This is a genomic window from Moorena sp. SIO3A2, assembly GCF_010672265.1.
Lineage (GTDB): Bacteria > Cyanobacteriota > Cyanobacteriia > Cyanobacteriales > Coleofasciculaceae > Moorena > Moorena producens.
The window spans coordinates 57,672-115,342 of record NZ_JAAHHC010000017.1; the positions used below are offsets into that span (position 1 = coordinate 57,672).

General features: G+C 44.0%; 39 protein-coding genes (2 of these 39 cut by a window edge). 29 read left to right on the top strand and 10 right to left on the bottom strand.

The genetic code is table 11. From position 1 onward, the window contains the following. The 12 genes from F6K64_RS20175 to F6K64_RS20230 all read left to right on the top strand — a co-directional run. Positions 1–1,463: the 3' portion of a non-ribosomal peptide synthetase/type I polyketide synthase gene (locus F6K64_RS20175; RefSeq protein WP_287266177.1), read on the top strand. It extends 8,083 nt beyond the left edge of the window; the window shows 1,463 of its 9,546 coding nt (coding positions 8,084–9,546); its start codon lies beyond the left edge, outside the window; it ends in the stop codon at positions 1,461–1,463. 251 nt (positions 1,464–1,714) lie between these two features. Then, positions 1,715–2,341, top strand: a complete 627-nt coding sequence (locus F6K64_RS20180) for a class I SAM-dependent DNA methyltransferase (RefSeq protein WP_044492435.1) — start codon at positions 1,715–1,717, stop codon at positions 2,339–2,341. Positions 2,342–2,399: 58 nt separating this feature from the next. Next, complete coding sequence (locus F6K64_RS20185; protein ID WP_008180731.1) at positions 2,400–3,164, top strand: sulfotransferase-like domain-containing protein; 765 nt, start codon at positions 2,400–2,402, stop codon at positions 3,162–3,164. A 12-nt stretch (positions 3,165–3,176) separates the two neighbouring features. Continuing rightward, positions 3,177–3,959 carry an SDR family NAD(P)-dependent oxidoreductase gene (locus F6K64_RS20190; protein WP_071103205.1) on the top strand — a complete coding sequence of 261 codons (783 nt, stop codon included), beginning with the start codon at positions 3,177–3,179 and terminating at the stop codon, positions 3,957–3,959. Positions 3,960–3,968: 9 nt separating this feature from the next. Continuing rightward, positions 3,969–4,148, top strand: a complete 180-nt coding sequence (locus F6K64_RS20195) for a thioesterase domain-containing protein (RefSeq protein WP_071103204.1) — start codon at positions 3,969–3,971, stop codon at positions 4,146–4,148. Between the two features lie 389 nt (positions 4,149–4,537). Then, positions 4,538–4,882, top strand: a complete 345-nt coding sequence (locus F6K64_RS20200; protein ID WP_071103203.1) for a thioesterase domain-containing protein — start codon at positions 4,538–4,540, stop codon at positions 4,880–4,882. A 162-nt stretch (positions 4,883–5,044) separates the two neighbouring features. Continuing rightward, entirely contained in the window at positions 5,045–5,812 is a 768-nt protein-coding gene (locus F6K64_RS20205; RefSeq protein ID WP_071103202.1) for a CmcI family methyltransferase, read from the top strand. 390 nt (positions 5,813–6,202) lie between these two features. Then, positions 6,203–6,829, top strand: a complete 627-nt coding sequence (locus F6K64_RS20210) for a class I SAM-dependent DNA methyltransferase (RefSeq protein WP_071103201.1) — start codon at positions 6,203–6,205, stop codon at positions 6,827–6,829. 35 nt (positions 6,830–6,864) lie between these two features. Further along, positions 6,865–7,986 (top strand): TauD/TfdA family dioxygenase, encoded by a 1,122-nt coding sequence (locus F6K64_RS20215; RefSeq protein WP_071107672.1) that lies wholly within the window; start codon positions 6,865–6,867, stop codon positions 7,984–7,986. A gap of 58 nt (positions 7,987–8,044) precedes the next feature. Continuing rightward, the gene (locus F6K64_RS20220; protein ID WP_071103200.1) at positions 8,045–8,791 is read left to right on the top strand and encodes a CmcI family methyltransferase; all 747 of its coding nucleotides are present in this window, start codon (positions 8,045–8,047) and stop codon (positions 8,789–8,791) included. Positions 8,792–9,104: 313 nt separating this feature from the next. Further along, on the top strand, positions 9,105–10,127 hold the full coding sequence (gene hemB / locus F6K64_RS20225) for a porphobilinogen synthase (protein WP_287266181.1): 1,023 nt from the start codon (positions 9,105–9,107) through the stop codon (positions 10,125–10,127). A gap of 371 nt (positions 10,128–10,498) precedes the next feature. Then, on the top strand, positions 10,499–11,530 hold the full coding sequence (locus F6K64_RS20230) for a pentapeptide repeat-containing protein (protein WP_287266183.1): 1,032 nt from the start codon (positions 10,499–10,501) through the stop codon (positions 11,528–11,530). Positions 11,531–11,588: 58 nt separating this feature from the next. Here the strand turns inward: F6K64_RS20230 and F6K64_RS20235 are convergent, their stop codons facing one another. Continuing rightward, complete coding sequence (locus F6K64_RS20235; protein ID WP_044492433.1) at positions 11,589–11,831, bottom strand: hypothetical protein; 243 nt, start codon at positions 11,829–11,831, stop codon at positions 11,589–11,591. Between the two features lie 402 nt (positions 11,832–12,233). Between F6K64_RS20235 and F6K64_RS20240 the strand changes: the two genes are divergently transcribed. The 4 genes from F6K64_RS20240 (at position 12,234) to F6K64_RS20255 (ending at position 19,611) form a co-directional block, all read left to right on the top strand. Continuing rightward, positions 12,234–15,359 carry a DUF1574 family protein gene (locus tag F6K64_RS20240; protein ID WP_008180706.1) on the top strand — a complete coding sequence of 1,042 codons (3,126 nt, stop codon included), beginning with the start codon at positions 12,234–12,236 and terminating at the stop codon, positions 15,357–15,359. 290 nt (positions 15,360–15,649) lie between these two features. After that, positions 15,650–17,188, top strand: coding sequence for an MBOAT family O-acyltransferase (locus tag F6K64_RS20245; protein WP_008180703.1), 1,539 nt, complete (start codon positions 15,650–15,652; stop codon positions 17,186–17,188). A gap of 140 nt (positions 17,189–17,328) precedes the next feature. Then, positions 17,329–18,423 carry a c-type cytochrome biogenesis protein CcsB gene (gene ccsB, locus F6K64_RS20250; protein ID WP_008180701.1) on the top strand — a complete coding sequence of 365 codons (1,095 nt, stop codon included), beginning with the start codon at positions 17,329–17,331 and terminating at the stop codon, positions 18,421–18,423. A 201-nt stretch (positions 18,424–18,624) separates the two neighbouring features. Next, positions 18,625–19,611, top strand: a complete 987-nt coding sequence (locus F6K64_RS20255) for a KGK domain-containing protein (RefSeq protein WP_008180699.1) — start codon at positions 18,625–18,627, stop codon at positions 19,609–19,611. A gap of 257 nt (positions 19,612–19,868) precedes the next feature. Here the strand turns inward: F6K64_RS20255 and F6K64_RS39005 are convergent, their stop codons facing one another. Then, positions 19,869–20,171, bottom strand: coding sequence for an RNA-guided endonuclease InsQ/TnpB family protein (locus tag F6K64_RS39005; RefSeq protein ID WP_008180697.1), 303 nt, complete (start codon positions 20,169–20,171; stop codon positions 19,869–19,871). Positions 20,172–20,244: 73 nt separating this feature from the next. After that, positions 20,245–21,105, bottom strand: coding sequence for an RNA-guided endonuclease InsQ/TnpB family protein (locus tag F6K64_RS20265; RefSeq protein ID WP_008180695.1), 861 nt, complete (start codon positions 21,103–21,105; stop codon positions 20,245–20,247). Positions 21,106–21,220: 115 nt separating this feature from the next. On the opposite strand from F6K64_RS20265, the gene tilS reads away from it, so the two are divergent. Continuing rightward, on the top strand, positions 21,221–22,234 hold the full coding sequence (gene tilS / locus F6K64_RS20270; RefSeq protein WP_008180692.1) for a tRNA lysidine(34) synthetase TilS: 1,014 nt from the start codon (positions 21,221–21,223) through the stop codon (positions 22,232–22,234). 161 nt (positions 22,235–22,395) lie between these two features. On the opposite strand, the gene hmpF is transcribed toward tilS, so the two are convergent. After that, positions 22,396–24,159: a pilus motility taxis protein HmpF gene (hmpF, locus tag F6K64_RS20275; protein ID WP_044492395.1), complete on the bottom strand. Its 1,764-nt coding sequence runs from the start codon at positions 24,157–24,159 to the stop codon at positions 22,396–22,398. 627 nt (positions 24,160–24,786) lie between these two features. Then, the gene (locus F6K64_RS20280) at positions 24,787–26,307 is read right to left on the bottom strand and encodes a group II intron reverse transcriptase/maturase (protein WP_008180688.1); all 1,521 of its coding nucleotides are present in this window, start codon (positions 26,305–26,307) and stop codon (positions 24,787–24,789) included. A gap of 1,355 nt (positions 26,308–27,662) precedes the next feature. Here F6K64_RS20280 and F6K64_RS20285 point away from each other — a divergent pair. The 6 genes from F6K64_RS20285 (at position 27,663) to F6K64_RS20310 (ending at position 36,900) form a co-directional block, all read left to right on the top strand. Further along, a complete protein-coding gene (locus F6K64_RS20285) occupies positions 27,663–28,871 on the top strand; it encodes a response regulator (protein ID WP_008180687.1) in 1,209 nt (402 codons plus the stop codon). Positions 28,872–29,169: 298 nt separating this feature from the next. Further along, positions 29,170–29,535 carry a response regulator transcription factor gene (locus F6K64_RS20290; RefSeq protein ID WP_008180685.1) on the top strand — a complete coding sequence of 122 codons (366 nt, stop codon included), beginning with the start codon at positions 29,170–29,172 and terminating at the stop codon, positions 29,533–29,535. A gap of 21 nt (positions 29,536–29,556) precedes the next feature. Then, positions 29,557–30,087, top strand: a complete 531-nt coding sequence (locus F6K64_RS20295) for a chemotaxis protein CheW (protein ID WP_008180683.1) — start codon at positions 29,557–29,559, stop codon at positions 30,085–30,087. 85 nt (positions 30,088–30,172) lie between these two features. Continuing rightward, complete coding sequence (locus F6K64_RS20300; RefSeq protein WP_008180681.1) at positions 30,173–33,232, top strand: methyl-accepting chemotaxis protein; 3,060 nt, start codon at positions 30,173–30,175, stop codon at positions 33,230–33,232. 7 nt (positions 33,233–33,239) lie between these two features. Then, the gene (locus tag F6K64_RS20305; RefSeq protein ID WP_044492430.1) at positions 33,240–34,022 is read left to right on the top strand and encodes an MlaE family lipid ABC transporter permease subunit; all 783 of its coding nucleotides are present in this window, start codon (positions 33,240–33,242) and stop codon (positions 34,020–34,022) included. A gap of 259 nt (positions 34,023–34,281) precedes the next feature. Continuing rightward, positions 34,282–36,900: a M1 family metallopeptidase gene (locus F6K64_RS20310; RefSeq protein WP_008180678.1), complete on the top strand. Its 2,619-nt coding sequence runs from the start codon at positions 34,282–34,284 to the stop codon at positions 36,898–36,900. 155 nt (positions 36,901–37,055) lie between these two features. On the opposite strand, the gene F6K64_RS20315 is transcribed toward F6K64_RS20310, so the two are convergent. After that, positions 37,056–38,129, bottom strand: coding sequence for an ATP-binding response regulator (locus tag F6K64_RS20315; RefSeq protein WP_008180677.1), 1,074 nt, complete (start codon positions 38,127–38,129; stop codon positions 37,056–37,058). 169 nt (positions 38,130–38,298) lie between these two features. Further along, positions 38,299–43,764, bottom strand: a complete 5,466-nt coding sequence (locus tag F6K64_RS20320; protein ID WP_287266186.1) for a PAS domain S-box protein — start codon at positions 43,762–43,764, stop codon at positions 38,299–38,301. A 324-nt stretch (positions 43,765–44,088) separates the two neighbouring features. On the opposite strand from F6K64_RS20320, the gene F6K64_RS20325 reads away from it, so the two are divergent. From F6K64_RS20325 to F6K64_RS20340, 4 genes are all read left to right on the top strand, one after another. Beyond that, positions 44,089–44,223, top strand: a complete 135-nt coding sequence (locus tag F6K64_RS20325) for a hypothetical protein (protein ID WP_287266188.1) — start codon at positions 44,089–44,091, stop codon at positions 44,221–44,223. 391 nt (positions 44,224–44,614) lie between these two features. Beyond that, on the top strand, positions 44,615–46,336 hold the full coding sequence (locus tag F6K64_RS20330) for an ABC1 kinase family protein (protein WP_287266191.1): 1,722 nt from the start codon (positions 44,615–44,617) through the stop codon (positions 46,334–46,336). Between the two features lie 464 nt (positions 46,337–46,800). Next, positions 46,801–47,175 (top strand): hypothetical protein, encoded by a 375-nt coding sequence (locus F6K64_RS20335; protein WP_287252723.1) that lies wholly within the window; start codon positions 46,801–46,803, stop codon positions 47,173–47,175. Beyond that, entirely contained in the window at positions 47,172–47,339 is a 168-nt protein-coding gene (locus F6K64_RS20340; protein WP_287252720.1) for a hypothetical protein, read from the top strand. The genes F6K64_RS20335 and F6K64_RS20340 overlap by 4 nt, the downstream gene beginning before the upstream one ends. Before the next feature lie 380 nt (positions 47,340–47,719). On the opposite strand, the gene F6K64_RS20345 is transcribed toward F6K64_RS20340, so the two are convergent. Together F6K64_RS20345 and F6K64_RS20350 are read right to left on the bottom strand one after the other, a co-directional pair. After that, positions 47,720–48,703, bottom strand: coding sequence for a YkvA family protein (locus tag F6K64_RS20345; protein WP_287263304.1), 984 nt, complete (start codon positions 48,701–48,703; stop codon positions 47,720–47,722). A 448-nt stretch (positions 48,704–49,151) separates the two neighbouring features. Next, positions 49,152–49,241, bottom strand: coding sequence for a helix-turn-helix domain-containing protein (locus F6K64_RS20350; protein ID WP_287252716.1), 90 nt, complete (start codon positions 49,239–49,241; stop codon positions 49,152–49,154). Here F6K64_RS20350 and F6K64_RS20355 point away from each other — a divergent pair. After that, a complete protein-coding gene (locus F6K64_RS20355) occupies positions 49,240–50,958 on the top strand; it encodes an alpha/beta hydrolase (RefSeq protein WP_287266194.1) in 1,719 nt (572 codons plus the stop codon). The two genes, F6K64_RS20350 and F6K64_RS20355, sit on opposite strands and share 2 nt — an antisense overlap. A gap of 22 nt (positions 50,959–50,980) precedes the next feature. Here F6K64_RS20355 and F6K64_RS20360 read toward each other — a convergent pair whose 3' ends face one another. After that, entirely contained in the window at positions 50,981–55,159 is a 4,179-nt protein-coding gene (locus tag F6K64_RS20360; RefSeq protein WP_287266196.1) for an nSTAND1 domain-containing NTPase, read from the bottom strand. Between the two features lie 172 nt (positions 55,160–55,331). Between F6K64_RS20360 and F6K64_RS20365 the strand changes: the two genes are divergently transcribed. Further along, positions 55,332–57,671 carry the 5' portion of a glycogen/starch/alpha-glucan phosphorylase gene (locus F6K64_RS20365; protein ID WP_008180653.1) on the top strand. The gene runs 207 nt beyond the window's last position, so only the first 2,340 of its 2,547 coding nucleotides appear in the window; it begins with the start codon at positions 55,332–55,334; its stop codon lies beyond the right edge, outside the window.

The following is a 57,671-nucleotide window of genomic DNA, read 5'->3' on the forward strand; positions in this document are numbered from 1 at the left end:
TTAATTGGGGACCTTGGGGTGAGATAGGAATGGGGGCAAAACTGAGTACTGACCATCAGGGGCGCATAGCTGCTTGGGGGCTGGCAAACGTAGCTCCAAAGCAGGGATTGTTTGCACTGGAACAACTGCTTCAACAAGATCTAGCACAAGTAGGTGTAATGTCAGTGGATTGGGACAAGTGGCTACAGCAATTCCACAGTCTGCCACCTTTCTATGAAGATGTTGCGCCAAATATTACTGTAAATACTACTGTCAGGGAAACAAATCTTGATTTTAAGACAGAATTAGAGGCAGTTCCTGCTAACCAACGTCGGGATTTGTTAGTAGAGCGCGTTCGTACCCAAATTGCTAAAACCTTAGGATTAAGTTCTCCAGATCAAATAGAACTGGGGCAAAGGTTAATTGATTTGGGTCTAGATTCTTTAATGGCAGTGGAGTTGAGGAATCATCTCCAATCTAGCGTGGGCTGCTCTCTACGTTCAACTCTAGTATTTGACTATCCAACCATAGAGGCAATGGTTGATTATTTATCCCAAGAAGTTTTTGCTGTTCAGGATTCACCAAGCCTAGCAACCCAAAATAACTCCACTGGTAACGACTCCTTCCTTTCTACCTTAGTGCCCATTCAGCCCGAGGGGTCAAAGCCTCCTTTATTCTTGGTTTCTGGAATTCTTGGCAATGTCTTTGACTTCCAGCAGTTGGCACGTGATCTAGGTTCAGAACAACCGTTATATGGTTTGCGTACCCTCGGTCTTGAGGAAGACTTCCAACCTTATACTCGTATGGCAGATATAGCTGCCCACCATATTAAAGCTATACAAGCACTCCAACCCAACGGACCCTATCTACTAGGTGGTCATTCTTTCGGGGGGAAAGTCGCATTTGAGATGGCTCAACAATTACGGAATCAAGGACAGGAAGTGTCAATGCTGACCATTGTCGATGTCCAAGTAGAAATTCCTGAACCAGAGAAAGACGTAGTTAATTGGGATAATGCCAAATTCATAGCTGAGTTAGCGACTATCTATGGAGGCCTTTTAGGTCAAAACCTGGATATTTCCCGCGAAGCACTCCAGTTTCTTAGTTCGGAAGAACAGCTAAACTACTTTCTGGAACGATTGAAAAAGACTGGTCAGATGTTGAGTAAAACTGACCTCAGTCGAATGTTTGAGGTTTACAAAGCTAATACTAAAGCCAGTGCTAGCTATCTACCCCAGAAGATTGATTCAATTCCGATTAACTTCTTCCGAGCCAGTGAGGTTGGTGCTTTAGGGGATTATTTACCTAATCAGGCAATGACTCTAGAAGATCCAACCTGGGGCTGGGATCAACTTTCTGCTCAACCCTTAGAATTTCATGTTGTCCCAGGGAACCATTTCTCTATGGTAACCGAACCCCATATTTCAGTTTTAGCTCAACAGCTACAATACTGCCTAGATAAAGCACAAGCAAGATTAGGTTAGTGTTTGGGTGCATCTCCTCAAAGCTGTTTGACACGGTGGTGCGTTACGGGGCGGTTCCTCCAAACCCTGGCTACGAGGCGGAAAATGAGGCTCCCCTAACGCACCCTACGCAACTTTTTTACAAAAATGAGATGCACCCGTTAGTGTTTTCTATTGCCCTGCCTCAGCTAGGGAAAGCCTAGCTGAAGATTTCACCTCAAATTGGGAGCTTAAGCAAGATGCTTGTTAACAAAGATAGTATCGGAAAAAACATGAGTAAAATAGATACAGTTCAGTGGGTCTATAGTTCCCAGAATAATCAGGAATTAATTGAACGCTATGACATCTGGGCTAAAGACTACGAGCAAGACCTAGATGATGCATTTGGCTATGTGGGGCCAGAGCCTGCAGCGGAGGTATTGGTCAATTATGTTTCCAAAGATGCCAAGATTTTAGATGCCGGAGCAGGTACAGGCTTGGTTGGGCAATTTCTGCACCAGCGTGGTTACCATCACCTAGAGGCGATGGACATATCCTCAGGCATGCTAGAGGAAGCTCGGAAAAAGAATGTTTACACCAGTTTCCACCAACAAGTTTTGGGTGAACCCTTGGATTTTCCCTCAGCCACCTTTGATGCCATCATTAGTGTTGGGGTTTTTACCTATGGACATGTCAAAAGTAACGCATTTGACGAACTGATTCGTATTACCAAGCCAGGGGGATACATTGTTGTTAGTATGCCTACCGATCTGTCTGAGAGTAACGAGTTCAAACCAAAGCTAACTGCCCTAGAGGGGTCTGGTCAATGGGAAATGGTTACAGCGACAGAGAAATTTATTACCCATCAAAAGAAAGACACTGGTGTTTATTTAAAAGTTTGGGTGTACAAGGTTTGTTAGGAGCGTGATATCAACAATAAATCATCTAAAAATAGTAGGGAAAGCGTTTTTTTTTTTGATGAACTATCAAAACCTTAACAATTTGGTAAATAAACCCAAAATTGTGGTATTATGGGCTACACCTAGATCTGTATCAACCGCCTTCGAGAGAACTTTTTCACAACGCCCAGATACAGCAATCATTGATGAACCATTCCTTGATGTTTATTACTTCAGCAAATGGCGGCGTTCCAATCGCTTTGGCGATTGTGAACAGCGCCAAGATTACCAACCTACTCAGGTACTTGAAGAAATAAAATCAAAGGCGGAGGCAGCTCCTCTAGTTTTTATGAAAGAGATGGCTTACCAAGGACTGCCATACATCCCTCAGGATTTTCTCGCTTCTGCGATCAATACTTTCATTGTGCGTCATCCTCAGCAGGTAATGGCTTCCTGGTATCGGGTAAATGAGTCTCCTACAAATGAAGAGTTTGGTTTTGATGCCTTGAAACAAATGTGGCAAATAGTAACTAAGCAATTAAAACAGAAACCAATCCTTGTTGAAGCTAATTCCTTCCGTCGCCATACCCAAAAAGTTTTGACCGAATATTGCCAACGCATAGGAGTTAAGTTTGACCCCCAAATGTTGAGTTTTAATGAGGATAAATGGAGGGAATGTCAGCCTGATGAAATGGAGAGTCGAGCTAAATGGTATAAAACTCTAGACGGTAGCAGTTGGATTGTGCCACCAACTCAAAAAAAAGTGCAAATTCGTCCTGAAGATTTCGGGATGCTTGAGGGAGCGCAGAAAGTTTATGAAGAGCTTTATCATTTCGCAATTTAATGGGATAGCAATATGAATAAAGAAAAATTTTTACAAGGTCGCGTAGCAATAGTAACCGGCGGTACATCGGGTATAGGTAAAGCCGTCGCTCTTGCTTTAGCAGAAATTGGGGCTAACGTAGCCATTGGCTCCCGCTCCGCTGAGAAAAGTTCTTGCCAAACAGAAATTGAGGCAAAGGGGGTTAAGGCTTTAGCAATGACCCTAGATGTCTCTTCTAGTGATTCAGTTGAGACTTTTTGCAATAATGTATTCAAAACTTTTGGTCAAGTCGATATCCTGGTTAATGCTGCTGGAATAACCTACCTGCATAAAATCTCCGAGCATCCCGATCAAGACTGGTATCGTGTTATTGATGTTAATCTCAATGGTATTTATCGTACGATCAAGTTTTGTTTGCCAGGAATGATCGAACGCAAGTGGGGTCGCATTATCAACATTGCTTCTACTGCTGCCTCAGTTGGTAATCCTAATGTTCCTGCCTATTGTGCTTCTAAAGCAGCAGTGGTTGGGCTAACTCGTTGTGTGGCTTTAGAAGGAGCGCCTCATGGGGTATCCTGCAATGCCATTAGTCCGGGTTGGGTAGAAACGGAGCTTGGCAAAAACGCGATGAGAGAGTTTGCTGAATCTGAAGGTCGAAGTTTTGCGGAATATTTTGAAGAAGTTAAGCAGAGCTACCCCCAGAAAAGGATCATACAGCCTCAAGAAATTGGCGAACTAGCTGCTTTCCTCTGCCGCGATGAGGCAGTTGGTATGACAATGCAGGAGCTAACTGTATCTGCGGGGTCTCTATGGTAATAAAAAGAATTGGTCATTGCTGCCCACCATATTAAAGCCCTACAAGCAGTTCAACCCAACGAACCCTATCTACTAGGTGGTCATTCTTTCGGGGGAAAAGTGGCTTTCGAGATGACTCAACAATTACGGAATCAAGAACAGGAAGTATCTTTGCTGGCCATTATGGATATTCATATCAAATCCGGATAATTAATCATCACAAAAGTCTAAGGTGTTAGGTGGCAGGTGGTAGGTGGTAGGTGGCAGGTGGCAGGTGGCACGGAACTGAAAAATACTGTTCAATCAGGTTTTTTGCGATTAGATGAATAATCAGCCCTTTTACCTAATCCCTAAAACCTAAAACCATTACCCCGATGTATTGAATCTTCAACCGGACATGATATCAGGTAGAGGTTCCAGCTCCAGAAAAAGATGCAGCTCAATGGGATAATATAGCAGTCGCCAGGGCAGTTAGGACATGACAAAAGTCTCAAACCCTTTGTAAGCGCAAGAGTTTGACTTCTGACTTCTGACTTCTGACTTCTGACTTCTGCTATACCAAGTCCATAAGCAACCTAGCCAGTATTTATGAAAGTATTTTGGGTCAAAACCTCAAGATTTCGCCAAAAATACTCCAGTCTCTAGATGGGGATGAACAACTGAGCTATCTCCTCGAACAATTGCAAAAGTCTCGACAGATGTTGAGCCAAACTGAGTTGAAGCGAATTCTGGAAGTTTACAAGGCTAATACTGAAGCCAGTGCTGGCTATCTACCCCAGAAGATTGATTCAATTCCGATTAACTTCTTCCGAGCCAGTGACGTTGGTGCTTTAGGGAATTATTTACCTAATCAGGCAATGACTCTAGAAGATCCAACTTGGGGGTGGAGCCAGATTGCGACCCAATCCTTAGAGTGTCATATTCCGGAAACCATTTCACTATGATTATGGAGCCTCACGTTCGGATTTTAGCTCAACAGCTCAAAGCTGAGCGGGATAAGTAAACTAAGAACGGAAGTTCCCCCAAGCAGAATGAATATTATCCCAATGTAGCCGGAATTGATATAATTTGTGATCACGTTCGGTCAAAAAAACAGGAGAAAAAGAATGTCAAAAGCACAGGATATATTTGGCTATCAAAGCTTAAGCCAAGAAAAACCTCATAAAAAAGAGTTATCTAGGGTAGATCGGTTTGCGAGTATTGAGATTCGCCAAGAGCGCGGGGATATTCCCACACCAGTTTGGGAAACTCTCCTCAAAAGCAGCTACAAACAGCATTGGAAAGATTTACATATTCAGAAAAGCGCCATGGAAATGGTTATTTATCCGATGCTAATGTACGAACTACGACCAAAAACAATTATCGAAATTGGTGCATTTAACGGTGGAAGTGCAGTTTGGCTAGCAGACAATTTGCAGTTGTTTGGGATTGAAGGTCAGATCTACTCGGTTGATATAAATCTATCTTTTTTAGATGAAAAAGCTAAAAAAGACGAGCGCATTCATTTTTTAGAAGGAGATTCCTACAAAATTGATGAAGTATTTCCTGCCGAGATGCTTTCTGGACTTCCCCACCCTTGGTTGGTAATAGAAGATGCTCACTTCAATATAGTTGGAATCCTTGAATATTTTCACCAAAAAGGTTTACAGACAGGAGATTACTTGATCGTTGAGGATACTAACTTATACTGTTGGGAATATTGGAATGAAAGTTTTAATGATGAAGATAATGGAGAGGCAAAACAAGAAAAAAATAATTGTGTTAAAGATTTTTTGCTAAAGTATACAAACGATTATCGAATTGATACTTACTATCAAGATTTATTTGGTTACAATGGTTCAAAGTGTTGGAATTCAATTATGAAAAGAGTCTAAACAGCATGATAAAAAGCCAGAGCTATCCTGGTTTTATGAGGGGGGATAGTATAACTAATTCATGACTAAAAACACAAGTTGCTAGTTATATACCTAATCTTTTGAGATCCCCCGTTGGTCCCCCTATAGCCCTTCGGGCATACGCCAAGGGCGTAGAACAAGGGGACTTAGGTGTGTGTTAACACTTAACCTTTGTATAACGTTTATAGGGCTCATGAGGTACACATTATTTTTTATCTCTTCCCTCTTCCCTGCTCCCTGCTCCCTGCTCCCTGCTCCCTGCTCCCTAAAAACCAGAAATTTGTACCTCACAAGTCGTAGAATTGCTATAACTAGCAACTTACGTTAAAACCTCTCTTAAGAATGTAGAAAATAGTGTTCAGTAAAAGTATGAGCAAAAAAACAGATACGGTACATTGGGTATACAGTTCTCAAAACAATCAAGAATTAGCCGAAAGGTATGATGTATGGGCTAAGGAGTATGAGCAAGATTTGTTGCCTGAAAACTATACCGGACCCGAACCCGCCGTCGAGGTTTTGGTCAAGTATCTTTCTAAAGAAGCCAAGATATTAGATGCTGGGGCGGGAACTGGGCTAGTCGGGCAAGTTCTTCATCAGCGCGGATATGGCAATCTAGAGGCAATGGATATTTCAGCAGGGATGCTGGAAGAAGCGAGAAAAAAGAACGTTTACATCGCACTTCACCAAGGAATATTGGGCGAACCTTTAGCCTTGGCAACGGACACCTTTGATGGGATTATTAGCGTCGGAACGTTCACATTAGGCCATGCTCCCAGCAGTGGTTTTGATGAACTAATTCGTATTACTAAGCCAGGGGGATATATCATTTTTACTATTCGTCCCGATTATTACCAGAATAGTGATTTTAAAGACAAGCAAGCAGCCCTAGAAGCTTCTGGTAAGTGGAAGTTAGTTGAAAAAGGAGAGCCATTTGCCAACCTACCGGAAGCTGAACCAGATATTTATTTACAAGTCTGGGCATATAAAGTTTGCTAGTTCTTGGTATCAAACTAGAAGGAACAGAAAAACAAATGTTGAAATTAGACTATAAAGAGTTAATTCAAAGCGATCGCTTCCTAACCCTTGGCGGGAAGCGGTTTCATTACATCTGGTTATATGACCATTGTTTGTGTCCTCGGTGTTATCATCCTAGTTCGTTTCAGAAAATTAACGATCTCAGCGATCGCCTAGAACTGCCAAAACCCAAATCCGTGCAGTTCCAAGATGAAAAACTCATCATTGACTGGGATGAAGACCCTCCCCACCGCAGTATTTTTCCCCGATCTTGGCTCCTGAGTCGTGCCTACGACCCCAAACCGGAACCCAGTTTATCTCCTAGGGAAAAGCAACTTTGGGACAAAGCTTGGTTAGATGCCAATCCACCAGAGTGGTGTGAATATGGTAATTGTTCTTTTGAATTCTGGATGAATCAACTTTCTACCCTAGGGTTTACCCTATTGCGAAAAATGCCTTGGGAGAAGTTAGAGACTTTCGTCTCTTCCATTGGACCAATTTACTATCTAGCTCAATACGGACGCTACTCCACAGTTAAGGCTATCCCAAATGGTCAAGACTTGTCTCTCTCAGCAGCGGGTAATGCCTTATCACCCCATACCGATATCACCTTCTTGCCTACCCCACCCATTGTCCAACTACTCTATTGTGTAGAAAATCAAGCTTCTGGAGGTGAATCAACCGTAGTAGACGGTTTTCGTGTGGCTCACGATTTTCGTCAAGATCATCCCCAGTACTTTGAAATTTTAACTCAAACCCCTGTCACGTTTTGGCAACTGTACCAGGACTGGGATTATTATGTTTCCCAGACAAAGCCAATTATCAAACTAAACGACAGTGAGGAAGTAACTAACATCTTCTTCAGCCACAAAAATTTGGGATTAGATTTACCATTCGAGCAGATGGAAAGCTTTTATGAAGCTTACTATGGATTCTTTCGCTACCTAAAAAAACCGGCTTACGAATACTGTTTTCGGATGCAAGCTGGAGACTGCTTGTTAGTGCATAATTTCCGAATTATGCACGGACGTAAAGCTTTTGACGCCAGTTCTGGCTCTAGACACCTGGAAACAGCATATATGGATTGGAACTACTTTGCAGGACGACAGGATTTTTACCAGGTTAAGGAAATGTTTTAAAAATCCAAAAGCCACCCAAATTAAATGAGAGACAAAAAACATCATTTTGTTAAGTAAAATGAACTACCAAACCATTATCCAACAAGCCCAGCACCAGCAAGAACCGTTAAAAGCTGATCGGTTTGTCAAAATTAGCGATCGCAAAGATGAATGCGATATTCCCACCGATGCTTGGAAACCTCTGTTAGAAAATAGCTATTTACAGACCTGGAAGGGAATCGTACTGCCCAAAGGGATAACGGAAATGGCACTTTATCCAATGCTGCTGTACGAACTGCAACCGAAAACAATTATCGAAATTGGTGCATTCAATGGTGGAGGGGCTATTTGGCTGGCCGATTGTTTGGATGTATTCGGGATAGAAGGTCGGGTTCACTCTGTGGATATAGATTTATCCCTGCTCGACGAAAAAGCTAAAGCTGACTCTCGGATTAATTTTATCCAGGGAGATTGTAACAATATTAGTGCAGCTTTTCCTTCGGAATTACTCTGTGCACTCCCTCATCCTTGGTTGATTATAGAAGATGCCCATATTAATCTAGCGGGAATTTTGGAATATTTTCACGCCTCAGGTCTCAGGAGCGGAGATTACCTGATTGTTGAAGATACCAACAAAGTCCACTGGGGATTATGGCAGGATAGTTGGGATGACCGCGACGAGATGGAGCAAGGAGCTAACAAAATGGATGACTTGAGGGATTGGTTAAAAAACCACGAAGACGAGTATATGATAGATACCTACTATCAGGATATGTACGGCTACAACGGGTCAAAAAACTGGAATTCTATTCTCAAGAGAGTTTGAATTGAAAGGTGTTAGTCCAGTAAAGTGCATTAATAACGCATCCTATTAGTTATAACGTTTTCAGTCCAGTTTTCCGGAAGTCCTGCCAGTAAATCTAGCAGCTGATCTGCCCCCAGACCGATCACCCGATTATCCCTTACTCCCCTTAATCGACCACTCCCTTCACTCCTGACAACCAACCGTCACCGGTCAAGTCAATCCCTAAAATCAAAGTTTTATTGCGCAGAAGAATTTTTGAAACCAAAATGCTTGATAATGAACCTCACGAATTTAACAGACTTAACTCAAGTTCACATCTACTACCGGATTCACTATGTCCTTACCCAACTTGATCGACAAGTCAATAGCTTCTGACCAACTCCAATTAACCCATCGGCCTCGACGTCTGCGCCGTACAGCAGCCTTTCGTCGGATGGTCCAAGAGACTCAACTGACGGTTAATGACCTGATTTATCCAGTATTTGTGATGGAAGGTCAGGGTCTAAAACCAGAGGTTAAGTCCATGCCAGGGTGTTACCGCTATTCTCTGGACTTATTGCTCAAAGAAGTAACCGAGGCATTTGAACTGGGGATTAATGCGATCGCACTTTTCCCCCTCATTCCCCAGGACTTGAAAGATGCTACCGGTACTGAAAGCTACAACCCTGATGGATTAATCCAACGCACCATCAGAGCAATTAAGCAAGAAGTTCCAGAGCTGATGGTAATTACCGATGTTGCCCTTGATCCCTTTTCCAGTGATGGTCATGATGGCATTGTCACCGAAGATGGCACTATCCTAAATGACGCCACCGTGGAAGTATTGATAAAAATGGCCCTATCTCAAGCTGCAGCTGGGGCAGATATGGTTGCGCCTTCCGACATGATGGATGGACGCATTGGTGCAATTCGTAAAGCTCTAGATGGTGAAGGCTACACTGATGTCGGAATTCTGGCCTATTCCGCTAAATACGCCTCCGCTTATTATGGTCCATTCCGGGATGCCCTAGATTCAGCTCCTAAATTTGGTGACAAGAAGACTTACCAAATGGATCCCGCTAACGCCCTTGAAGCCCTCAAAGAAATTGACTTGGATATCTCAGAAGGGGCAGATATGGTCATGGTTAAGCCAGCGTTAGCCTATATGGATGTTATCCACCGGGTTAGACAGCATACTAATTTACCCGTTGCTGCATACAATGTTAGTGGTGAGTACGCCATGATTAAAGCAGCCGGTCAGAATGGTTGGATTGATGAGAAAAAAGTCATGATGGAAACCCTGACTAGCATGAAGCGGGCTGGTGCTGACTTAATTTTGACCTATTTTGCCAAAGAAGTAGCTACAATCCTGCAGTAAGGCATTGAACCGTAGTTAGCGGTCAGCGGTCAGTTATCAGCGGTCAGTTATCAGCGGTCAGTTATCAGCAGTCAGCAGTCAGCAGTCAGCGGTCAGCCGTTGGCCTTTGGTTGATAGCTGATAGCTGTTCGCACCTCAAGCAGCGTGGCCTTTGGCCAAGCGTGCGCGTAGCGCATTAGCTGATGGCTGATAGCTTGTAACTGAATGCTGATAGCTGAATGCTGATAGCTGAATGCTGATAGCTGAATGCTGATAGCTGAATGCTTACCTAGGCTGTAGTCTTTAGACTATAGGGAACAACACAAGCAAGCCTATAGTTGATAGTCTAGAGTCGAGAAAGGAAAAGTCGCTAGGTTACACATAATATGGTGGTGAAGCAAAATGAGCTAGAGCAATGCTATAGAGTTCTTGAACTGGAGCCTGGAGCATCACCGGAAGAAGTGAACCAGGCTTACAAGGATTTGGCATTTATTTGGCATCCCGATCGTGTGCCTGAGGATAATCCTCGCCTCAAGCAAAAAGCTGAAGAAAAACTTAAGTTACTCAATCAGGCACGAGAAAAATTGCGATCGCATCAGACCTTACCCACTGCTTCACAAACACAAGCTAGGGGCAGAACACCGTATCGGAATTATCGTAATCCAAATCCAAGACCAAAACCACCACCATCACCCCAGCCAAACCCACCAAACTATTACAAATACAAACAACCAGAACGATCTAGAGCCCAACCATCCACGACCGCTCAACCTCGGACTCCCAAGCCCCCTGGTAACTCTAGAGCCCAACCATCCACGACCGCTCAACCTCGGACTGCCCAGCCCCCCAGTAACTCTAGAGCTCAACCATCCACGACCGCTCAATCTCGGACTACTCCAGCCCAAGCTCGGACTGCCCAGCCCCCTGCTGACTCTAGAGCCCAACCATCCACGACGGCTCAATCTCGGACTACTCCAGCCCAAGCTCGGACTGCCCAGCCCCCTGGTAACTCTAGAACCCAGCCATCCACGACCGCTCAATCTCGGGCTCCCAAAGCCCCTCCTGACTTGAGTGGTGCTGATTTTAGGGGAGCAGACCTCAAAGAAAGAGACTTCTCAAATCGGAATCTCCAATCCGCTAACTTAAGTCAAGCTAACCTAAAAGATGCCTTTCTCCATCGGGTTAATCTTGCCGGGGCTAACCTCGAAGGTGCTAATCTCTTTAGAGCCAATTTATTTCAAGCTAACCTCAGTAATGCTAACTTACGAGAGGCTAATCTGATTGGAGCTGACATGAGTGGAGCTGATTTGAGTGGAGCTGATTTGAGTGGAGCTAAAGTGGGTTCTAATGGTAAGCTTTTGGTGAAACTGACAGGGGCAAACCTAAGGGGGGCAGTTTTGCCCGATGGCAGTATCCACGACTAGGAGCAACTTTGTAGTACATCCATAGCAAAAACAACAGCAAATTTGAAGTCAATTTAAACTATTGATCATCTTGATCATCCCTTTCCAAATCTGGGAAAGGGAGAACAGGCAATCTCTGCCCTCGAAACACTTCCTCACTACTAATACCTGTAGCTTCTAACCATGAACCCATAGCTTGTATTGAGAGTATACCTAAAAGCATTGGAGCAGTCCCTAGACTTACGAAGAATTTTGTGGGCATTTCTAAATTAAACAGGTCTGCTGACCTGATTTCTGGTATTTCTGGTTGAGAAGAAGACATCTGGGTTATTTTTAGTACAAATGAACTAAACAAAGCCAAAAATTTCACATCGGGGCACAAGAGCCAGACTTCCACAGTAACTCGATTTTTATCTATTTGTAGGGTCTCCCTCCTGAGACTACTAGATAAGGGCGTTTCCCAGTTTGGCGTAAGTCCTGTTGACTCCAATATTACCTGGGATTTACCTACTGAGTCTCAAAGCTGCTTTTGTCAGCGTTCATTTGTGTAGCCCCCCTGTTTTAGAGTCTGGGCTGCTGAGGATTTCAACCTCTATTGTCAGCTAAATGAATTTTATTTGCCCAACAAATAAGTAGTCTTCAGAAAATTGTGCTTAAATCAAGGCGAGCATCTAAGATATGAAGAAATCATTCCTCCGTTACCAGTCCAGTTAATCAATTTGTGATGTTGGATGTCGATCAGAGTCTCCCAAAAGCTCCTCCGCCCTCCCTTGCCAAGTGGGCTTATTGTGCCATTAGGCAACCTGGGTTATCCATACGAATCCGTTTGCGAGGGAACAATTTGCACATTCTGTGTGAACACCCTCAGGGAGTAGAAGCCAATAAGTTAGTCAACCGCCTTATCAAAGCCCTGAAACTGCAACAGGGAGAAGTTCAGTTTCCCCTAGACTTAGCAAACCCGATCTATCAAATAATTGTTTATGGGCGTCGAGTGGGGCAGAAGCGTCCAGACTGGATTAAGCAAATCGCTATCAAACTACCGACCGATGATGCCACTAATGCTTCTAACCAATCTTCCCAGACGTCTTTCGACGCCATAACCACTGATACTGATGCGGACTTAACTGTCTCAAACGAAAGTCTTGCCCGTTCTGGTTCTCCAGATGCGATCGCTCGTTATCTCAGTGAATCCCTCAGTTACCTAGGTGTCAGTGTTAAAGTCCGGATCCAACACCAAGATTCCAAAGCTAGAAGATTTTCCGGGGCAAGTTCTAACCTTAAACAAACTAACCTTCACCCTTCACCCCCTAACCGACGGCTCTGGATAATTTGTAATTCTAACTACAGCCCCGATCCCTCCTTACTATCTGAGCCCATCATCGACCGGTTACATTCCTTGCAACTCAAAGGGTTTCGAGATGCCCTGATTTGCTTTCAGGTAAGTGGCGAAGCCACTCCTGATTGGAAGCTGCGAGTAGATTTGACCCCTCCAGAAGAAGTCCTCAAGGAATGGGCTCGTTGGGGAGATGTAGAAGCAATCCAGCGGTTATTAAATCAGGGGTTAGCAGCGGTAGGAATAACCGTTAGAGCCATTCTTAAAGAAACCACCCTACATGTATTTTCTAGCTTCATCCACCGCCGAAAAACTATTGCCCCAGAAAAAGAAACCTTAGTCAGTACCATTGCCTCAATACTCGATTTAATCGCTCCTCAAGGTATCCAGGGTGCCACTATTTATGGTGTAGAGTCAAGTCAGTTCCCTAGTCAAACCTTACTGTCTCAGGAAGCTGACTCTCTCCAACCCCCCTTGGGAAAGAATGGTCAAGCTGCCAACAATTCCTTACTGCCAGAAACCGAATCCCCAGCCTGGATTCACTGGCTCAACTTACCAGCAGCAGACCACCAGAGTTTAGGAGAATCCACCTATTCCTTAGCCCAAACAGGGCATCACGATGCCTTGACCTTTTTGTTGGAACGCTTACTTAATCCCGACATTGACCAACGATTGGTAACAGGTGGAGTAAGGGTAAAAATTCGCCGTAAACAAGACTTGTTGCACATCATGAGCGAGGCAACGGTCTGTCCTCGAAAATCTAAGGTCACTCGAAAAATTACCCGCTTCCTAGAGCAGCTGGCTATGTCGGAAATTACTGGGTTGCGGCTCTATGGACGTCGCGCTGGTGCTACCTCCCCCTCCTGGAACTATGGAGTTGATTTTGTTCATCGACAGCGTCTAGTCCCAGAAGCTACCCCAGAGTTTGCTGCCTCAGATGCCTACCTGAGTGATTTGGTAACTCCCAGTGGGGAACCAGTACTGCGTCGTGATCTAACCCACGACGATCTCAACCAGGGTTTCAAAGGAGCAGTTGATGGTTTAGTTTACATACTCCAGCGTTTGCTATGCTACTCTCAGCTATTTGTACCAACTGTAGAAAACCAAGACATGGCAGCCTTCTCAGACAAGAGACAGGCTAGGGGAAAATTGTCTATCCAAGGCGTAGCAGTAGGCATGGTATGGGGCGTAGCAGGATTACTACTAACACTGATCACAGATTGGCGCTTTAGTGAGCTGCTACAGTCTCAAGCCTCACCATCAGCAGAAGTAAAGGCAGTGACGAACTCATCACCCAAACCCATTGCTTTGCCCCAAATATCTTTGCAAAAAGGGGCGGGTCTCGGGACTGAAAACTTCAACACCTCTGGGTTTACTGCTCCTGGGGATACCATGGTGATTGTGAATGAAAACGGCAATGCCACCATGGCAGCCATGCTGGCTGCAGCGCGATCGCCCAATCCTTCATTCAATAACCAGATGTTAGATGAAAAGCTAGCTCTGTACCAACAACGCCTGCTTCAGAGTGGTATCCCTGATGTACTGATTATGGGCAGTTCCAGAGCCATGCGGGGAATCGATCCCATTGCCCTCCAAAATGCCTTGGAAGAACAGGGCTATCCTGGCATTGACGTGTTTAACTTTGGGGTTAATGGTGCCACAGCTCAGGTAGTAGACTTCATGGTTCGGCGCGTCTTAACTCCGGAGCAACTGCCTAAATTGATTATTTGGGCTGATGGGGTCAGAGCCTTTAACAATGGTCGAGTTGATGCTACCTACAACTCGATTATCGCATCACCAGGCTACCAAGCTCTAATGGCAGGAGTTTTTCCGAACCGCACTAAACAACCACTATTACCGACAGATGCCACAGACCAACCTCTAGAGGTTTTTAATGATAGTTATCAGTTAATCAGTGACTGGCTAAATCAGTCAATAGCCAAAATTTCCTTAACTTATCCTCACCGAAGCCAGCTCAAATCTCTGTTACGGGAAAAGTTGGTTGACCTAGAAAAGTTCCTCCAACTAGACACAACCGAGACTGCCAAAAAGCCTCAAAAGACATTATCCCCAACCTGGAAAATTGACTTTGATGGCTTCCTTCCCCTGTCAACTCGTTTTAACACCGCTACCTACTACCAGAAACATCCTAAAGTTCCCGGTATTTATGATGGTGATTACCGGTATTTTCAGCTAGGAGGTCAGCAAGACAAAGCCCTAAGAAATTTGCTGGAATTTGCCCAGAAGCATGACCTTAGTATCGTTATGGTCAACCTACCCCTGACTAAAGAATATTTAGATCCAGTGCGGAGCAAATATGATAAACAATTTCAGCGATACATGTACAACTTTGATCTAGAAGGGGGATTGATTTTCCGAGATTTCAATAAGATGTTGCTAACTAAACATGACTACTTTTCCGACCCCAGCCATCTCAACCGCTATGGTGCTTACCAAGTTTCTAAGCAGTTGGCTAAAGATCCAATGATGCCTTGGTCATTAGTCATTAGTGATTAATAATTAATTATTAATCAGTTTTAAATTAACGAACAACCAATAATTATATAGCGGTTTGCAACCCGCGCTAATTACAATAACAACAAGTAGTCAGTAGTCAGTAGTCAGTAGTCAGTAGTCAGTAGTCAGTAGTCAAGATTCGTAATTATACTTAACCTACACGCAAACCGCTATAACTATTCAAACGGAAACGATATGTAAGCATATGCGCTACGGGCATATGCTGATGGCTGATAGCTGAATGCTTACACACTATCAGGCAAACATCCTTCACCCTTGATCTTTAAAAAATGTCATTTATTTCGATTACCTACAGCTGTTTCTTGCTAGCAGTTTTGGGAATCTACTGGTTGGTGCAATCTTCTACAGCTGCCACAGGTTCTCCCAAACTAAAACTTTTGGTTTTATTAAGTAGCAGTCTAATATTTTATGCTTCACTACAAATCCAATACATTCCCCTGTTGGTGTTGATTACCCTAATTAATTTTTACTTTGGACAAGCACTTGGAACGAATACAGTTTCTGGTTCCCATGCTACGAATTATCATCTCTCCAATGAAGAATGGCTATTGGCTGATAGTTTTTGGAATAACCGACGGTCAAGACTACTGTGGCTAGGTATTTTCCTAAATGTTATCTTTTTGCTCGGCTTCAAGTATATTCCTTTTCTGTTGTCAAATTTGGCAGTAATCATCAACTTTACCATTGCCCAAGATGGGGCGAATTGGATTAGGGATAACTTAATTGTTCCTCTAGGAATATCGTTTTTTATATTTGAGGGCATTGCTTATCTCATTGATGTCTATCGTGGGGCTCCAGCAACTCGTAATCTCCTCCAGTTTGCTGCTTATAAGTTGTTTTTTCCTAAACTTATTTCTGGTCCAATTACTCGTTATCATCCGTTTGCCCTTGAACTTAAAACCTTACAATTTCCAAGTCTTGATCGAGCAACAGAAGGACTTTGGTTGATTACATCTGGTGCGATTAAAAAGGCACTGTTAGCCGACCACATTGGGATTTTTGTTGATTTGTGTTTTGGCAATATAGAACGGGCTGGTAGTGGAGATTTATGGTTAGCTATCTTTGCCTACGGTTTACAACTCTATTTCGATTTCAGCGGCTATGTAGACATTGCCCGTGGTAGTGCAGTGTTACTGGGCATTAATCTTCCAGAAAACTTTGATTTTCCCTATTTCAGTATCAGCATTGCGGATTTCTGGCGTCGCTGGCACATCACTCTAGGGGATTGGATCCGTAACTATCTCTACTTTCCCTTGGGCGGTTCCCGTAAAGGGGTTGCTCGTACCTGCGTTAACCTATTCATCGTAATGGTCATTATTGGTATCTGGCATGGAGCAGCTTGGGGATTTGTAGCCTGGGGTGGCTTGCATGGTCTAGCCTTAGTCCTTCATCGCTTGACCGAAGCTTTCTGTGAAAATAGAGATGGGATAAAACGTTGGTGGCAAAGTTGGTCAGGGGTCTTGGTAAGCTGGTTTTTGACCCAATTTATGGTGTTTACTGCCTGGATTTTTTTCCGCATCCCCAATCTCAAACAAGCCAGTTTAGTCATCCAGAATCTCTGGGGTCACCCAGCTGACATCCAATTTGGTCAAAAAGTCTACTTAACCGCTATTGGTATGGAACGCTTCTGGGTGCTTCTCCTGTTAGTTAGCTTAGCAGCCTCAATGGCTGGGGTTTACAGTATCCGAAGGGGTCTGAAATTACAACTCAACTGGCCGGTGAAGTTGTTGTTGGTACCAGTAGGTCTCTACGTAGTTTGGTTGTTTGCTCCTCAGAGTGGTCTGCCTTACATTTATTTCGATTTTTGAACTTAAACTATTTCTGCCCTAAAGACGAACTCACACACTAACCCACTAGCACTCTATCAAAAGGGGCACATCGAACCGATAGGATAGTAGTAATGCTGCAATAATATAAGCTTTATACAAGACTTGAGAGAGAACGCTTTATGGATCTGGTTACACTCCAGAACAAATTAGATAATATTTCCTTTTTCGTCCTGTTTGTGACGATGTTAATTTACTGGGTAGGAGCCGCTTTTCCTAAAATTCCTTATTTGTCACCCTTAGGAATATCAGGGATGGCAACCGCCAACCTTTGCACTGCTACCTTACTCGGAGCAAGATGGCTAGAGGCAGGCTACTTCCCGATCAGTAATCTCTATGAATCCCTGTTTTTCCTGACCTGGGGAATTACCACAGTTCACCTAATTGCTGAAAACATGAGTCGCAGCCGATTGGTAGGGGTGGCTACTGCACCAGTCGCCATGGGAATTACCGCGTTTGCCGCTCTATCCCTACCACCAGACATGCAGGAAAGCGCTCCATTGGTACCTGCTCTGAAATCCAATTGGTTAATGATGCATGTTAGTATCATGATGCTTAGTTACGCTACCCTGATGGTAGGTGCCCTGGTAGCGATCGCATTTTTAGTGATTACCCGTGGTCAGAACGTGGAACTGCGAGGAAGTTCTGTCGGTACTGGTGGCTATCGCAGCAAGAATAACTTACCGAATAACTTACCAGGGAATTCCAATTTTAAACTACAGCGCAACGGTAATGATCCAATTTCTCAGGCTGTAGTTACCTCTGATACCTCATCCCCTTTAGCTGAACTGGGACAGAGTAATGCAGCTAGTACTACAGCAGTGCTCGATTTAGTAACTACCCCCGACTCACCCCTACCATCGGTATCCACAGCACCCACCCTCTCACCCCAGAGGCTTAGTATTGCCGACACTCTCGATAATATCAGCTATCGTATTATTGGGCTGGGGTTTCCTCTGCTCACCATTGGGATTATTGCCGGTGCCGTTTGGGCAAACGAGGCTTGGGGTTCATACTGGAGTTGGGACCCAAAAGAAACCTGGGCATTAATTACCTGGCTAGTGTTTGCTGCCTATCTCCATGCCCGCATTACCCGTGGCTGGCAAGGACGCCGACCAGCAATTTTGGCAGGGACAGGACTTCTAGTTGTTTGGGTTTGCTATCTGGGAGTCAATCTATTGGGTAAAGGCTTACATTCCTACGGCTGGTTCTTCTAAGAACTATATATTTCCGTGATTGAGTGCATGCCCTAAATTGCTTCTACTGAAAACCCGCTTTAATGCCTAGAGGCATCGGGGAATTAACCCTAGGAAACCGACCTTTGCCTCAAAGGAATAGTTAGTTCAATGGTTGGGCAATGAAACTCCTGCCCTCTAGGCATGGAAGCTTATCGAAAAGTTTGATCGGGGAAAATAGTCGTGGATAATCAGTTCAAGCCACTCGCTGTTGGTGAAGTACTATCAGTGGATGAATCTGCTCAAATCTTTATTGGTAACCGTACCTTTAGGGTCGGTGAATTCTTAGTTGCTATCAAAAAGAAATTGGTAGAAGTCTTAGGGGATGAATGGACTCCAGAACAGGAAAGTTGGTTTAGCGAATCGGGTATTCCTTGTGAAGTGTTGCAATTTGCTGCTAATGACTGGCAGCAAGGCAAGGTAAGACTTAATCTAGAATTTTGCCTTGTCGAGACTCAGGATAAAGTTGATGATATATCAGCTATTGGTGGTGAAACATTGCAAAGCACATCAACCCAGGTAGCAGAACAGCCAGACCTCCCAGAGCCACAAACTAGCAATGATTCTGGATTGGAGCTTGGAGTTGGAGCAGCCACAGCCGCTGTGACTGCTACTGGAATATCAGTAGCTGAAGCACTGGAGGAAGATGCCTCAACTGCTATCTCCGATGAGATGAAACTTCAACCAACACTTGATGCAGATGAAGACATTGCTATCGATCAAACCCCAACCAGTACTGAAGATGACTTTGATTTAGGAGACTTTTCCGATAGTCAGGAAGATATTGCTATCGAAGAAACCCCAAGCAGTACTGAAGATGACTTTGATTTAGGAGACTTTTCCGATAGTGAGTCGGAAAGTGAGGAAGATATTGGTTTTGAACAAACCCCAACTAGTCAAGAAGATGATTTTGATTTAGGAGACTTTTCCGATAGTGTTGACGAAGATATAGAGTTCGTAGAATCACCGACAGCAGCGGAAGAAGATTTGCTGGATTTGTCAGCAGTATCAACAGACAGTAGTAATGATTTTGATCTCGGTGAAATGTCTGATGATAGTGATGAAGATATGTTTCAACTGGACGATATTTCCTTTGATGAGGAATCAGAAAACGGTGATGATAATTCCCTAATGGATGATGTCTGGCAAGAAATGAATGAGCTTAAATAAGCTGAACTAATAGTCTATTGGTAAATGTTGACATGGGAGCATCGTAGTGAACAGGCCGATTTCAAAGCTTTTAACAACCTTGAGCGTTTAGAATTTATAGGATTCTAGGCTATCCATGACCTACAAAATTCAAAATTTGACACTCCCCGGCCTAAAAGGACGGGGATTCTTTGCTCAACGACCCGTCTTGCTCAACCAGACCGGAGTCAGGAAGAGTAGAGGACAGATCTCCCAAAGCGTATCGGCTTTCGCCGACGCTACGCGAACAGATCATGGATCCGAGTTCCGGTGTGCCCCACCGTACTGAAGGCTCTCTTAAGAATGTTGATGGCTGCATTGTGGTCTCTGTCTAATTGACAACCACATTTGCAGGTATGAGTTCGAGTTGACAAATATTTTTTGACAACTTCACCACACTGGGAACAATTCTGGCTGGTTAAAGCCGGATTAACTGCAACAGTTATCCGACCAAACTTAGTACCAAAATGTTCCAACCATTTTCTGAATTGATACCAACCTGCATCATTAATAGACTTGGCGAGACAGTGATTTTTAACCAAATTCCTAACTCTTAGATCTTCGTAGGCGACAAGGTCGTTAGACCTGATTACGCAACGTGCCGGAGACGAAACCTTAGAAGAGTGCAGCCTTACAACAAAACCTGCCACCTTTGATGCATAGCCTACCAACTATAAAGGCTGCACTCTTCTTGCGGTAACTTCTAACCAGTCTTTTGGCATGTTCTTCACGTTGTCTACTTATTCTAAGATGCTGCCTACCTAGTCTATCAATGGCTTTCTTTCGGTTAGCAGAGCCTTTATTTTTACGAGAAACTCGGCGTTGATAAAATTTCAACCGTTTCTCGCCCTTACGATAAAATCTTGGATTTGGTTCTGTGTTTCCCTTTGAATCAGTGTAGAATTCTTTTAAACCCACATCAAGTCCCACATTGGTATGGGACAGATCTAGAGATTCTTTAATCTCAACTTTTACACAAAATTGAACATAATAGCCATCTGCGCGACGAACCAATCTAACTCGTTTAATCAAATTTTGGTCGTAACGCCATAACTCCCAGGTTCCCTTAAGCTTTAGTTTCCCGATACCTTTTTTGTCTAAGAATTTTATATACTTGGTATCAGCTGAAAGTTTCCAGCCTGATGTTTTATACTCAACTGACCGAGAAAACTTTTTAAACTTGGGATAACCCTTTTTGCCAGGGACTTGTTTTTTACACTTATCGTAAAACCTAGAAATTGAACTATAAGCTCTTTCCACCGAAGCTTGACAGGCATGAGAGTTTAAGTCTGTGACAAAAGGATATTCAGATCTCAGCCACGTGTTATAGCGATACAGGTCTTTTTGTCCTATCCCTTTGTTGTCCATCCAGTAACGGATGCACTTATTTCGTACAAACTGACCAGTGCGTATCGCCTCATCAATGGCAGCATATTGAGTTTTATTCCCTTTGACCTTAAATTCTAAGACGATCATTTTGACGTGGGATAACCCTACGTAATATTATAGCACAAAAGCCGTCGGACGAAGGACGGGGCTTGAGACCCAAATTTTTGGTCAAAGTTTTGGATAACTATTCATAACCACTCTAATGTCTGAGATACCGAGTTGGACACCTCTTCATGCACGGCTACATAGAACCCTGCGGCAAAAGAAGCTACTACCAAAGAATCAGCAGGTTTTAGTAGCCGTATCCGGTGGGCAAGATTCCCTTTGCCTAAGCAAACTACTGCTAGATTTACAGCCCAAGTGGAAATGGCAGCTAGGAATCGCCCACTGTGACCACCGTTGGACCTATGATGAGGGAATTTCCCTTCATGTACAGCAAATTGCTCAAAGTTGGGGGCTTCCATTTCATCTACGAATTGCCCCTGAAGTGAAAAAGAGCGAATCAGCAGCGCGGCAGTGGCGTTATCAAGCCCTGATTGACATTGCCCAAACTCAAGGTTACGCCACTGTTGTCACTGGTCACACAAAAAGCGATCGCGCTGAAACAGTCCTCTATAACCTGATCAGAGGTTCAGGGACTGATGGCTTGCAAGCTTTGACCTGGGAACGACCTCTTGCTCCTGGAGTACGTCTGGTGCGTCCCCTACTTGACACATCCCGTAGCGAAACTCTCCAGTTTTGCGAGCAGCAGCAACTGTCCATTTGGGTGGATGCTTACAATCAAGACCTTAACTATGCCCGTAACCGCATCCGCCAAGAGCTAATCCCCTATTTAAAAACCCATTTCAACCCACAAGTTGAGACAGCCTTGTCCCAAATTGCTGAAATCTTGCGAGCAGACGTGGAATATCTGGAAAACACTGCTGAGCAAATCCAGAAGCAAGCCATGGCAGTACCTACGGTCGAGGAAGATCCTGCTAGCAATAGCCCTCCACGATTGAATCGTCTGGTATTACAGCAAGCTCCCCTAGCTCTGCAACGTCGTGTGATTCGGAAGTTCCTTCAGGAAAACCAAACCAAAGCCCTCAGCTTTGAGCAAATCGAAGCCGTGACTGGTTTAATTGCTGCTCCCAACTGCTCTCGAACGTCATCCTTTCCTGGTGGAGTAACAGCCTTGGTAGAAGAAGAATGGATTATTCTTAATACTGAAGTATGAAGTATGAAGTATTAACTATAAAGATTAACTATAAAGTATGAACTATGAAACAGTTCTATCTCTTAGTTTCTGATAAATTTTTCTTCTTCAACCTACCCTACAACGAATCGCCTTGGGGGAGCAACATTCTAACATTCAACATTCAATATTAAACCTTAAACCTAAGAAGCTGCCAACTCTGGAGATTGGCTTAAGCTACTGATGATTTGGGATATTTGAGCGATCGCTTGTTGTTGAGAATCACCTGTTTCCTGGATTTGATTCAGAGCATTTGCGATCGCCTCCAGCTTCTGTCGAAGTTCATTGAGAGCATCTTGCAATGGCTGTAGGGTTTCTTCATAGATATCGACTTTCCCCCAAAGTTGAGCTACCTTCACCTGATTGGATAGCCAACTTTCCTCCCAATTTTTTACCTGAGCCAGCTTAGCATCCTTTTCTTGGGTTTGTTGATTCATCAATTCTTCAGCTTCGCTAACCCTAAGGCGCATCTGTTCAATTTCTCGTTCTAGTTGTTGCAATTGATCTGAGTGTTGTTTGCACTGTGCTTCTAGTTCGAGCAAAATTGGTCCTAAGTCAATTTTCTGGTTTTGTTGACCATTACTATCCACAATTCCTTGCCGCAGTCGCAACACTCGTAGGTGCTGATTTAGAATTTCTTCTCGTTCCCATAGAGTCCGGCGTTGACCCACCAAGGTTCTGTCCAGCATCTGGTAACGGTCTTGCTCATCTGCTAACTGGGTTTCTAGACTAATACGATCATACTCACTAGCGACCCTAATCTGTTCTTGTAGTTCTTCAATCCCTTGGTGTTGGAGTGTTAGTTCTTCTTCTTGGTCATTGACGAAGCGTACAACTTTTTCCAAATCCTGCTGCAAATTCTGAACTATATCCTGTAACTCACCCAAGGGCATTTTTTCTAGTGCTGCAATATCCACCATTTGGCTAATCTTGACATCCCCTGATGTTGCTGCCATTCGAGCCAGTTCTTGGTATAACTCTTGCTGAGTTTGGAGTTGCAGACTCACCATCCTAGCTGATTCGAGCTTGATCTCTAGATTGGTTTGCTGCACTTGCATTTCGCGGTTTGCCTGTTCACAGGATGCTTGTAATTGTTGTAACTTTTGGGTTTGATGTTGGACTTCCTCCCCGTGACCCTCAACGTCTGCTTCCAATTTTTGAGCTAATAGACGCTGTTCATTTAACTGCTGCCAGTGAGTATCCAACACCGAATGCTGATGCTTGACTACTTCCAAGGCTTGATTCAGTGGTTCCCAGACAGATTGTGTTGATTCTAATCCTCCTGATAAGCGATTGAGCAATTGCTGAATCACACCAGCCTGCTGAGCATCTAAACCAACAGAGTATTGACCCTCTGAAACTTGCTCTTCTAAGCGTAGCTGCTGTCCCCGGAGTTGTTCCCAAGCACCTTCAAGCTCCTTACTTTTACGCTCCAATTCTTGTCTGAGTTTAGCAGTTTCTGCCTGAGTACTTTCCAGTTCTTGGCGTTGTTGCTCTATTCTGGAAAAATCCTCCTCCATCGTTTGCATCTGCTCAAGCCGCGCTTCCATTTCCATCTCGCGACGGTTGAGTTCTTGACTTTGATAGGTCAAAGATTGCTTCCACTGCTCAATTTCTTCTTCCTGGTTTTTTGACTTTTCTAGCAAGCGAGAGAAATTTTGCAACAGATTGACTAACCTTCCCCCCGCTGCCTCGATTGTTCCCTGTATTTGTCGATTCCCACTCAGGTTAACAATCACCAACGCACCATCACCAAAGTTATTGGCTTGTTCTGTCGGAAGCACTTCCTCCCCAGACACCTTATTCCAACTCTGGTCAGTCCGCTGAAAAGCCAGCAGTTTAAGTTCGGCCTGAGCTCTACCCATAAACCCAGTTTTCTGCTTTCTTACCTCTGCGAGATACAGCACACTGATCGTCCTCTTTTACTTTTATTGTGCCCAATTCTTGATTAACACATTTGAACGCTTAACCCCTTTGGGGTTGCAGGATGGTAATTTTCGGAGATTATTGGTCAACCGACCTAGTTTTGATCCTTAAGGCTATTAATCCTTTAAAGGATGACGGCAGTCAGTATATTTAGACACTTAACCTATTTTAAGGTATTGCCCAGACCTGATTTACCAGTCAATAAAGGTGAGCAGAATAGAAATAGATTGATGAGGATAGTCTTAGGAATCTTCCCACAGGGGGAGTCTAGTTTCCCCAACCGGTCTAGTTTCCCCAACCATAGATTTTATCCACCCAGAGGGTCGAATTTTCTAGATTGAACATAACATCTTACCCCATCACTTTTTTCCCTTGTGCCTAATCCCTACTGAATGCTTCCCCCACCTGCGTTCGCGAGGTGGGGGTATCCGTCTTGATTACAAGGTTTTATCCCTCGCGACAGGCGGCATCCTCGCCGAACATCCAGGACTTTTGCTGGCATGTTCCCCCTCGTTTCCGCTATGGGGCTTAGTTAGAGTCGATGCCTCCGATTAAGGAGGGCACCTCTCCTGTCATACCATACGTGAAAGTTTCCCCTCATATGGCTCCTAGATCTTCTCTCCCTTAGGAGTGCTCCAGTGAATTTGCTGGTGACAGCTATTGTGTACTGCTATTAGATTCTTTGATTTCCAGTTGTCGTGGTTTCCATCTATGTGATGAAGGTGTACATCCTCGTCTTCTAGGAATCTTAGTCCACAAAATCCACAGGAATGGTTTTGCCTTTTCAAAGCTGCTGAGGTAGTATCTGAGTAGAGGTTCGAGTTCCTTCTGCTCCAATAAACTAGGTCACCATCATAAGGTGACTTAGTCCCCTTAACGTTAACGTGTTCATTTTGGCTGTATCCTACTTTCGGGAATGCTTTCTTACATAGTTCAGTAGCTTTATAGCGACTTACCTTTTTTTCTTTGCGGAATTTCTGGTGAGCCGTATTTCTCATGAACCATAGAGAATCCCTGGAACTACTCATATAGCAGTTCTTATGGTAGTTTCTCCATCCACGTACGATCGGGGCTACTTTTTGTGCTTTTATTTCGGCACCATAGTTCGAGTTATTGACTACGTGCTTGATTTTTTCACGTATTTTTCGATGATTATCCTCTGAGGGAATGCATCGAAATTTTCCGTTTTTCTGGACACGGAAGTACCACCCCAGAAAATCAAACCCGTCTGTCGTCTTAGTTAGCTTGGTTTTTTCCTCGCTGACTTCCATTCCGCGTTTTGCTAAGAAAGCTTTGATTTTATTTAAAACTTTCTCAGCGTTATCTTTTGGCTTTAGAATTATTACCATGTCATCGGCATATCTAATGCTTCTGACTTTGGGGTCTAATTCTTCTATTCCGTTCAGTGCTATGTTTGCTAGTAGCGGGCTAACTACACCGCCTTGAGGAGTTCCTTGCTCAGGGAATTCGGGATGTGTTCCTGCTTTTAGGCATCTAAATATCCCGTATTTTAAGCCTGAAGGTGCAATTAATTCCTTCATTATGGTGGTGTGAGCTATTCGGTCGAAGCACTTCTTGATATCTAGTTCTAAGACTCTTTTTTGTATGCCGTTTTTAGTCGAACACAGGTTTAGGAATAGCATTTTCTGAGAATCTTGTGCGCTTCTTCCCGGCCTGAATCCATAACTATAGGCACTGAACGTTGCCTCATGGGCAGGTTCCAGAGCGTATTTGGCTAGACATTGCCATGCTCTATCAGCGATGGTAGGTATCTTCAACACCCTTACTTTCCCGTTCTTTTTAGGGATGGGGATTTCGCGGAGTCGGCTATGCTTCCAGTCCGAAGCAAAGTCGTTCAATGTTTCTACCAGTTCCCATCTCTGCCGGTAGTTGAGGCTTGACTTACCGTCAACTCCCGCCGTTTTTTTCCCTTTATTTAGCTGTGTCACTTGACGGACTGCCAAAAGTTGTGCTGCACGGGATTTCATAATCAGTTTTTGGAGTGACCGCGCCTTCTTTAGGTCGCCATCTCGAACTGCTTTAAACACTCGCTTTTGTAGGCGGAATAGATTTTGGCGGAGTTTCTTCCACTTTTGTCCTTTCCAAAGGTCGCTATATCTGTTTGACATGGGTCTACCTATGCTCTCCTAGAGTTCGTGTTTTCTGAATACCCGTAGCCAGTTTCCGGCTACATCCTACCCGACAGTGAGGATTAGGTTTGGCATAACTTACTAAGGATTCGACCTTTCCTTAGACTCATTTGTTGCTGTCGTTTTTACTCGTTCCGACTGTTAGATTGTTATGAGGTTTTAGGGCAGTCCGGAGATGAAACCTTAGAATAGTGGAGCCTTACTACAAAATTTTTAACCCTTTTACCCATAGCCGACTAACTATAAAGGCTCCACTATTCTTGCGGTAACTTCTAACCAATTTGCCTATCCTCTTCTCGGAGTTTACGGTTGTCATTCAAAATACACCGTGAGAATAAAAGGATGAAGTCTCGCTTTGGCTCGATCAGATTGCGGCTTAGCTTTTAGACACTTTTTAAGGACTTTCGTTAATCTACCCATGACATCTTCCCATTAGCGCCAGTGTCATACATCTGAAATATGTCTGATTGCGCCCTGTCGCCAGCGTCACTCTGACAGAATGCCGTCTGTCTCGGTGTGGCCAGATCGGGTGTCACTTCACTCCTGAAGGGGTCGGGTTTTCACCGCCATCCAAACAGTCAGTTAGGTTTGAAGGTTTTTTAGTCCTTCTTTCCCCCAGCTCATACCCCTTATGTAATAAGGCTCTTAGCTGGAACGAGCCGCACTTCAATGAAGCTTTTACCTGAGAGTCTGACGTTTATGAACCGACTACAAAGGATTTATAGGTTAATTTTCCCAATCGTAGAGAGGTCGTGCCTCAGGGTTGCTCAGAATCTTTTCTCTCCTTTGCCGTACCGCTCAAGATGATGCGATTATATCACATTTTGGAGCTCCTAACCCCCACCTGAACGAGGTGAAAGAAGTTACCGTAAGACAGTTGAGCGATAGGCGCGACAGCCTGTGAGTCATAAGTTTAAGTTATATGAAATAAGGCGAGCCTGTCTAAGGTTTCGTCTCCGGGGAATGCGTCGCTCATTTTTTTTCAAATAAATATACTTAATTTATATGCTTATATGCTATCCAATGGTGTTTAAAGTCCTAACCTATAACCTTAGACATCTTAGCTTAATTTTCCAGTAACCGTCAAAATCCCACTCTTACCGCTAATCAGGTACTTCGCTCATGCTTAGCTGTCTCCAGCCATGGTAAGCTTCGACCAGTTGGCTTACAGAAGTCATTCCTTACCAACTCATTTTTGGGGATATTTTCAGTGTACAGTTAAGCCATTTCTTGAGCAAAGATAGATCAGTACCAGTGTATGGGCATCCTTTAACTCAATGACAGGTCATAATCTCAGATACATCAACAGGTTGTTAGGAGCACATTGTCTTTAAATGCAGGGAACTTTGAGTGAAATTGATATCCGTAGCATCCTGCAACTGATCGAGCTAGGTCAGCGAACCGGGGAACTCTTAGTCGAGGCATACAGCCCTCACCCTAGTAGCAAGGCTAGCAATAGTGGCAGCAATCGTTTTACCTCAGCTAGACTTTACCAGCAGCCAAAACTACCAAGTCCGCGTCCGTATTGGTTTGTATTCTTCCTGAATGGCCAGATTGCCTATGCTGCTGACAGCGATGGGAGCTTGACGCGCCTGCATGATTATCTACGCCGCTATAAAGCCAATGATGCTCTCGATAAATTGGAAAGTCTGTCGATTGCGGCTACCAATGCTCTAGAGTATGGTTACCTTTGGGCTTTGTTAGAAAAGCATGTGATCACACCAAACCAAGGGCGAAGCATCATTCAAAGCATGGTTAATGAAACCCTTTTTGATTTGCTGAGCCTTCACCATGGCTACTTTGTATTTGAAATTGGTCCGGCATTAGCACCGCAACTTACTACCTTAGAAATAGAACCATTGGTCAGAGAGATGATGAAGCAGGTGCAGGAGTGGAAGCAATTGTGCCCTCATATCCAATCTCCCCATCAGTGTCCAATGATTACTGCCCATGACCAGTTACAGGCTACACTGCCGGAAAAATCCTTTAGACTCATAAGCAGTTGGGTAGATGGCAAAACTTCTCTACGCCAGTTGTCCCGTTATCTCCATCGCGACCTAATCACCGTAGCTCGGGCTATTCATCCCTATGTACAACAGGGGTCAATCCAAATGGTGACCCCCAAAGAAGCAGATACGCCAGCCATTGAAGAGCAATGGGAGTTCAAGAAAGTTACACGATCTGTTGTCTGTGTTGATGATGATCTCGCAGTTGGAAAAGCTGTGGAATATACCCTAGAAGCCAAAGGTTATAAAGTCACAGCAATACAGAAGCCCCTAAAGGCTCTGAGTCAGGTTTTCCAACTCCAACCCGATCTCATCCTCTGTGACCTAGTAATGCCCGACCTAGATGGTTATGAGCTTTGTGGCATGTTACGCCAATCCACAGCATTTCGGCAAACCCCCATCATCATGCTCACAGGCAAAGATGGCTTTATTGATCGGGTCAGAGCGCGAATGGTAGGTGCAACTGACTACTTAACCAAGCCCTTCGGAGATCATGAGTTATTGATGCTTTTGGAGAAATACATTTGGTCGAGGTGATCTAGAACAATACCAAGGTAGTAATGCCCTGAGCAAAGAATTAGATCAAGGGGAGAATATTGCTCTGTCAGCCTTTGAGTTATTAATAGAGGCGTCTAACCTATCAGTTAATTAACCAACACTATCCTAATTAAACCCACTGGTCAAGCTAGGAGCTTCCACAAATTCAAGAAAAATATAGTCTTTCTTGCTATCACCACCGATAGATGAGGGATACTGTAATCATGATTTAATTTATAGACCCAAATCGGGCTGTGGTTTAATTTCACGACCTTTCCCGAGGGTCGAGCTAGGAGTTATGAGTAAAGTTTTAGTTGTAGAAGACAGCCTTGCTCAACGGCAGATGATCTCAGACCTCCTTAAAGGTAGTGGTTTGAAGGTGGATGTTGCCAGTGATGGTGTTGAGGCTTTAGAACATATTTTAGAGTCTTGTCCAGATGTAGTTGTCTTGGATATAGTGATGCCACGCATGAATGGCTATGAGGTCTGTCGGCGTCTTAAGGCTGACCCCAAAACTCAGAATGTGCCAGTGGTGATGTGTTCTTCAAAAGGTGAAGAATTTGACCGCTATTGGGGCATGAGGCAAGGTGCAGATGCATACATTGCGAAGCCTTTTCAGCCAACGGAGTTGATTGGAACAGTTAGACAGCTACTCAGAAGATAAATATATTGGTATTTGACGGGAATGGTTGCTAATTCGGACTTTGTAACTGACTCGGCTCTTGAACAAGCCCCAGAATTGCAGGAATTGGAAAGTCCTGAAGGCGAACTATACCTGCGATTTTATCTGCCATCTGGTGATGAATTTGCTCTGCCGGCTACTGGTATCAAAGAGGTAATTGACCCCTCCCCTGAACAAATTACTCCTATTCCTAATGCTTCCCCTTTATTGTTGGGGACCTTCAATCGACGTGGACGGGTAATTTGGGTCTCAGATCTGGGTCAGTTTCTGGGGGATAAAACGGTTTTAAATACAGACCGTATAGAAATCCCTGTTATTGCTATTGAAGATCAAGACACTATGCTGGGGTTGGCAGTTCAACAAATTGTCTGTACAGACTGGCTGGATGTGGAAAAGTTACATATGCCTACCAATGTTGCCGATAGTATGACTCCTTTCTTACGCGGTGAGTGGTTGCTAGACATTGAGTCTAATCAGGTTCTGCGACTACTTGATCATGTGGCGATTATACGCTCAGCAAGGTGGGCAGCCTAAAAATAATTATTAAAAATTGAACATTAAAAATTAGTTGGATTAATTATTATTAAATATTAATTTTTAATGCTTCGGGAGGAGGTAAATGGCATCCAGTATAAATTACCCCCAGCTGTATGGGGAAGCCGAAAAAGCCTATATGCAGGGCAAATACCAAGAAGCGGCAACACTCGTTGATCGTTTGATTGAGGATTTCCCCAATGAACCCAGTGCGCTGCTACTGCGGGGTCATATTTACTGCTATGGTCTACAGCAGTACGATTTGGCTCGGCAACAGTATGAATCAGTACTCAATCTGACCTCTGAGCCGGATTTTGTTAATTATGCCAATAACGGTCTAGAGTACGCCCAGCAATCCACAAATGGTCATCAAGATCCTGGGTTATCACCTGATGATGTCAATACATCACAGGTGAAACTAGATGAGACTGAGGAGTTGAGTGCAGAACCCACAGAAGGAAATTGGCAAGACTTCGCTGATTTTAATGATATCAGTGAATTTGACCCGGAAAGCTTAAGTTTTGATAACACAGGGGTTGATGATTTTGCTTCAGAATCCACCTCACCCTTTAAGGAGTCTTTTCAAGATTCCACTAGTGATAGTGATGAAGGAGCCATAGAGTTACAGTCTGCTGATAATCTAGACCCTTTTAGTATGGTCAGTGACTTAGAAGAAGACAGTGAGGATTTAGAGAGTTGGGAAATTGGCTCTGATTTAGAACTCGATGTTAATGCTGTCAGTAGTCAGACTTGTTACAATGGCACAGAAGGACACTTTCCTGAACTCTCTCAAGAGGAGGGTCTACAAACATTTATGGTGTCTCCTGAGGAGAATTTAGACGAAGAGCTCTCTTATGGTTCAGAACAGTTAACTAGTGAATCTAGCACAGTTGAGTTTAACGTCCTGGCTGAAGAAGAATTAGAGTCTCTGGCAGATTACGAGTTTAGTGATCTCGAGGAGCAATCAAAGAATTCCTTTGTTGAAGCCGCAACCCTGTTAATGAATTCACCAGAGCTTGAGGGGAATTTTTCCCCGACTCCAAGTTCTGATCCTACCCCGACTACCGAAGAAAATTATTCCAGGACCGAGCAGTCTTTGGAAACAGAGAAACCAACTTCTGGGGATACTCAAGCCTATGCTGACAATCAAGAGGACTTAGAATATCTCAATCAGGCTCCTGACTCTACTGAACCCTATTTATCGGGAAACTATGGCTCGGATGAGCAACTTTTGGACTCAGCTTATGAACACAATGGGTTAAACTCTCCAAGCCCAGACCAAATTAATTTGGAATCCTTTGATGATGATTCTTGGACAATGGATGATGTAACGGAATCAGAAGAGGAAATCTTGTCAGGAATTGAAGCACATCAAGGGGTAAAAGAGGGTTTTTTAGATGAGTTTGACCTATTTGATGATGATTTAGATTCAATCCCTGATTTCTCTGTTGATGATCAGCAACCACTGTCCAATGAGAGTGATGACAATAGTGATTTTGATGTATTAAGCACTACTGGCTCAACACTGGGAAGTACTGGGTCAATGGAGATGAACACCAGTGGTGTTAGTGCTGTACCCAGTCATGATTATCCGTCAGCCACTGGGAATGAGGAGCTATTTAGCCTTAGTAGTGCCACCGAGCCAATCCCTATTTATAATCCCACTAAAGACATTGACAAAGAGCTGGTTGTTAGTATTGACCAAGGTCGACTAGCTCCCATAGAAAACGCTCCTGTCAACCAGAAGAATTGGATGACTGCCTTGATTACTGGCGCGGTCTCAATGGTGGTGGTAGCGGGGGTGAGTGCTGGAGCACAATACATGGTTAGAGATAATCCATCCTTCAAAAACCACGTGCGAAATACTAGTATTATGATGACCCTAGCCGCTGGTGTTGCCAGTTTTGGTACTACTCTGGCTGTGGGAAATATTACAGCTAGGCAGATTAGACGTAGTACCGAAAACCTGAAAACCCAGTTTGAAGGAGTCTCTCAGGGTAATCTCAATGCCCATGCTACGATCTATTCCCAGGACGAATTGGGTCAGTTAGCCCATAGTTTCAACCAAATGGCTAGAGTCATCTTGACAACGATGACGGAAGCACAACGAAAGGCAGAAGAGCAAGAACAGGCAAAAGAAGACCTCCAACGCCAGGTAATTCGATTGCTTGATGATGTGGAAGGGGCAGCACGGGGGGATTTAACGGTACAAGCAGAGGTAACTGCGGATGTGTTGGGGGCAGTTGCTGATTCCTTCAACCTGACCATTCAAAACCTACGGGAAATTGTACAACAAGTCAAGCAGGCAGTCCGTCAGGTGACCAAATGTTCCACCGATAGTGAGTCCTTTGCCCGTAGCTTGTCTTCTGATGCTTTACGGCAAGCTGAGGAACTGGCGGTGACCCTGAACTCTGTACAGGTGATGACCGATGCTATTCAGCGGGTGGCAGAGAGTGCAAGAGAAGCTGAGGAAGTTGCCCGCTCAGCCTCGGCTACTGCTCTCAAAGGTGGTGAGGCTGTGGAGCGCACTGTGGCAGGAATTTTGCAAATTCGTGAGACTGTAGCAGAAACGACTCGTAAAGTCAAGCGTTTGGCAGAATCTTCCCAGGAAATTTCTAAAATTGTTACATCGATTTCTACCATTGCCTCCCGAACGAATTTGTTAGCACTCAATGCTAGTATTGAGGCGGCAAGAGCTGGAGAAGCTGGTCGAGGCTTTGCTGTTGTTGCGGATGAGGTACGACAGCTCGCTGATAAGTCAGCCAAGGCACTCAAGGATATTGAACATATTGTCTTGCAAATCCAGAGTGAAACCGGTTCAGTTATGACAGCTATGGAAGAAGGCACCCAACAGGTGATTGAAGGTACTAAACGAGCAGAACAAGCCAAGCGATCGCTAGAAGATATTGTGCAAGTGGCAAACCGGATCGATGCTTTAGTACGTGCCATCACTGCGGATACTATCGAGCAAACTGAAACATCCCGTGCTGTTGCCCAAGTGATGCAATCCGTTGAGTTAACTGCTCAAGAAACCTCCCAAGAAGCCCAAAGGGTTTCTGGAGCTTTGCAAAACTTGGTGGGTGTGGCGGGAGAGTTGCGGACATTTGTTGAGCGTTTCCGTGTGGAAGCGAATGATGGGAAATGATCGACTAATGGCTAAAACTACCAGCCTCGGGTTATGGAGTCAGCGTTTACTGGCGGCGATTTTCTTAGCTGGGCAAGTGATACTTCATCTACTGACTGGGAAGATTCACCGCCGCAATACTATCGAGCAAATGGTAACCGTTGGACCAGAGTCTCTGATAATTGCTTTGCTCACTGCTACTGTAATCGGTATGGTGTTTACCATTCAGGTAACACGAGAGTTCATTAATTTTGGTGCCACGAATGCCATTGGGGGAGTCTTGGCTCTAGCTTTGGCTAGGGAATTGGCTCCGGTGTTGACTGCTGTGGTTTTGGCAGGACGAGTTGGTTCGGCATTTGCTGCAGAAATTGGTACGATGCGCGTTTCAGAGCAAATTGATGCTTTGTATATGCTCAAGACTGACCCGATTGATTACTTAGTGATTCCTCGGGTTATTGCTTGTTGTCTGATGCTGCCAGTGTTGACCATTCTCGCAATTGTGACTGGTATGGTAGGAGGAGTGGTACTGGCTCAAAATCTTTATGGTATTCCCCAGTCTGTGTTTCTTGATTCCGCTCGTAACTTCCTAGGAATTTGGGACTTGTTCTCTGCTGCTATTAAATCTTTAGTGTTTGGGCTGTTGATTGCTGTGATTGGTTGTAGCTGGGGGTTAACCACTACAGGAGGGGCTAAGGGTGTGGGTCAATCTACCACCACTGCTGTGGTTACTGCTTTGCTAGCAATTTTTATTAGCAACTTTTTATTATCATGGTTGATGTTCCAAGGGATGGGTAGTGCGGTGATCAGCTGAATAGCTTGTTGATCGTTCATTGTTAATTGCCCAAAAGCAATCCGTTAACAGACACTCACAAACCAGTAATCTTCCCTCAAGGTCTGTAGCTGTTCAAAATTCCCTAAAACCTGACCTGATCAGGATTAATCGACAGATCAGTTAATTTAGAATAGATCAATCGCACTTTGTGTAGCGGTCGATTCCTTTTCCTTTCGGAAACTTCCAAGAGCTCCACTTAACCCTATTGTCCACACTGTTCAGTTTTACAACTTCACTAATGTCCCAGTCGTATTTTGATACCGAAAGCAAAACTCACAAGTCGTTTGAATTACCTGGTGCTAGACCCCAATACAATCCTGACCGCCCAGGACAAGTGGAGCATATTTTCCTGGATTTAACTCTGGATATCCCCCTCCAAAGGGTTAGCGGTACCTGCACCATCACCCTCAAACCAATACGCAATGGCATTAAACAGCTAGTACTTGATGCGGTCAACTTGACTATCGCCTCAGTGCAGGTTGACCAAATCCCCCAGCCCTTTGACTATGACGGGGAACAACTACAGATCCACCTACTTAACCCCGCTGTTGTTGGAAAAGCGATTAAGATTGCGATCGCATACAGTGTAGACAACCCCCAGCGGGGTATTTACTTCATTCATCCAAACCAGCACTACCCCAACAAACCTACCCAAGTTTGGACCCAAGGAGAAGATGAAGACTCTCGCTTCTGGTTCCCTTGTTTCGATTATCCTGGTCAACTTGCTACCTCCGAAATCCGCGTTAGATTGCCAAAACCCCTGATTGCTATCTCCAACGGGGAACTAATTGCTACAGAAGAAGACGGCAATGAAACGATATACCACTGGCGGCAGCAAGAAGTTCATCCCACTTACCTGATGACTCTAGCCGTAGGGGACTTTGCGGAAATTCGGGATGAATGGCAGGGCAAACCAGTAAACTACTACGTGGAGAAGGGGCGAGAGGAGGATGCTCGCCGCAGCATGGGCAAAACTCCTGGAATGATAGAGTTCTTGAGTGAAACCTTTGCCTATCCCTACCCCTATCCGAAATACGCCCAAGTCTGTGTAGATGACTTCATCTTTGGTGGCATGGAAAACACCTCCACCACTCTGTTAACAGACCGTTGCTTGGTCGATGAACGAGCAGCTATCGATAACCAACGGACTGAAAGCCTTGTGGTTCACGAACTTGCTCATCAGTGGTTTGGGGACTTAGTGGTGATTAAACACTGGTCCCATGCCTGGATTAAGGAAGGCATGGCATCCTACACAGAAGTGTTTTGGACCGAAAATGAGTATGGTAAAGATGATGCTGCCTACTACCTACTCAATGAAGCACGCAGTTATATATCAGAAGATAGTTCCCGTTACCGCCGCCCCATGGTTACCCATGTCTATCGAGAAGCTATTGAACTCTACGATAGGCACCTTTATGAAAAAGGTGCTTGCGTCTATCATATGATTCGGGCAGAGTTAGGGGAAGACTTGTTCTGGAAAGCAATCCAAACCTTTGTTCAAGATAATGCTCACAAAACCGTAGAAACCATTGACCTGCTAAGGGCGATTGAAAAAGCTACCGGTCGTAATCTGTTATTCCTATTTGACCAGTACGTCTTCCGGGGGGGTCATCCTGATTACAAAGTTGCCTATTCCTGGGATGGGGATAGCCAGTTGGCTAAACTGACAGTAACCCAAACTCAGGCAAAAGATAGTAAAACGGGTAGCGATAGTGAGCTATTTGACCTGAAAATCCCGATTGCCTTTGGTTACACCCAGCTCGAAGACGATTCTCCTGTGAAAACCTCTAATGAAACCTGTCTACAGAAATTTACGGTCAGGGTTCATGAACGGGAACAAAGTTTCTATTTCCCACTGGCGAAAAAACCTAACTTAATTAGCTTCGACCACGGGAATAATTACCTGAAAACCGTTTCCCTAGAATACCCAATAGCCGAACTCAAAGCCCAGCTGAAATTTGACCCAGACCCCATCTCCCGTATCTATGCAGGGAAAGCCTTGGCGAAAAAGGGAGGATTAGAAGCAGTACAAGCATTGTCTGATGCCCTTACTAGTGACTCATTCTGGGGTGTTCGTTTAGAAATAGCCAAACAATTAGCTAAGGTAAAACTAGATCAAGCTGAAGCCGCCTTAATTGCTGGCTTGTCCGCTCAAAATCCCCGTGTGCGTCGTGCCGTTGTCCAAGCCTTGGGTGACGTGAAGACTCCAGAAAGCTACAATGCTCTCAAGCAATTACTAGAAAAAGGGGATGCCAGCTACTACGTAGAAGCTTCAGCAGCCAGGTCACTTGGGGGAATGGTTTCGGCAAGCCTTAAGGATAGAGAAGATGAAGTAATCCAATTGCTCACAAAAGTACTTCAAGAACGGAGTGGTTGGAATGAAGTAGTACGTAGCGGTGCCATTGGTGGCTTAAGTCAAATTAAATCTTCACCTATTGCCTTAGACGTAATTTTAGAATATACCACTCCTGGCATACCTCAACCCCTTCGTATAACAGCGATTCGAGCTTTAGGAGAGATTTCTACAGGTCAGACTCCCAATAAAATAGAGTCGATCCTGGAGCAATTAGAAGAACTGTCCCGTGAAACCTTCTATTTGACTCAAGTGACCATAGTTGGTGCCCTAGGAAAAATGGAAACTCCGAAAGCCATGGATATTTTGCGATCGCTTTTAGAGCATACTCCTGATGGGCGAATTCGTCGCATTGCAGAAGAAGCCATTCAGAAAGTCCAGAAAACCATTGGCTCTGACAAAGCCATTAAACAGCTACGGGACGAACTTGACAAACTTAAAAAAGATAATCAGGAACTCAAAAGCCGCCTGGAAAACTTGGAAGCCAAATCTAATCAAGCATGAAGTCTTTCTTTTACAGCTTCTAATTAAATTTCGTAAGCATTCAGCTCTCAGCTCTCAGCTCTCAGCTCTCAGCTCTCAGCTCTCAGCTCTCAGCTCTCAGCCAAAGGCCAAGGCTGACGGCTGACCGCTGACCGCTGAATGCTTACAATTTCTACTTAAATTTCTACAGTAAACACTGACCCTGATGGTTGATTATTTTCTACAAATATTCTACCACCATGGGCTTCAACTGCCATTTTACAGAACGTTAATCCCAGACCAGTTTGATAAATTCCAGTCATTAAATTTCCCACATCGTACTTATCAAAAATACGTTTTCGCAATTCTTCATTAATCCCAGGTCCAGAATCAGCAATGCGAATTATAGCTTGGGGTTCGGGATATACTGGATAATCTACTTGCAGTATAATTTTACTTTGTGAAGGAGAAAATTTGATGGCATTTGAGAGCAAGTTATCTAAGACACGCCGGATTAAATTAGCATCAATTAAAAGAGTATTACTGGATTCTGGTATATCGCTAACTAGCTGAATGTTTTTCTCGTGAGCAATGGCTTGGAAATCTAAGACTACCTCTTGTTCGAGTGCATTGAAATCCACCAAGTCTCGATGAAGGGTAAGTTTTCCCGATTGTAACTTCGCCATCATCAATAAGTTATCCGTCATTGAGCGCAGCTGGAGAGCTGATTTCAAGATTTGTTCAGTCTTTCTTTGCTGTTTTTCTTTGAGTTCAGTTTGCTGCAAAATCTCACAAGATATGATAATATTAGCCAAAGGATGTCTCAAATCATGCACGATCATATGAGACATATCTTCCCTCAGCTGTAGAGTAGCAGCTAGTTCATCATGTTGTTTTTTAATCCGCAACATCGAACGCACTCTAGATCGCAGTTCGATTCCACTAACAGGTTTACCTAGGAAATCATCGGCTCCTGCATCCAGGCATCGGGCAAGATCTTCCTTAGAATTGAGAGCCGTTACGATAATAATCGGGATATGGTGCCACTTTGGGTGAGACTTAATCCGATGGCAAACCTCTATACCATCAAGTTCTGGCATCATTACGTCCAATAAGATTACGTCCGGTTGAATTTTTTCTAGACCGTTTAATGCCTCTTGACCACAAGAGGCATAGCTCAAGTTGTAACCTTCCTTGAATAGCAGAGCCTCAATGACATCAAACCCACAGGGTTCATCATCAACTACTAGTATAGAGTTTTGACTATCCATCAATAACACCCTTTATGCGCTTGAATAGTTCACCATATTAAATATAGATATCTGGGATTTATTTTGGCTAATATAAATTATTATACCATTAATTTATATACGATTGATTAGTATGTTTAAACCTACTTGGGACTGATAAATAATGACTAATCACGCTAATCACGAATAACTAATTACTAACTAATTGCAAATCCTTAACCTCTACATGAACATACTGTTGAATAGTACTGACCAAGTTTTTCAGACTCACTGGTTTAGAGATGTATTCGTCCGCGCCAGCTCCTAGACATTTCTCCTTATCCCCTGGCATCGCCAGTGCTGTTACGGCAATAATCGGAATTTCTCTAGTCTTCTGATTGTCTCGAATTCGCTTAATCGCTTCAATACCGTCCATATCTGGCATCTGAATATCCATCATAATCAGCTGTGGGTGGTACTCTTTAGCCTGGCTAATCGCTTCCCAGCCATTCTTGGCTAATATCAACCGATAGCCTTTGCTGAGCAAGTAATCCCAAATCGTCTTAATGTTAGTTTCATTATCCTCTGCAATTAAGATTAACGGTGACTCTGGAGCTGTTTGAGGCATAACCACCAGAGCAGTTTCAGCATGGTTGACTGACTCTGGTGTTTCTAAACGACCCAAAATTTTGCTAATTGTTGAGCGCAACAGTTGGCGGGAGACTGGTTTAACCAGATATTCAGAAGCACCCATCTCCAACGCTTGCGATCGCTCATCCACTACAGAAAGAATCATCACTGGGATGTGTTGGGTTTGGGGATGAGCTTTTAGCTGAGCCAAAACCTTCCAGCCAGACACCTTCGGCAATTGCAAATCTAGAATAATCACCCCTGGGTTGACCTGTATAACCTGCTCGAGTGCTCCTTCTCCTTCAGGGTAAGTCAAGGTTTGTAGCCCTATTTCCCTGATATAGCGAGAAATGACTTCAGCTGCAGTAATAGAGTCTTCGATGATCAGCACTTGGGGATTGGAGATGGCGGATTGAGTAAATTGGCTTAGGTCTCCCAAATCACTCTGGTATTCTCCGTTTGGCTCACCGCTTTGTTTAATCGGCAGAGTTACTCTGAAGCAACTACCTTGACCCACTTCACTCTCGACATCTACCCTACCCCCGTGAATTTCTATGGTTCGTTGCACCAAAGCCAAACCCAAACCTGTACCGGCGTAGCGACGGGACAGACGGCTGTCAATTTGAACGAAGGATTGGAATAGCTTAGGCATATTTTCTTTAGCAATGCCAATACCAGTATCCATGACACTAAAACAAATAGTATTTCTTAATAAGTCTTCCTCAGCTTTTAAAATAACGCTTCCTCCAGTTGGGGTAAACTTCACAGCATTGCTGAGCAAATTGATTAGAACTTGTCGGATACGTCGCTCATCCACTTCTATTTCCCATAGTTTCTCAGTTACCTGAGAAGTCAGCTTAATATTTTTGTGATGGGCTTGGTTTCTAACAAACATTAAGCTGGAATTGCAGAGTTTTTGGAGGGAAACAGCACAGATGTGGAGTTCCATCTTTCCAGATTCAATTTTGGCAAGGTCAAGCAGATCATTGATTAGTTCTAGCAAATGTTGACCACTGCCCTGAATTGTACCGAGAGACTTACGCTGCCTATCTGTAATGGAACCATACACTTCCTCTTGCAAAGCTTCTGATAAACCAAGAATAGCGTTGAGGGGAGTACGTAATTCATGACTCATGCTAGCAAGAAACTCATCTTTGAGACGAGTAGCCCGTTCTAACTGGGCATTAGCCATAGCCAGTCTTTGATGATTTTGCTGCATCTGCTCTTCAGCCTGTTTGCGCTGTGTAATATCTCGACAGACACGGATTAAACCACCATCCTCAAGTAACGTTAGAGAAAATTCCTCAGCAAATGTGCTACCATCCTTGCGCACAGCCGTGGCTTCTCCACTCCATTTTCCTGTTTTAAACAATTGAGGAAAAACTGACTTCTCAATACGCTCAATTTCTTCTGGTGGATAAATTATATGCCATTGCCGACCCACTAGTTCATTCGGTTGAGTGTAGCCAAACAATTCCAGGTGAGTCTGATTGAGGTAAAAGTATTCACCTGCAGGATTAACTAATGCTATGCCATCAGTAGCTGCTTCGAGAGCTGTTAACTGACTGTTGAGAGCTTCTTCTGCTTTTTTACGCTCTGAAATATCGGTGTGAGAACCTGCTATGCGATAAGGCTTACCTGTTTTATCCCACAGCGCCGCTCCACGAGTCAGCAGCCAACGGTAGGTGCCATCTTTGTGTAAAGCACGGAACTCTTCTTGATACTGAAAAAGCTTCCCCTCTAGGTAATTATTAAAACTGAGTAAGGTTTGCTCTAGGTCGTCTGGGTGAATAATCTGTGTCCAGGATTCAAAGGTATTGGTAATTTCATCATCTTTATACCCCAACATACTCTTCCAACGAGGGGATAAATACATTTCACCAGTTTGGAGATTGCAATCCCAAATCCCGTCGTTGACTCCTTCTACAGCTAAGGCAAATCGCTCTTTACTATCCTGAAGTTCCTGCTGAGCCTGTTTTCGTTGTTCTTCTACACCAATAGCGCTGGCAATCAGGTTCAGCAGTTGTTTGTCTTCTGTACTTGGTTCTACCTGCTGCTGATACAAAACACACAGGGAACCCATTACCTTTTTGTTCCATTTGACCGCAATACCGATGTAAGTAAACAGATTATAAGCCGTAATGTTGGGATCAGTTTGAGCATAAGCTGTATTCTGGAGATCCTGCTTAACCACTGACTCATCAGTTCCTTGTCGAATCACGTCATAGCAAATACGTCCTTTGGCGCTATCCATAGTCGGGTAATCTGGCGGGACTTGCCACTGTCCTAATGTCACCAGTTGATTGTATTCCAGGCAATTATAGAGAGCGAAACTAGCATTGAGTAATTGTCCACAAACGGCTACCAGATGATTAATATTTTTGTCGGGATTGCTACCAAAATCAAGAAAACATTCATTAAGTTTTGCTAGTCGGTCTTCAAATTGCTTCCGATGAGTTAAATCTCGAATAACCCCCACAATATAGGGATTATTTTGGGAATCTAAGAAACGAGTTTTTTTGGTAGAAATAAAATGAATGATACCGTTAGCATCAGTAAAGTATTCTTCATTTTCATTAACCACACCATTTTTGATGACGAGTTGATCAGTTTTTCTAAAAACCTCAGCTTCTTCTGAGACGAAAAATTCATAATCGTCATGACCTAATAGTTGCTCTCTAGAATATCCGATAAACTCACAAAAGCTATCATTAAAAAATTTCCAATTATAATGTCTATCTTTTACAAAAATTGGATCAGATACTGCATTAATTATGTTCGTGATAAAGTCTTTGGTTGCTGCCAGTTCTGTGTTAGCAACTTCCAGTTCCAAAGCATGATTACTCAACTCTTGATTGAGCTGAGTAACTTGGGCTTCTACTTGCTTTCTCTGGGTGATATCTCGGAAATACCAGATTCTAGTATAGTAATCACTAGCTTCAGACACCACAGAGCCACAGTAACGGTCAAAAATCCGACCATCATTCAAGTAAATTTCATCACGACTTACTTCGCTGGGATGTTCACACAGATACTTCAGCCTGTGGATAAATTCTTTAGGTTTATTTACCTTAGATACCACACTTTTTAAAAGTTTTTGGTCATCACCAGAGTTGAGAATCTCTTCTGGGATATTCCACATCTGACCAAAACGCCGATTATGCCATAGTATTTTTTGGTTTTTGTCAATAACTAATATACCATCAATTGATGCCTCTTGTTGGGCTTTTAACAGAAAATTAGTTCGTTTTAGTAAATTTTCTCCCTGTTTACGATCGGTAATATCGCGAGCAATAACACAGTTATATTCTTGAGCATTAAACTGTAAATAATTAACCCCCATTTCTACAGGAAATTCCTGGCCGTCTTTAGTGCGATGCACTGAATCTTGCTTAAAATAACCTCGCTGTTTGAGGTTTGCCCAAAACCGCGACCAGTTATCTTTTGATAGTAAGGGTTCGATATCATAAACGTGCAACCTCAGTAGTTCTTCACGGGAGTAGCCAAGGAAATGACAAGCAGCTTCATTGACATAACAAAATCGGCCATCCTGTTTTGATAAAAAAACTGCATCCCCTACCCGATCCAGAGAAAACTCGATCAGCTTTAGTGTTTCCACAGTCAGGAGACGTTCTGCAATTTCTTGCTGCAATTGAGTGTTTAGTCGTGATTGCTCAGCTGCATAACGTTCCCTTTGCTTAAAAGCAGCCAACAGAGTGTCAGCCATACGATTGAAATTGATACTAAGTTTCCCTACTTCATCTTTCGTGCACACTTCGACTCGTGCTTCCAAATTTCCAGCAGCAAATTCTTGGGTAGTTTTTTGTAGTTGTTTGACTGGTTTAGCAATTGATCTTCCAAGCAAGATAGCCAAGAATACATCTGCGATTAAGGCTATAGCAAGGACGATCAGCTCAAGTTCTAAATTATCTCTAAGGAATTGATTGAAGCAGTATTCAGTAGTTCCTCTGACTAACACTATTGTGGCTTCACTATCAAAATTAGTTAGCGCTTTAGCGACTATAATGTAAGATTGTTTACCCAAGGTTTGCCGTGTGTAAACTACCTCTGATGTTTGGGCAACTGCTTTCTCCAACAGGGACCCGTCTACTAAATCTAAACTCGATTCTCCTTGCTCTAAATCTTTAACATCACTGTTATCTAAAGTAGCAGTGGCTAAGTTAAATTCCCCCGAACTCTGGCGATAATAGATTGCACTATAGCCTTTGTCAACCCCCTGCAGGGTGTTGTGAACTATGGGCAATTTGCCATTGACCAAATCACCAGACACCAAGACAGCTACTATATTTCCAGTCTCTGGGTTCTTGACTGGAGTGAGTGTGTAACGAATTAGGGCGTCTTGTTCAACAAAACCATTCGGTAACTCAGGTGACTCCTTAGCTAACTCAACCCAGCTGACAATTTGACTGCTCCCAATCGCCGTTTGATCCTGGAAAACTTGACTGACTAATTGATTAGGATTAAAGCTCTCTCCTGTCCGGTCAGCGTTGGCATTAGCAATAATCTTCCCATTGGTACCTACTAAAGTCCCATATTCAATGTTGCGGGCTTTAATTTCGTTCCTCAGTACCCGTCTGACTTCCGCCTTGAGGGCTGGTTTTATGGGCTGACCAGAATGATAAGCGATCGCAGCAGCAATGATGGCAGCATTATCGGCTTGACCACGGAAGCCCAGCTTAGTTTGCTCAATTTGAGAATTGTAGTTGCTCTCGGTGAGTGCTAATTCAGACTGAGCTTGGTCTCGTAGTTCGATTTGCCCTCCTATTAGCATCATTGAAGCAGCGACGCCGAAGAATCCAATCAGAGAAATTAGCTCAGAGGCAAACAAACCAGTAAGCAGCTTACTACTTAGTGGTAAGTTATAAAACCACTGTAGGCAGCCTAACCGAATGTCTTGGGAAGGGTTAGGGACAGATGGAGAATCTTGCATAATCCAGGGGAAGTTGCTTACTGGCAAAGCATTTTCGTGCGTCTGTAACTGACATCCAATTCGGTAGTGCCGATTTAGTCCGGGCAATCGCGGCATAGTGTAGATAAATCAACGTAGATAAATCAACAGATTGCCCATACTTGTTGGCTACGATACCACCGCAATCGATATGACACCATTGTTGCTTTGTTGATTTAGCCCCGTCATGGAGGATTCTGCTGAAGTTTTAATTTAAAGACTGTCGGTGATAACACGCAAATAACAGCTGAAATCTGAAGCTAGAGCCTCGGTTAATATAATAATAGAAGTTGACAAATTTTTAAATATATGCATCTGAAAAAATTTATTACACAAGACTAGTACACCTTGCAAGTACACCTTGCTAGAAATTTGTGACCAGTTCCTCAGGTGCGACCCGTGATGGCGAACGCGCCCCGCGTGACCTACGGTCAAGGGATTGGGAGCCATCACGGAAAGCGCACCTTTGAAGATGACCAGATCTCGGAATTAGGGGATGAGGGGGTAATTTTGACTGGTCAGTTATTTGGAGCGTAATCTACTAAATTGACCATAATTGACCATCGGAAGTTCAGGAAATGGGCAAGTTTCTGGTGTAGGTTTCTATGGGACTCTCAATTGTCCTGGTCGCAAAACCTGCCCTAAACCCTCTATTGGACTTAAACTGAGTTCTTGCACCATTGTCATTGTCTTGATAATAGCGAGTGGGGGAAACCCCCGCAGCACCTCTGCATCGCTAATCCTAGGGTGGGCAGTGCCTACCAACGTGGTTTGCAAGCTTCATTATCTGTCTGATGCACTGCCCACCCTACATGAACTATTGGACTTAAATACCGACTTATTGTATATGTACAAGTGTATACTTATTTAATAAAAAGCAAAAAATAGATAAAAAACTATAAATTTATTAGAGAGGCCTATACTCAGCGTGAGTCAGCATCAACTTGTATCTCCTCAACAGCGGTCTAATGAACCCCAAAGGTACTATGATCCACAAGCGATCGCGCGCTACTACCGTTCCAGACCTTGGGTAGTGATTTGGCGTTGCCTGAGGATTGTCTGGGGTTTCGGTAGCTTTGTTTTTAGTCTTAAGTTAGACCAATGGGGCAAGCGGACTGAGCAGAATAAGTTAAAACGAGCCACACAGCTGCGGAAACTTCTGACTAACCTCGGTCCAAGCTTTATTAAAGTCGGACAAGCTCTTTCCACCCGCCCTGACTTGATTCGGCAAGATTTTCTAGATGAACTGATCAAACTACAAGACCAGCTACCTCCTTTTGACAATGCGATCGCATTGTCCCAGATCGAGCAAGAGTTAGGGCGCTCCATCCAAACACTCTTTAGCCAAATTTCCCCAAAACCTGTAGCAGCCGCTAGTCTCGGTCAAGTCTATCGGGCTAAACTCCACACCGGTGAAGAGGTGGCGGTTAAGGTACAACGTCCTAATTTACGCCCTATCCTCACCCTAGATCTTTATTTGATGCGGTGGGCAGCTAGCTGGCTCGCACCCTGGTTACCACTCAATCTCGGTCATGACCTAACTTTGATTGTAGATGAATTTGGTACTAAGCTCTTTGAGGAAATTAATTATCTCAATGAAGGTCGCAATGCCGAACGATTTGCTCTAAATTTCCAAGACGACCCTACTGTGAAGGTTCCAGCAATATACTGGCGCTACAGCAGTCTCCGTGTCCTTACCCTAGAGTGGATTGATGGCTTCAAGTTAACAGACACAGAACGTATTGAAGCCTTAGGACTAGACAGGGCAACCTTGATTAAAACTGGTGTCACCTCTGGTTTGCGTCAGTTGTTAGAGCATGGCTTTTTCCATGCTGATCCTCATCCAGGTAACTTATTTGCCCTTGCGGATGGGCGCATGGGCTATATTGACTTTGGCATGATGGATCAGTTAGATCAAGACACCAAAGAAACTCTTGTCAGCTGTGTTGTTGATCTAATTAATAAAGATTATCAATCATTAGCTCAGGCTTTTGTTAAATTAGGTTTCTTAGCACCCAACACAGATATCCAGCCGATTATCCCAGCCTTAGAAGCTGTCTTGGGACAAGCAATTGGTGAAAGTGTCGGAGATTTCAACTTCAAGACGATCACAGATCAGTTCTCAGAGTTGATGTACGACTATCCTTTCCGGGTACCAGCCAAGTTTTCCTTAATTATTCGTTCTCTGGTGACTCAGGAAGGACTGGCACTAACCTTAGATCCCAACTTCAAAATTGTCGAGGTTTCCTACCCCTATGTAGCTCAGCGTCTGCTTACCGGTGAAACCCCACAAATGCGGCGGCGTTTGATTGAGGTGTTGTTCAAAGACGGTAAATTCCAGTGGGAACGACTGGAAAATATGATTGCGATCGCACGCTCTGATCAGAACTTTGATTTGCTACCAACCGCTCAACTTGGTTTGCAGTATCTCTTGTCTGAGGAAGGTCAGTTTCTGCGACGTGAACTGTTGTTAGCGTTAACCGAAGATGACCAACTCCATGGAGCAGAAATTCAGAGTCTGTGGAATTTAGTCAAAGATGATTTACCACCAGAACGTTTATTCAATGTAGCTTTGAATGCACTAAGTACTATTTCCAGTGACGGGATTGGGTCTATTTTACCCAAAGCTCCTGCTGTGAGTACCAAATAGTGTGTCAGAGCAACTGGCCGATAAGGAATATCCTTATCGTAACTACTGACTCCTGGCTATTCACTACTTGTTGTTATTTAATTAGCGCTTCCAAACGTTATAGGATTTGGTGGGTTACAGCCCGAAAAAAAATCAATGCTGCGCTTAACCCACCCTAGGAAACTATAAGATTATATTCAGCATTCAGCTATCAGCATTCAGCTATCAGCATTCAGCTATCAGCATTCAGCTATCAGCATTCAGCTATCAGCATATGCGCTACGCGCAGGCTACGCCAACAGCTAATGGGCTACGGGAACAGCTATTGAATAAAACAGGATTGTGAGAATTTTTGATTCCCTATTCCCTACTCCCTATTCCCTATTCCCTATTCCCTATTCCCTGTTCCCTTTGCTATTGGATAAGGTGTCATTCTTTGTCATAATCTTCACAGGCAGTAAAACCATGAAGATTAGGAGTTATTTGTGTATAATTTTTGGCCAGACCCACCGTATTTTTTGTTAATTTTTGGTTTGTTTGCTGGGATTACCTGTGGGCTAGCTTTTGAAGCTACACTCAAAGAAAAAGTACAGGAATGGTATAAGACCAAATCCAGTCAAACCCTGGCTGAAATTAAAGGAATCCAGTTACTGCTCCCATTTGTGGGAATTGCTGTTGGGATTTGCCTGTTTCTAGCCTCTGGGTTAGGAATTTTTGCCTTGCCCTATTGGCTGTGTTACTCAATCTCCATACCTATGACCTTATTTATTAGTGGGCTAGTTTGGTCACAACTCGGTAACGTGTTGATTCAGTTAGAGCGAGGTGGCTCCAAAGCTCTAGATTTAGATTCCTGGGAGTGAATAGAAACAGGCTAATCAGCTATCAGCTATTAGCTATCAGCTATCAGCTATCAGCTATCAGCTATCAGCTATCAGCTATCAGCTATCAGCTATCAGCTTATGCGCCTAGCGTATATGCTGATATGGGCAAATCCCCAGACTTTCAATTCTCATTAATCTCTTAATATTAAGGATTTTAAGCTGACAGCTGACTGCTGACAGCTGACCGCTGACAGCTAAATGCTTACCTATTCCCTACTCCCTACTGCCTACTCCCGACTCCCTAAAATATAAATTTATAATCCTCTTATTTATTAAAAAATCCATAGAATAATATTTAACATTACTAATACAAGCAACAGTAAGCCATTTATGATTAAATCATGACGACTTTCGTGGAGCTTTTTACCTAAAACTAGGCTGCCGCGCTCAAGAAAGTATTTTTTCATAAACCCTGGAACTTTTTCATAGTATGGCTTATACTTGAGCAGATTAATGATTAGCTGTATTAAGCCATAAGTAGTCAGAATAAATAGGGTAATTCGGTACCAGGAATAGAGGTTAATCATGTCTGACTAAGGATATATTTTACCAAAATAGCGATAATTGCTGCTGCAATGCTGCCGATTAAACTGATTCTGACAATCCGATTATACTTGCGGACTTGTATCTCGGCCATCTTTTCTGCCTGTCTTTCCATATAATTTTCTAGTTCCTGAGCTAGGGTGGAAACTACGGCAATGATCAGCGCTGCATCATCAGCTAATCCAGCAACGGGAATTACGTCTGGAACAGCATCAAAGGGGGATATTAAATAGATTAAGGCTGCGATCGCTAAAGCTTTTCCCTTCCAAGCGGCATTAGGATCCCGGACCATTTTAGCTAAAGCTTGAATTTTCGGCCAAATTTCTTTAATTGGTCCCCGGTTCATCCGTTCTAAGTTCTGGTCAATTTTTTGGATGTCTTCTGGCTTGGTATTTTGGAGCAATTTGTGAAATATTTCTTTTATCCTCCCCCGGTTCATCTGATCCAAGCTCTGGTCAATTTTCTGGATGTCATTGGGGGAGATATTTTTTTGTAATTTTTCCAGTAGTGTTCTAATCTTGCCAGGGTTGCTTGCTGGTGAGTTTTCCGACAGTTGGGAGATTTCTTGTTCAGTGCTAGATTTTTGAAATTTGCTGAGTATCCCTGTAATCTTGCCTCTAATTTTGCCAGGGTTGGTTGGTGCTGAGTTTTGAGACAGTTGGGGGATGTCTGGTTCAGTGGTAGATTTTTGAAATTTGCTGAGTATCCCTCTAATGCTACCTCTAATTTTGCCAGGGTTGCTTGGTTCTGGATTGCTTACCGTTACTGGGGTGTCCTTAGGAGTTCCTGGTTTGGGTAATTTGCTCAGTAGTGACTGAATTCGCCCAGGGGGTTTTTGTTCTAAGGTCTGGTCGAGTTGTTCTAAAGTCTGGTCGAGGGAGTCGAGGGATTGGATATCCTCTGGTTTTTCCTCTGGTTTTTCCTGTTTTTGAAATCGCCGAAGTAGTCTTTCCCGTAAACCCATTACTATCAACCTTTTTATATACGAGGATTTATCTGTTTTAATTGTTATAGCAATTGTCTTTACCATGAGGGACAAAGTGGTCCCCCTAAATCCCCCTTAAAAAGGGGGACTTTGAGCTTGATAAGCGTACCTCATAAATGCAATAAACACTATATAGCAATTCTATATCCCATGAGGTACAAAGTGATCCCCCTAAATCCCCCTTAAAAAGGGGGACTTTGAGCTTGATAAGCGTACCTCATAAATGCAATAAACACTATAACTAGTATAATGACATTTATGGTAAGCTTATTGCTAAATGGCTAGGGCGTGTCTTCAAACTCCGAGATCCCCCTAAATCCCCCTTAAAAAAGGGGGACTTTGAGTATGGCTCCCCCCTTATTAAGGGGGGCTGGGGGGGATCTAATATCTTGCGGAAAGCTTTGAAAACACGCCCTAGTCCCCAGTTTTAGACCCATCTACAATAACCAGCATGTTGTGCCATCAGGGTTTTCTGTTGGTTGTTGAGTTTCAGTGTGGTCTTGAGAGCTTTGTACATGTTTAATGATATTGTTACAGGTTTTCCGTTAACTATTACCAACTCCCCTGGTCTTTCCCGAGCAGCTAAAGTGACTACCCAATCCTTTCATTCTAACCCACTGCGCCAGTGGTTAACTCGCTTTTCCCTATCCCTAGGCTTGAGTCTAGTATCTACATTCAGTGCAATTCCTGCCCTAGGAGCAGAGCGAATTACTTTCTTTGTTTCTCCCTTTGGACAATTTAATATTGGAATTGAAGACTTGGAAATTTTTGCTAAAGATGGCACAATGACCAGGCAATTTGCCTATTATGCCAACTTTGCTACACCAATACAATTAGCAACACTGCGGATTCTACTAAACAGTCGATTTAATATTTCTCCCAGATATGTTTATTTGTTCACTCGCTTACCGGTGGGTAAAACCTTACTGCGCCGATTGGGGAATGTAATAAAAGCAGATTTCAATCGCAATGGTTTCTATCCCTTACGGGGTGCTTTAATTTCGGCAGCCTCTGATCCAGAAGGCTTGAGCGTTATTAATGTATTGCGTAAATTTTCCCTAGAAACTATTTACCTGGATGTGGAACTAATTTCTGATGTTACTGATGAGATATCACGGCTATTTGTGGTAAATGATGTTGTATTTGGTGCCATTAAAAATCAGGCACAAATACAGGGAGAAGGCTCAACATCGTTTGATTTTTCAGCACAAGCAGATCTCAGGAATCCTGGAGGAATAGGTTGGCGTAAAGAAAGCTTTGAGGTTTATAACTCTGAGCGTCAAGCTTCGTTTCCCGTTGATATTTATCTACCTAGGTCTTCAGACCAAGAAGGAATAAGAGGCTCGATTCCAACTCTGGTTATTTCCCATGGTTTGGCTTCTGACCGCAATACCTTTGCCTATCTAGCACAACATTTAGCATCTTACGGTTTTGCAGTTGCGGTCCCGGAGCACATTGGTACTAGTTCCGAACGCATTAATCAAATCTTTGCTGGCTTCGCAACTCCCCTCAATCCTACTGCGATCATCCATCGTCCTTTGGATGTAAAGTATTTGTTAGATGAACTTTCGGCTAAAGCTAATTCTGACCCGAGTAAGTTTGGTAGGCTCAATCTAGAAGAGGTGGGAGTAATTGGTCAATCCTTCGGAGGCTATACTGTTCTTGCTCTAGGAGGGGCTAAACTCAATTTTGAACAGCTTACTAGTGACTGCGATACTGCTCGACAGAACAATTTATCCTTAGATGTATCCCTGCTACTCCAGTGTCGAGGTACTCAACTATCCCCAGAAGACTATAATTTGGCAGACGAACGGGTAAAAGCAGTGATTGCTGTTAATCCGCTCAGCAACCCGATCTTTGGTGAATCTGGGATGTCACAAATTCAGGTTCCGGTCATGATGGTCTCAAGTATCAGAGACATCTTTGCGCCACCTGTAGAACAACAAATTACCCCCTTCAGCTGGCTAACTACCCCAGAAAAATATCTAGTGGTGACAGAAGCAGGTACTCACTTTTCCTACCTGGGTGGGGCAGGAGAGGGTGTCTTACCGGTTCCACCTGAATTGATTGGGCCAGATCCTGCGATCGCTCGTCCTTACCTGATGGCACTTAGTACCGCTTTTTTCAAAACCTATATTGCTAAACAACCCCAATATGCTTCCTATCTCAGTGAGTCCTATGTCAAAGAGATTAGTCAAGACCCATTTAATCTGTTTCTGCTCAAGTCCTTTTAATTCCCCCGGTCTCCCGACTCCCCTACATATCACAAATTTCCCTTAATTCTATTTCGTCTTGATGAGTGACTAGGTAATCATGGAGCCAATCACAACTCTGTTCCACTAAATCCTCTAGATCAAAATTCCATAAAATTACTGTCTTGTCCCAACTAGTAGAAGCAAGAGTCTGGCCATCTGGGCTAAACGTGACGCTATTGACAAATTCCCTATGTCCAGTGAGGGTGTGCAGGGGTTTGCCTTGGTGATTCCACAGTTTCACGGTGTTGTCCCAACTAGCAGAAGCGATAGTCTGGCCATCTCGGCTAAAGGCCACGCTAATGACAGGTTTGCTATGTCCAGTGAGGGTGTGCAGGTGTTTGCCTTGGTGATTCCACAGTTTCACCGTGTTGTCCCCACTAGCAGTAGCGATAGTCTTCCCATCATAGCTAAAGGCCACGCTAGTTACAGGTGCCCTATGTCCAGTGAGGGTGTACAGGGGTTTGCCCTCTAGATTCCACAGTTTCACCGTCTTGTCACTACTAGCAGAAGCGATAGTTTGGCCATCATAGCTAAAGGCCACGCTATTGACCCAATCGCTATGTCCGGTGAGGGTGTGCAGTTCCTGACCTTTTAGATTCCACAGTTTCACCGTCTTGTCACTACTAGCAGAAGCCATAGTCTGGCCATCTCGGCTAAAGACCACGCTAGTGACATCATCGCTATGCCCTTTGAGGGTGTGCAGGAGTTTGCCTTGGTGATTCCACAGTTTCACCGTCTTGTCATTACTACCAGAAGCGATAGTCTTCCCATCTCGGCTAAAGGCCACGCTATTGACAGGTTCGCTATGTCCAGTGAGGGTGTACAGGGGTTTGCCTTGGTGATTCCACAGTTTCACCGTCTTGTCATTACTACCAGAAGCGATAGTCATGCCATCTTGGCTAAAGGCCACGCTATTGACCCAATCGCTATGTCCAGTGAGGGTGTCCAGGGGTTTGCCTTTGAGATTCCACAGTTTAACGGTGTTGTCCCAACTAGCAGTAGCGATAGTCTGGTCATCTCGGCTAAAGGCCACGCTATTGACAGGTCCGCTATGTCCGATGAGGGTGTGGAGGTGTTTGCCTTGGTGATTCCACAGTTTCACCGTCTTGTCACTACTACCAGAAGCGATAGTCATGCCATCTCGGCTAAAGGCCACGCTATTGACCCAATCGCTATGTCCAGTGAGGGTGTACAGGTGTTTGCCTTGGTGATTCCACAGTTTCACCGTCTTGTCTGCACTAGCAGTAGCGATAGTCTGGCCGTCTGGGCTAAAGGCTACGCTCATGACAGGTTCGCTATGTTCGGTGAGGGTGTGGAGGGGTTTGCCTTGGAGATTCCACAGTTTCACCGTGTTATCCCCACTAGCAGTAGCGATAGTCATGCCATCTGGGCTAAAGGCCACGCTATAGACAGGTGCCCTATGTCCAGTGACGGTGTGCAGGTGTTTGCCTTGGAGATTCCACAGTTTCACCGTGTTGTCCCCACTAGCAGTAGCGATAGTCTGGCCGTCTGGGCTAAAGGCCACGCTAGTGACATAATGGCTATGTCCAGTGAGGGTGTGCAGGAGTTTGCCTTGGAGATTCCACAGTTTCACCGTCTTGTCATTACTACCAGAAGCGATAGTCTTCCCATCTGGGCTAAAGGTAACGCTAGTGACATAATCGCTATGTCCAGTGAGGGTGTGCAGGGGTTTGCCTTTTAGGTTCCAAAGTTTCACGGTGTTGTCAATACTAGCAGTAGCGATAGTCTGGCCATCTGGGCTAAAGGCCACGCTATAGACAGCTTCGCTTTGTTCGTCTAGGCTATTAAATTCTTTCACTCCATAGAGAGATTCCCGTAAACTAGCGATCGCTTTAATCCTAGTATCACCTTGTACCCAATTCGTCTTTTTGAGTTTTCCTGCTGCCTTTAAACCCTCTTTTAGAGCATCAAATGGTTGATCTAAGGTAAACAATAGTTCTGAAAGTTGACTCAGGACTTTAATTTCACTTTCTTCTGCCTTTCTGGCCTGTTCTTCTACCTTTATCGCCTGTTTACGAGACTGCAACCCAAAAGCTGTTGAAATAACTGTCCCCAATACCAACACACCAATAAATGCTCCCGCTACTAACTGGCGGTTACGGGTGATTTGCTTGTGCTTGTGACGGCTTACCTGAATATACTCCTCGGCCAGCCCATTCAACATCCCCAACTTGCCATACTCGTTTAAATACTCCTGGGCTTCTACTAACCTTCCTCCTTGCAACAGTAGACCGGCATCATCACGTCTCTTACCCTTCTGCTGCCATTCTTCTGCCGCCGCTTCCAGCTTGCGTTCCACCACCATCCCCTCTGTGTAAGTCTGCTTCCACTCCAGCAACTTTCCCCAGTGGCGAATTAAGGCTTCATGAACCACATCCAAAACCACATCCTGGGAATTTTCCTCATGGCTTCTAGTAATCAAGCGGTTCTCTGAACTGGCTAAGGTCTGGCTCACACCATCGAGCAGTTCTAAACTGTGGTGAGAATTGACTAACTCCCCGAGGCTTACTCGTTTACGAGTATCGAGAGTATCTCCCACTTGAGTTAATTCCAAGAACAAACGCCTAGCCACACTTTGTTCTTCCGCTGAGAGACTATCAAATACCTGATTGGCTCTCTTTTCCAGAGTTCCCTCAATTCCCCCTAACTGTTGATAGGTTTCTAACCGTAAAAACGTTTCCTGCTGCTGTCTTGACTGTTTCCATAATTCGGTCAGAGTATATTGGAGCAGGGGAAGGCTGCCTGGATAATCTTCCACATCGTTAATCAGTTGCTGTTTTAATCTGCCCTCAATTCCCAATCCTACTAATTCAGCTGGTAGTGCGATCGCTTCTTCAATTTCCTGACGGTTCAAGTGGTCAACATTGATTAATGGTTTATTGATATTTTCTACTAATTGAGGATACTCTCGCAACCGCCCCCGAAAGTCAGAGCGCATGGCAATTAACACAATTAGATTGTTAGTATTCTCGATTAATTCAATTAAACCGTTAAAGAATTCCTGGCGTTGGTGAGGTTGACCCATAGTGAAGCACTCTTCAAACTGGTCAATAATCATGACCACCGGAGTAACACTAGAATTACCTCCCTTGTTCTCTAAAAGCTTTCCCTTTTTCAGCACCTCCAATAACCTTTGCTTTGGTGCAACACCAGGAGTGAAAGGTTCCAAATAATGCCAGTGATCGCTTCCGGGAATTGCCTGACCTAACTTCAGCTGATACAATAAACCCGCCCTGAGTAAGGAAGACTTGCCACTGCCGGAAGCCCCTAACACTACCAGCAGACGGTGTTTAGTTTTAACTCGCTCAATTAACTGCTGGGTCAACTGAGAACGACCGTGAAACACCAGAGCATCCTCTGGTAATGCCGTAAAATAAGACAGAGACCGATAGGGGCACTTATCCTGAAAGCTCAGTTTCGGAAACTGGGTAGTCAGTAGAATGGCTTGTTTTGAGTTAGCGATTAAAGGACGTTGTCCAGTCCTTGACATCCGCTGCTCAATAAACAAGGCCAAATTATGACTAGTAACAATACCATCCGGGTGATTTTCCGGATTCAACCCTGCCAGTAACTCCCTGGTAAATACTCCTTGTTCATGGCTTATCTCTACTCCCGGTTCAAAAGAACGAGTGGCAGTAATCAAGCAGTAAGCTTTATCAGTTGGGATAAATGGGAGCAAGCTTAGTAACTCGCCACTGTAGCAACAATCTAACCAAATCACTACCTGTTTGACTGGGCTAGTTGCGATTTGCTGACCTAATTCCCGCAGAGGATAGCCATAAATTCCCACATCAGGAAAGGCATCACTAGTGACTAAGAAAACGTCTTGTTGTCCATCCACCTCTTGTCTACAGCCATGGCCTGAAAAGAAGAATAGGCCGGTTTCTGGAGGTTGGTTGGGAGGTGGAGGATTAAACAGATTAGCGACTGCTTCCCTTAATTCCTCTAATTTTACTAGTCCTGTGCTCGATAGTTCCCCTGCTCCTTTTTGGGTCAACCCAAGGGGTAAGTCCTGAATCCGAAACGGTTCATAGCCATACTGCTCTAATCGTTGAGCGACATTTTCCCCATCTAATGCCGCAACGGTCAGGTCGTTAAAGTTGGTGTATTCTGGATAACGGTTAATGCCAACGATTAGGGCTTCCCATTCCGGTGTCATTGGAGCGAGGCTGTGAAATTTTTACTAGGGTAACATAGCCTATGGCAGTTCTCAATTGGGTCAGATACTTACGCCCTTGGGGTTAATGGCAGCAGTCACTGACCATGCTTACTCTCTGGCAAAAGAGAATCCATAATAGAGTGACAAGTTTTTGGTCAGGATGAGCCACACTATGAAGGAACCTACCAACCTCACAGAACAAATCAAGGTTAAGGTAGAAGATGACCGCACAGGTATGTCGGTGGAAACCCTTAAGCGAGCCTTTGCTGACAATCTTTATTATATCCAGGGTAAAAATCAGTTTTTGGCTACACCCTACGATTACTATATGGCTCTGGCTTATACGGTAAGAGACCGGCTACTCCAGCGGTGGATTAAAACCTTAGAAACCTATACTAGAAAAAATACTAAGACTGTATATTACCTGTCAGCAGAATTTTTGATGGGTCGCCAGCTCACTAACAATTTGCTCAATTTGGGAATATATGATCGGCTCAGCCAAGCTCTCCACGAATCTGGGCTGGAGCTAGATGACCTGAAAATGCTGGAAGCTGAGCCTGGTTTAGGAAATGGAGGTTTAGGACGCTTGGCTGCTTGTTTCCTGGACTCCTTGGCAACTTTAGAAATTCCTGCTGTTGGGTATGGGATCCGTTATGAATTCGGCATCTTTGACCAGCGGATCATTGATGGTGCTCAAGTTGAACGTCCTGACAAGTGGCTACGGTTCGGCAACCCTTGGGAAATCAGACGCCCAGAATTAACGGTTGAGGTGAATTTCGGGGGTAAGACAGAATCCTACAAGGATGAGGGAGGTCGCTATCGGGTACGTTGGATTCCCGAGTGGCAGGTTTTGGGTACTCCCTACGATATACCAGTGCCTGGTTACAAGAAAAATACCGTCAATACCCTGCGTTTGTGGCGTGCTGGTGCCAGTGAAGAATTTGATTTTGAGGTGTTCGACAGCGGTGATTATGCTGGCTCTGTGACTGAGAAGATCTATTCCGAGAATATCTCGAAAGTTCTCTATCCCAATGATAACACTTCCCAAGGGAAGCAACTACGGCTGGAGCAGCAGTATTTCTTTGTTAGCTGTTCTCTTCAGGACATTATTAATAATTATCGACGAACTAATCGTAATTTCGACCTGTTCCATGAGAAAATTGCGATTCAGCTGAATGATACTCACCCATCGATTGGGGTGGCGGAGCTGATGCGGTTGTTCTTGGATAAGTACAAATTGAGCTGGAATCGAGCTTGGTATATTACTAAGAACACTTTTGGCTATACTAATCATACTTTGCTAGCAGAGGCTTTGGAACGCTGGCCAGTTAGCCTATTTGAGAGACTCTTACCAAGGCAGTTAGAGATTATCTATGAAATCAACCGTCGCTTCTTGGATCATGTGCGTCTGAAGTATCCAGGTGATAATGACCGGCTCAGACGAATGTCCTTGATTGACGAGGAACCTGAGAAGTCTTTGCGGATGGCTCATTTAGCCTGCGTAGGTAGCCATGCTATTAATGGGGTGGCGGCACTGCACACGGAATTGCTGAAGAAGGATGTGCTGCGAGATTTCTATGAATTGTGGCCAAATAAGTTTATTAATATGACCAATGGGGTCACACCCCGTCGGTGGCTATTGCTGAGTAATCCTCAACTGTCGGAACTGATTACTGAGAAAATTGGAGAGGGTTGGGTTACTGATCTAGACCAGCTCAAACAGTTAGAGCAGTTTGTTAATGATGCTGAGTTTTGCGTACGCTGGCGCAAGATTAAACAGCTGCACAAGAAAAACCTGGCAGATTATATTCTGCTGCACAACAATATTAAGGTTGATCCTAATTCCCTGTTTGATGTCCAAGTCAAGCGGATTCACGAGTACAAGCGTCAGTTGTTGAATGTACTCCATATCATTACTCTCTACAACCAGATCAAGGAGAATCCCTCGATCGATATCTTGCCCCGAACCTTTATTTTCGCTGGCAAAGCAGCACCGGGTTACTACTTGGCTAAACTGGTGATTAAGTTGATCAACTCGGTAGCAGAGGTGATCAATGATGACCCTGATGTAAGCGATCGCATAAAGGTAGTTTTCTTAGAAGGCTTCTCGGTTTCCCTCGGAGAGCAGGTTTACCCAGCAGCGGACCTTTCAGAGCAAATCTCCACTGCTGGCAAGGAAGCCTCTGGGACTGGCAATATGAAATTTGCCATGAATGGAGCGTTAACGATTGGTACCTTGGATGGTGCTAATATTGAAATCCGAGAAGAAGCAGGAGCAGACAACTTTTTCCTGTTTGGTCTAACTACTGAGGAAGTATACGCTCTCAAGGCTGGGGGATATAACCCACAAGAATACTATAACAACAATAAACAGCTCAAGCAGGTAATCGATCAGATTGGCTCTAGGTACTTCTATCCCCGTAATCCCGACCTGTTTAAGCCACTTGTGGATTCCCTACTGTACGGCGATGAGTACCTGCTTTTGGCAGACTACCAGTCCTATGTGAATACC

What these genes read in the sequence shown, in the direction of transcription:
- F6K64_RS20205 (WP_071103202.1), top strand. Translation starts at nt 5,045, where the DNA reads ATGTCAAAAGCACAGGATATATTTGGCTATCAAAGCTTAAGCCAAGAA.
- F6K64_RS20185 (WP_008180731.1), top strand. Translation starts at nt 2,400, where the DNA reads ATGAACTATCAAAACCTTAACAATTTGGTAAATAAACCCAAAATTGTG.
- F6K64_RS20320 (WP_287266186.1), bottom strand. Translation starts at nt 43,764, where the DNA reads ATGCCGCGATTGCCCGGACTAAATCGGCACTACCGAATTGGATGTCAG.
- tilS (WP_008180692.1), top strand. Translation starts at nt 21,221, where the DNA reads ATGTCTGAGATACCGAGTTGGACACCTCTTCATGCACGGCTACATAGA.
- F6K64_RS20300 (WP_008180681.1), top strand. Translation starts at nt 30,173, where the DNA reads ATGGCATCCAGTATAAATTACCCCCAGCTGTATGGGGAAGCCGAAAAA.
- F6K64_RS20310 (WP_008180678.1), top strand. Translation starts at nt 34,282, where the DNA reads ATGTCCCAGTCGTATTTTGATACCGAAAGCAAAACTCACAAGTCGTTT.
- F6K64_RS20325 (WP_287266188.1), top strand. Translation starts at nt 44,089, where the DNA reads ATGGCGAACGCGCCCCGCGTGACCTACGGTCAAGGGATTGGGAGCCAT.
- hemB (WP_287266181.1), top strand. Translation starts at nt 9,105, where the DNA reads ATGTCCTTACCCAACTTGATCGACAAGTCAATAGCTTCTGACCAACTC.
- F6K64_RS20210 (WP_071103201.1), top strand. Translation starts at nt 6,203, where the DNA reads ATGAGCAAAAAAACAGATACGGTACATTGGGTATACAGTTCTCAAAAC.
- F6K64_RS20285 (WP_008180687.1), top strand. Translation starts at nt 27,663, where the DNA reads ATGCAGGGAACTTTGAGTGAAATTGATATCCGTAGCATCCTGCAACTG.
- F6K64_RS20215 (WP_071107672.1), top strand. Translation starts at nt 6,865, where the DNA reads ATGTTGAAATTAGACTATAAAGAGTTAATTCAAAGCGATCGCTTCCTA.
- F6K64_RS20220 (WP_071103200.1), top strand. Translation starts at nt 8,045, where the DNA reads ATGAACTACCAAACCATTATCCAACAAGCCCAGCACCAGCAAGAACCG.
- F6K64_RS20190 (WP_071103205.1), top strand. Translation starts at nt 3,177, where the DNA reads ATGAATAAAGAAAAATTTTTACAAGGTCGCGTAGCAATAGTAACCGGC.
- F6K64_RS20350 (WP_287252716.1), bottom strand. Translation starts at nt 49,241, where the DNA reads ATGTACAAAGCTCTCAAGACCACACTGAAACTCAACAACCAACAGAAA.
- F6K64_RS20280 (WP_008180688.1), bottom strand. Translation starts at nt 26,307, where the DNA reads ATGTCAAACAGATATAGCGACCTTTGGAAAGGACAAAAGTGGAAGAAA.
- F6K64_RS20295 (WP_008180683.1), top strand. Translation starts at nt 29,557, where the DNA reads ATGGTTGCTAATTCGGACTTTGTAACTGACTCGGCTCTTGAACAAGCC.
- F6K64_RS20235 (WP_044492433.1), bottom strand. Translation starts at nt 11,831, where the DNA reads ATGTCTTCTTCTCAACCAGAAATACCAGAAATCAGGTCAGCAGACCTG.
- ccsB (WP_008180701.1), top strand. Translation starts at nt 17,329, where the DNA reads ATGGATCTGGTTACACTCCAGAACAAATTAGATAATATTTCCTTTTTC.
- F6K64_RS20355 (WP_287266194.1), top strand. Translation starts at nt 49,240, where the DNA reads ATGTTTAATGATATTGTTACAGGTTTTCCGTTAACTATTACCAACTCC.
- F6K64_RS20315 (WP_008180677.1), bottom strand. Translation starts at nt 38,129, where the DNA reads ATGGATAGTCAAAACTCTATACTAGTAGTTGATGATGAACCCTGTGGG.
- F6K64_RS20240 (WP_008180706.1), top strand. Translation starts at nt 12,234, where the DNA reads ATGTTGGATGTCGATCAGAGTCTCCCAAAAGCTCCTCCGCCCTCCCTT.
- F6K64_RS20360 (WP_287266196.1), bottom strand. Translation starts at nt 55,159, where the DNA reads ATGACACCGGAATGGGAAGCCCTAATCGTTGGCATTAACCGTTATCCA.
- F6K64_RS20290 (WP_008180685.1), top strand. Translation starts at nt 29,170, where the DNA reads ATGAGTAAAGTTTTAGTTGTAGAAGACAGCCTTGCTCAACGGCAGATG.
- F6K64_RS20345 (WP_287263304.1), bottom strand. Translation starts at nt 48,703, where the DNA reads ATGGGTTTACGGGAAAGACTACTTCGGCGATTTCAAAAACAGGAAAAA.
- F6K64_RS20265 (WP_008180695.1), bottom strand. Translation starts at nt 21,105, where the DNA reads ATGATCGTCTTAGAATTTAAGGTCAAAGGGAATAAAACTCAATATGCT.
- F6K64_RS20305 (WP_044492430.1), top strand. Translation starts at nt 33,240, where the DNA reads ATGGCTAAAACTACCAGCCTCGGGTTATGGAGTCAGCGTTTACTGGCG.
- F6K64_RS20180 (WP_044492435.1), top strand. Translation starts at nt 1,715, where the DNA reads ATGAGTAAAATAGATACAGTTCAGTGGGTCTATAGTTCCCAGAATAAT.
- F6K64_RS20245 (WP_008180703.1), top strand. Translation starts at nt 15,650, where the DNA reads ATGTCATTTATTTCGATTACCTACAGCTGTTTCTTGCTAGCAGTTTTG.